General features: G+C 49.9%; 56 protein-coding genes (2 of these 56 only partly in view). 26 read left to right on the top strand and 30 right to left on the bottom strand.

The window, feature by feature from the left end; translation table 11 throughout:
- Together rimJ and mnmE are read left to right on the top strand one after the other, a co-directional pair.
- Positions 1–120, top strand: the end of a protein-coding gene (rimJ, locus tag P4D80_RS10375) for a ribosomal protein S5-alanine N-acetyltransferase (RefSeq protein WP_421659065.1). Its footprint begins 474 nt before the window's first position; the window shows 120 of its 594 coding nt (coding positions 475–594); the start codon falls outside the window, past its left edge; the stop codon is at positions 118–120.
- Positions 117–1,514 carry a tRNA uridine-5-carboxymethylaminomethyl(34) synthesis GTPase MnmE gene (mnmE, locus tag P4D80_RS10370; RefSeq protein WP_421659064.1) on the top strand — a complete coding sequence of 466 codons (1,398 nt, stop codon included), beginning with the start codon at positions 117–119 and terminating at the stop codon, positions 1,512–1,514. The genes rimJ and mnmE overlap by 4 nt, the downstream gene beginning before the upstream one ends.
- A 16-nt stretch (positions 1,515–1,530) precedes the next feature.
- Here the strand turns inward: mnmE and P4D80_RS10365 are convergent, their stop codons facing one another.
- On the bottom strand, positions 1,531–1,884 hold the full coding sequence (locus tag P4D80_RS10365) for a DUF4126 domain-containing protein (RefSeq protein ID WP_421659063.1): 354 nt from the start codon (positions 1,882–1,884) through the stop codon (positions 1,531–1,533).
- A gap of 144 nt (positions 1,885–2,028) precedes the next feature.
- On the opposite strand from P4D80_RS10365, the gene P4D80_RS10360 reads away from it, so the two are divergent.
- The 10 genes from P4D80_RS10360 to P4D80_RS10315 all read left to right on the top strand — a co-directional run bounded on the left by P4D80_RS10360 (position 2,029) and on the right by P4D80_RS10315 (position 10,586).
- Positions 2,029–2,964 (top strand): NAD-dependent epimerase/dehydratase family protein, encoded by a 936-nt coding sequence (locus tag P4D80_RS10360; protein ID WP_421659062.1) that lies wholly within the window; start codon positions 2,029–2,031, stop codon positions 2,962–2,964.
- A gap of 107 nt (positions 2,965–3,071) precedes the next feature.
- A complete protein-coding gene (locus P4D80_RS10355; protein WP_421659060.1) occupies positions 3,072–4,262 on the top strand; it encodes a F420-0:Gamma-glutamyl ligase in 1,191 nt (396 codons plus the stop codon).
- Positions 4,263–4,402: 140 nt separating this feature from the next.
- Complete coding sequence (locus P4D80_RS10350; protein ID WP_421659059.1) at positions 4,403–5,761, top strand: GNAT family N-acetyltransferase; 1,359 nt, start codon at positions 4,403–4,405, stop codon at positions 5,759–5,761.
- 13 nt (positions 5,762–5,774) lie between these two features.
- Positions 5,775–6,251 (top strand): Holliday junction resolvase RuvX, encoded by a 477-nt coding sequence (gene ruvX / locus P4D80_RS10345; protein ID WP_421659058.1) that lies wholly within the window; start codon positions 5,775–5,777, stop codon positions 6,249–6,251.
- A 188-nt stretch (positions 6,252–6,439) separates the two neighbouring features.
- Positions 6,440–7,009 (top strand): DUF3727 domain-containing protein, encoded by a 570-nt coding sequence (locus P4D80_RS10340; protein WP_421659057.1) that lies wholly within the window; start codon positions 6,440–6,442, stop codon positions 7,007–7,009.
- Between the two features lie 85 nt (positions 7,010–7,094).
- Positions 7,095–8,192, top strand: a complete 1,098-nt coding sequence (mltG, locus tag P4D80_RS10335; protein ID WP_421659056.1) for an endolytic transglycosylase MltG — start codon at positions 7,095–7,097, stop codon at positions 8,190–8,192.
- Positions 8,193–8,741 carry a YqeG family HAD IIIA-type phosphatase gene (locus tag P4D80_RS10330; protein ID WP_421659055.1) on the top strand — a complete coding sequence of 183 codons (549 nt, stop codon included), beginning with the start codon at positions 8,193–8,195 and terminating at the stop codon, positions 8,739–8,741.
- 228 nt (positions 8,742–8,969) lie between these two features.
- Complete coding sequence (locus tag P4D80_RS10325; RefSeq protein WP_421659054.1) at positions 8,970–9,218, top strand: hypothetical protein; 249 nt, start codon at positions 8,970–8,972, stop codon at positions 9,216–9,218.
- Positions 9,158–10,084: a glutamate 5-kinase gene (gene proB, locus P4D80_RS10320; RefSeq protein WP_421659516.1), complete on the top strand. Its 927-nt coding sequence runs from the start codon at positions 9,158–9,160 to the stop codon at positions 10,082–10,084. Before P4D80_RS10325 ends, proB begins: the two co-directional genes overlap by 61 nt.
- 337 nt (positions 10,085–10,421) lie before the next feature.
- Positions 10,422–10,586, top strand: coding sequence for a hypothetical protein (locus tag P4D80_RS10315; RefSeq protein ID WP_421659053.1), 165 nt, complete (start codon positions 10,422–10,424; stop codon positions 10,584–10,586).
- Positions 10,587–10,710: 124 nt separating this feature from the next.
- On the opposite strand, the gene P4D80_RS10310 is transcribed toward P4D80_RS10315, so the two are convergent.
- From P4D80_RS10310 to P4D80_RS10295, 4 genes are all read right to left on the bottom strand, one after another.
- Positions 10,711–11,049: a hypothetical protein gene (locus P4D80_RS10310; protein ID WP_421659052.1), complete on the bottom strand. Its 339-nt coding sequence runs from the start codon at positions 11,047–11,049 to the stop codon at positions 10,711–10,713.
- Positions 11,050–11,064: 15 nt separating this feature from the next.
- Entirely contained in the window at positions 11,065–11,199 is a 135-nt protein-coding gene (locus P4D80_RS10305; protein ID WP_421659051.1) for a transposase family protein, read from the bottom strand.
- Between the two features lie 61 nt (positions 11,200–11,260).
- Entirely contained in the window at positions 11,261–12,127 is an 867-nt protein-coding gene (locus tag P4D80_RS10300; protein ID WP_421659050.1) for a 3'(2'),5'-bisphosphate nucleotidase CysQ family protein, read from the bottom strand.
- A 21-nt stretch (positions 12,128–12,148) separates the two neighbouring features.
- The gene (locus P4D80_RS10295; protein WP_421659049.1) at positions 12,149–13,018 is read right to left on the bottom strand and encodes a sugar kinase; all 870 of its coding nucleotides are present in this window, start codon (positions 13,016–13,018) and stop codon (positions 12,149–12,151) included.
- Between the two features lie 120 nt (positions 13,019–13,138).
- Between P4D80_RS10295 and rsmI the strand changes: the two genes are divergently transcribed.
- From rsmI to P4D80_RS10280, 3 genes are all read left to right on the top strand, one after another.
- Positions 13,139–13,990: a 16S rRNA (cytidine(1402)-2'-O)-methyltransferase gene (gene rsmI / locus P4D80_RS10290; RefSeq protein ID WP_421659048.1), complete on the top strand. Its 852-nt coding sequence runs from the start codon at positions 13,139–13,141 to the stop codon at positions 13,988–13,990.
- A 245-nt stretch (positions 13,991–14,235) separates the two neighbouring features.
- Positions 14,236–14,430 (top strand): hypothetical protein, encoded by a 195-nt coding sequence (locus P4D80_RS10285; RefSeq protein ID WP_421659047.1) that lies wholly within the window; start codon positions 14,236–14,238, stop codon positions 14,428–14,430.
- A 273-nt stretch (positions 14,431–14,703) separates the two neighbouring features.
- Positions 14,704–15,651 (top strand): HetZ-related protein 2, encoded by a 948-nt coding sequence (locus tag P4D80_RS10280; protein ID WP_421659046.1) that lies wholly within the window; start codon positions 14,704–14,706, stop codon positions 15,649–15,651.
- A gap of 94 nt (positions 15,652–15,745) precedes the next feature.
- Here P4D80_RS10280 and P4D80_RS10275 read toward each other — a convergent pair whose 3' ends face one another.
- The 9 genes from P4D80_RS10275 to P4D80_RS10235 form a co-directional block, all read right to left on the bottom strand.
- A complete protein-coding gene (locus P4D80_RS10275; protein WP_421659515.1) occupies positions 15,746–16,252 on the bottom strand; it encodes an NAD(P)H-quinone oxidoreductase subunit J in 507 nt (168 codons plus the stop codon).
- 37 nt (positions 16,253–16,289) lie between these two features.
- Positions 16,290–17,030, bottom strand: coding sequence for an NADH dehydrogenase subunit K (locus P4D80_RS10270; RefSeq protein ID WP_421659045.1), 741 nt, complete (start codon positions 17,028–17,030; stop codon positions 16,290–16,292).
- The gene (gene ndhC, locus P4D80_RS10265) at positions 17,027–17,389 is read right to left on the bottom strand and encodes a photosynthetic/respiratory NAD(P)H-quinone oxidoreductase subunit C (RefSeq protein ID WP_421659044.1); all 363 of its coding nucleotides are present in this window, start codon (positions 17,387–17,389) and stop codon (positions 17,027–17,029) included. Before ndhC ends, P4D80_RS10270 begins: the two co-directional genes overlap by 4 nt.
- Before the next feature lie 439 nt (positions 17,390–17,828).
- Positions 17,829–18,059, bottom strand: coding sequence for a helix-turn-helix domain-containing protein (locus tag P4D80_RS10260; RefSeq protein WP_421659043.1), 231 nt, complete (start codon positions 18,057–18,059; stop codon positions 17,829–17,831).
- Positions 18,060–18,111: 52 nt separating this feature from the next.
- Positions 18,112–19,026, bottom strand: coding sequence for a glycosyltransferase family 2 protein (locus P4D80_RS10255; protein WP_421659042.1), 915 nt, complete (start codon positions 19,024–19,026; stop codon positions 18,112–18,114).
- Between the two features lie 18 nt (positions 19,027–19,044).
- A complete protein-coding gene (locus tag P4D80_RS10250) occupies positions 19,045–20,292 on the bottom strand; it encodes a glycosyltransferase family 4 protein (RefSeq protein ID WP_421659041.1) in 1,248 nt (415 codons plus the stop codon).
- Positions 20,289–21,146 carry a class I SAM-dependent methyltransferase gene (locus tag P4D80_RS10245; RefSeq protein WP_421659040.1) on the bottom strand — a complete coding sequence of 286 codons (858 nt, stop codon included), beginning with the start codon at positions 21,144–21,146 and terminating at the stop codon, positions 20,289–20,291. The genes P4D80_RS10250 and P4D80_RS10245 overlap by 4 nt, the downstream gene beginning before the upstream one ends.
- A gap of 272 nt (positions 21,147–21,418) precedes the next feature.
- The gene (locus tag P4D80_RS10240; protein WP_421659039.1) at positions 21,419–22,708 is read right to left on the bottom strand and encodes an ABC transporter ATP-binding protein; all 1,290 of its coding nucleotides are present in this window, start codon (positions 22,706–22,708) and stop codon (positions 21,419–21,421) included.
- Between the two features lie 11 nt (positions 22,709–22,719).
- Positions 22,720–23,553: an ABC transporter permease gene (locus tag P4D80_RS10235; protein ID WP_421659038.1), complete on the bottom strand. Its 834-nt coding sequence runs from the start codon at positions 23,551–23,553 to the stop codon at positions 22,720–22,722.
- A 148-nt stretch (positions 23,554–23,701) separates the two neighbouring features.
- Here P4D80_RS10235 and P4D80_RS10230 point away from each other — a divergent pair, with 148 nt between their 5' ends.
- Positions 23,702–23,824: a hypothetical protein gene (locus P4D80_RS10230; RefSeq protein WP_421659037.1), complete on the top strand. Its 123-nt coding sequence runs from the start codon at positions 23,702–23,704 to the stop codon at positions 23,822–23,824.
- A 238-nt stretch (positions 23,825–24,062) separates the two neighbouring features.
- Here P4D80_RS10230 and P4D80_RS10225 read toward each other — a convergent pair whose 3' ends face one another.
- On the bottom strand, positions 24,063–24,566 hold the full coding sequence (locus P4D80_RS10225; protein ID WP_421659036.1) for a hypothetical protein: 504 nt from the start codon (positions 24,564–24,566) through the stop codon (positions 24,063–24,065).
- Between the two features lie 695 nt (positions 24,567–25,261).
- Between P4D80_RS10225 and P4D80_RS10220 the strand changes: the two genes are divergently transcribed.
- Positions 25,262–27,802 (top strand): EAL domain-containing protein, encoded by a 2,541-nt coding sequence (locus tag P4D80_RS10220; protein WP_421659035.1) that lies wholly within the window; start codon positions 25,262–25,264, stop codon positions 27,800–27,802.
- Positions 27,803–27,926: 124 nt separating this feature from the next.
- Here the strand turns inward: P4D80_RS10220 and P4D80_RS10215 are convergent, their stop codons facing one another.
- Positions 27,927–28,379: a nitrate reductase associated protein gene (locus tag P4D80_RS10215; RefSeq protein WP_421659034.1), complete on the bottom strand. Its 453-nt coding sequence runs from the start codon at positions 28,377–28,379 to the stop codon at positions 27,927–27,929.
- Between the two features lie 11 nt (positions 28,380–28,390).
- Complete coding sequence (locus P4D80_RS10210) at positions 28,391–28,852, bottom strand: phosphate-starvation-inducible PsiE family protein (protein WP_421659033.1); 462 nt, start codon at positions 28,850–28,852, stop codon at positions 28,391–28,393.
- Positions 28,853–29,045: 193 nt separating this feature from the next.
- Here P4D80_RS10210 and P4D80_RS10205 point away from each other — a divergent pair, with 193 nt between their 5' ends.
- The 3 genes from P4D80_RS10205 (at position 29,046) to carA (ending at position 32,623) form a co-directional block, all read left to right on the top strand.
- Positions 29,046–29,525, top strand: a complete 480-nt coding sequence (locus tag P4D80_RS10205; protein WP_421659032.1) for a DUF4079 domain-containing protein — start codon at positions 29,046–29,048, stop codon at positions 29,523–29,525.
- 562 nt (positions 29,526–30,087) lie between these two features.
- Positions 30,088–31,110, top strand: a complete 1,023-nt coding sequence (gene trpD / locus P4D80_RS10200; RefSeq protein WP_421659031.1) for an anthranilate phosphoribosyltransferase — start codon at positions 30,088–30,090, stop codon at positions 31,108–31,110.
- 355 nt (positions 31,111–31,465) lie between these two features.
- The gene (gene carA / locus P4D80_RS10195) at positions 31,466–32,623 is read left to right on the top strand and encodes a glutamine-hydrolyzing carbamoyl-phosphate synthase small subunit (protein ID WP_421659030.1); all 1,158 of its coding nucleotides are present in this window, start codon (positions 31,466–31,468) and stop codon (positions 32,621–32,623) included.
- A gap of 53 nt (positions 32,624–32,676) precedes the next feature.
- Here the strand turns inward: carA and P4D80_RS10190 are convergent, their stop codons facing one another.
- The 3 genes from P4D80_RS10190 to P4D80_RS10180 form a co-directional block, all read right to left on the bottom strand.
- Complete coding sequence (locus P4D80_RS10190; protein WP_421659028.1) at positions 32,677–34,776, bottom strand: DNA polymerase III subunit gamma/tau; 2,100 nt, start codon at positions 34,774–34,776, stop codon at positions 32,677–32,679.
- Between the two features lie 325 nt (positions 34,777–35,101).
- Positions 35,102–35,452, bottom strand: coding sequence for a 4a-hydroxytetrahydrobiopterin dehydratase (locus P4D80_RS10185; protein WP_421659027.1), 351 nt, complete (start codon positions 35,450–35,452; stop codon positions 35,102–35,104).
- A gap of 145 nt (positions 35,453–35,597) precedes the next feature.
- On the bottom strand, positions 35,598–35,945 hold the full coding sequence (locus P4D80_RS10180; RefSeq protein ID WP_421659026.1) for an STAS domain-containing protein: 348 nt from the start codon (positions 35,943–35,945) through the stop codon (positions 35,598–35,600).
- A 385-nt stretch (positions 35,946–36,330) separates the two neighbouring features.
- On the opposite strand from P4D80_RS10180, the gene P4D80_RS10175 reads away from it, so the two are divergent.
- Positions 36,331–37,032: an SH3 domain-containing protein gene (locus P4D80_RS10175; RefSeq protein ID WP_421659025.1), complete on the top strand. Its 702-nt coding sequence runs from the start codon at positions 36,331–36,333 to the stop codon at positions 37,030–37,032.
- A gap of 125 nt (positions 37,033–37,157) precedes the next feature.
- Here the strand turns inward: P4D80_RS10175 and P4D80_RS10170 are convergent, their stop codons facing one another.
- The 6 genes from P4D80_RS10170 to P4D80_RS10145 form a co-directional block, all read right to left on the bottom strand.
- Positions 37,158–37,910 (bottom strand): anti-sigma factor, encoded by a 753-nt coding sequence (locus P4D80_RS10170; RefSeq protein WP_421659024.1) that lies wholly within the window; start codon positions 37,908–37,910, stop codon positions 37,158–37,160.
- An 11-nt stretch (positions 37,911–37,921) separates the two neighbouring features.
- Positions 37,922–38,491, bottom strand: coding sequence for a sigma-70 family RNA polymerase sigma factor (locus P4D80_RS10165; protein WP_421659023.1), 570 nt, complete (start codon positions 38,489–38,491; stop codon positions 37,922–37,924).
- A gap of 454 nt (positions 38,492–38,945) precedes the next feature.
- A complete protein-coding gene (locus tag P4D80_RS10160; RefSeq protein ID WP_421659022.1) occupies positions 38,946–40,505 on the bottom strand; it encodes a calcium-binding protein in 1,560 nt (519 codons plus the stop codon).
- Positions 40,506–41,012: 507 nt separating this feature from the next.
- Positions 41,013–42,116 carry a glycosyltransferase gene (locus P4D80_RS10155; protein WP_421659021.1) on the bottom strand — a complete coding sequence of 368 codons (1,104 nt, stop codon included), beginning with the start codon at positions 42,114–42,116 and terminating at the stop codon, positions 41,013–41,015.
- 73 nt (positions 42,117–42,189) lie between these two features.
- Entirely contained in the window at positions 42,190–42,690 is a 501-nt protein-coding gene (locus P4D80_RS10150; protein ID WP_421659020.1) for a universal stress protein, read from the bottom strand.
- Positions 42,691–42,885: 195 nt separating this feature from the next.
- The gene (locus P4D80_RS10145) at positions 42,886–43,296 is read right to left on the bottom strand and encodes a thiol-disulfide oxidoreductase DCC family protein (protein WP_421659019.1); all 411 of its coding nucleotides are present in this window, start codon (positions 43,294–43,296) and stop codon (positions 42,886–42,888) included.
- Positions 43,297–43,613: 317 nt separating this feature from the next.
- Here P4D80_RS10145 and P4D80_RS10140 point away from each other — a divergent pair, with 317 nt between their 5' ends.
- Positions 43,614–45,305 carry a potassium channel family protein gene (locus P4D80_RS10140; protein ID WP_421659018.1) on the top strand — a complete coding sequence of 564 codons (1,692 nt, stop codon included), beginning with the start codon at positions 43,614–43,616 and terminating at the stop codon, positions 45,303–45,305.
- Positions 45,306–45,691: 386 nt separating this feature from the next.
- Here the strand turns inward: P4D80_RS10140 and P4D80_RS10135 are convergent, their stop codons facing one another.
- The 3 genes from P4D80_RS10135 to dprA all read right to left on the bottom strand — a co-directional run bounded on the left by P4D80_RS10135 (position 45,692) and on the right by dprA (position 47,881).
- Positions 45,692–46,048, bottom strand: a complete 357-nt coding sequence (locus P4D80_RS10135) for a DUF5335 family protein (RefSeq protein ID WP_421659017.1) — start codon at positions 46,046–46,048, stop codon at positions 45,692–45,694.
- A gap of 210 nt (positions 46,049–46,258) precedes the next feature.
- Positions 46,259–46,495 carry a helix-turn-helix domain-containing protein gene (locus P4D80_RS10130; protein WP_421659015.1) on the bottom strand — a complete coding sequence of 79 codons (237 nt, stop codon included), beginning with the start codon at positions 46,493–46,495 and terminating at the stop codon, positions 46,259–46,261.
- 258 nt (positions 46,496–46,753) lie between these two features.
- Complete coding sequence (gene dprA / locus P4D80_RS10125) at positions 46,754–47,881, bottom strand: DNA-processing protein DprA (protein WP_421659014.1); 1,128 nt, start codon at positions 47,879–47,881, stop codon at positions 46,754–46,756.
- Positions 47,882–47,982: 101 nt separating this feature from the next.
- Between dprA and P4D80_RS10120 the strand changes: the two genes are divergently transcribed.
- Positions 47,983–48,420, top strand: coding sequence for a GNAT family N-acetyltransferase (locus P4D80_RS10120; protein ID WP_421659013.1), 438 nt, complete (start codon positions 47,983–47,985; stop codon positions 48,418–48,420).
- 12 nt (positions 48,421–48,432) lie between these two features.
- On the top strand, positions 48,433–51,129 hold the full coding sequence (locus P4D80_RS10115) for a phospholipid carrier-dependent glycosyltransferase (RefSeq protein WP_421659012.1): 2,697 nt from the start codon (positions 48,433–48,435) through the stop codon (positions 51,127–51,129).
- A gap of 163 nt (positions 51,130–51,292) precedes the next feature.
- Here the strand turns inward: P4D80_RS10115 and P4D80_RS10110 are convergent, their stop codons facing one another.
- Positions 51,293–55,447 carry a PAS domain S-box protein gene (locus tag P4D80_RS10110; protein WP_421659011.1) on the bottom strand — a complete coding sequence of 1,385 codons (4,155 nt, stop codon included), beginning with the start codon at positions 55,445–55,447 and terminating at the stop codon, positions 51,293–51,295.
- 465 nt (positions 55,448–55,912) lie between these two features.
- Here P4D80_RS10110 and P4D80_RS10105 point away from each other — a divergent pair, with 465 nt between their 5' ends.
- The gene (locus P4D80_RS10105; RefSeq protein ID WP_421659010.1) at positions 55,913–56,536 is read left to right on the top strand and encodes an L-threonylcarbamoyladenylate synthase; all 624 of its coding nucleotides are present in this window, start codon (positions 55,913–55,915) and stop codon (positions 56,534–56,536) included.
- Between the two features lie 278 nt (positions 56,537–56,814).
- On the top strand, positions 56,815–57,460 hold the 5' portion of the coding sequence (locus P4D80_RS10100; protein ID WP_421659009.1) for a sensor histidine kinase. The gene runs 257 nt beyond the window's last position; 646 of the gene's 903 nt are visible here — the first part of the coding sequence; the start codon lies at positions 56,815–56,817; the stop codon falls past the right edge of the window.

Below are 57,460 nucleotides of genomic sequence, written 5' to 3'. Positions count from 1 at the left end.
AGGAAACTCGGCTTTACAGTGGAAGGCTACGCACGAGACTATTTGCTGATCAATAACCGCTGGGAAGATCACATTCTCACTAGCTTGACCAACCCCGATTGGATACCCGATCGCCCATGAACCAGTCTGGTACCACCATTGCCGCGATCGCCACTGCCATTGTTCCCCAGCAGGGCAGTGTGGGCATCGTGCGGGTGTCGGGGGCAGCGGCCATGGCGATCGCGCAACAACTCTTCCATGCCCCCGGCAAGCAAAAATGGGAAAGCCACCGCATCCTCTATGGCTACGTGCGTCACCCCAAAACCCAGGCAATCATTGATGAAGCCCTGTTGCTAATCATGCAGGCTCCCCGCTCCTACACTCGCGAGGATGTGGTGGAGTTTCACTGTCATGGCGGCATGATGGTGGTGCAACAGGTCTTACAGCTATGCCTGGAACAGGGAGCCAGACTGGCACAACCGGGGGAATTTACCTTGCGGGCATTTCTCAACGGGCGACTGGATTTGACCCAGGCAGAAAGTATTGCCGATCTGGTAGGGGCGCGATCGCCCCAGGCTGCCCAATTTGCCCTGGCCGGACTTCAGGGAAAGCTGGCCCAGCCGATTCGCCAACTCCGCGCCACCTGTCTGGATATTCTGGCCGAAGTGGAAGCCCGAATCGACTTTGAGGAGGACCTGCCACCTCTGGATGAAGAAGGGATCAAAACCCAGATTCAACAAGTTTTGCAAGATGTTGAACAAATTTTGGCGACCGCTGATCGGGGAGAGTTGGTACGTACCGGGCTGAAAGTGGCGATCGTCGGTCGTCCCAATGTAGGTAAATCCAGTTTGCTTAATGCCTGGAGCCGTAGCGATCGCGCCATTGTTACCGATTTACCCGGCACCACCCGTGACGTAGTGGAATCCCAATTAGTCGTCGGTGGCATTCCGATTCAGGTATTGGATACGGCAGGAATTCGAGAAACCGAAGATCGGGTGGAAAAAATAGGCGTCGAGCGATCGCGCACCGCAGCCCAAAACGCCGACCTGATCCTTTTCACCATCGATGCCACTGCTGGCTGGACTGCTGCCGACCAGGAAATCTACGACCAGGTAAAACACCGCCAACTGATTCTGGTTATCAACAAAATCGACCTGATTGCTTCCCCCCACCCCTCTGGGGCAGGCAAGAGGTTGCTGCTCTCTCCCCTCCCCCCTCTCCCCACTATTCAAACCGCCGCCGCTCTGAATCAGGGAATTGACCAATTAGAGCAGGCCATTCTGGAAATCGCCCAGGCCGGAACCCTCCAGGCCGCCAATCTGGATCTAGCCATTAATCAACGACAGGCCGAAGTCCTTACCCGCGCCAGAAATTCTCTCCAACAGGTTCAAACTACGATCGCTAACCAGCTCCCACTCGATTTTTGGACGATTGATCTGCGGGCTGCGATTCAAGCACTGGGCGAAATTTTAGGAGAAGATATTACAGAATCCGCTCTGGACAAGATCTTTAGCCGCTTTTGCATTGGGAAATAGCTCCCTCAACTTTTGGCTAAGAATTGGGCAGCGGTTTCCGTTTCAACCCGAACCAGACACCTGCACCCACCAGTGAGCCAATCAGCAGCAGCACCAAAACCAATGCCAGTTTCGGCAGGACGATCGCCAGCACCGATAACGCGATGGCGCCTACCAGCTCCAGCGTTGTAACCACAAAATTTCCCAGTCCCCCGGTTGTTGCCGTTGAAGCCAGGCGAGAAAAACCGGTCATCCCTTTAACTGCTCCGGCTACGCCTCCTCCAGCAATCACTGCCAGACTCCACTGAAGAAAGGGGTTCAAATCAGTGCCAAAGGAAGCTGTAATCAATGTTCCAGCGATGATGGAAGTGGGTAGAGCGATCGCATCCATCAGGTAATCTAGCTATGTAATACATTAACGTTTCTATCAAAACTACTGGTGCACCATTAGGAATCAAGAGTCAGAGGTTAGAGCCAGGGGCTGGGAGCTAGGGGCTAGGGATTTGGTAAGATTCCAGTTGGGAGGGTGAGAGTAATGCGGATTTTAATCATGGGAGGAACCCGATTCATCGGGGTTTACCTGACACGGATTTTGGTGGAGCAGGGGCATGAAGTCGTGCTGTTTAACCGGGGAAACAAACCTGCCCCGGTTGAAGGTTTGCGGCAGATTCATGGAGATCGCACCAATCCCACGGAATTAAAGGACAAATTAGCCGGTGAATCCTTCGATGCCATTTTTGACAACAATGGGCGGGAATTAAGTGACACCCAGCCCCTGACAGAAATCTTCAGCGATCGCCTCCAGCATTTTGTTTACATGAGTTCTGCTGGAGTCTACCTCAAGTCCGATCAAATGCCTCATGTGGAAGGAGACCCGATTGATCCCAAGAGCCGTCACAAGGGTAAACATGACACCGAAGTTTATCTGGCAGAACAGGAACTACCCTTCACCTCCATCCGCCCTACCTACATCTATGGCCCTCAGAATTACAATGACCTGGAAGCCTGGTTCTTTGACCGGATCGTCCGCGATCGCCCCGTCCCCATTCCCGGCCACGGTCAGCACTTCACCCAGTTTGGGCATGTTAAAGACCTGGCCCGGGCGATGACCCAGGTATTGGGCAACACTCAGGCCATCAGGCAAATTTATAATGTATCGGGCGATCGCTGCATCACTTTTGATGGGTTAGCACGAGCCTGTGCAGCGGCAACTGGTAAATCTCCTGATAGTTTGCAAATCGTCCACTACGACCCCAAAAAGTTTGACTTTGGCAAGCGTAAAGCCTTTCCCCTCCGTACCCAGCACTTCTTTGCCTCGATTCAGAAGGCCAAGGTAGAGCTTGACTGGCAACCAGAGTACGATTTGATCTCTGGCCTGAAGGACTCTTTCCAGAACGACTACCTGGCTTCTGGCAGAGACAAAGCCGATGTAGATTTCTCCGTAGACGATGAGATTTTAGCTACTGCTTGAGACAGAGAGTTCTAACGTCTGAGCTTTGAGGGGAAGACTTGTTCAAAACTCAAAACTCAAAACTCTCCATTAGACTTTTGACAGACCAACAAGATTGAGCCATAGCTGTGGGGACTATTGGGAGTATTGCGATCGGGATCATCATTGCAGTCGTGCTGACTCTGGCACTGTTTCTGCTGATATTAGAAATTCAATATCGACGGCGTCCTGGTAATAAGCTGGTACTAACCGCTGGTAACTGGCAGCTAGAGGACTACCAGCCGCAGCGCTATTTGCTAGTGGGTGAACTGGAGTTCCGTAATCTCACTCGACGGCTGGAGGTTATGGTTCCCGAAGTCAGGGTCGAGGTGAAGCTACTCTCCTCCGGCAGTTTGGAGGGAATTACTACCACAAGTCGGGTGATTCCCCGCTATAAGGATGCCAAACTTAGAGATGATGGCTACTGGGAAGCCCATATAGTCAAGACTGGCAAAATTGACCCGATTGAGATCGTCCTTGAAATTCAGGGATCGGATTTGAGCCAGTTACAAGTTGCCTGGATTCAAATTCACTATGTCACCTACGGTCCCCAGGGACGCATTCCTAAGGTGCGTCATGTAATTGTGCCGCTAGTATTTCCTGATCCCAAAGATTCAAAAAACTGGCGTCCGGCGACCAATGCAGATGTTTTGCCAATTCGAACGCACCTGCTAACCCATCTCGACAATCCGGTTGAAGTTGTGCAGCGTTACGTGGTTCCCCATGCCCAGAAGGGGGATGTGGTGGCGATTGGAGAAACGCCGATCGCCATCATGCAGGAACGATTTCATCATCCCACCGACATCCAGCCAGGCTGGGTTGCGAAACGATTATGCTACCTGTTTTTGCCAACTTCCAGTCTGGCAACGGCCTGCGGCATGCAGTCTCTAATTGATATTGTGGGTCCGGTACGGGTGTTGCTGGCATTTCTACTAGGGGCGATCGCCAAAGTCTTTGGTAAACCAGGTGTTTTCTACCAGCTTGCCGGAGAACAGGCCCGCCTCATTGATGATGTCACGGGTACCCTGCCTCCCTATGACCAGTTCATTGTTCTGGGACCAGAAAACCCTCAACAGGTGGTAGATCAGATAAAAGCAAAAACTGGCATTCCGGCGGCAATCGTGGATGTCAATGATTTGAAAGCCGTTAAGGTACTGGCAGCATCCTCCGATGTCTCCATTCCCTTTTTGAAACAAGCCCTGATTCGGAATCCAGCAGGCAATGCCGACGAACAAACCCCGATTGTTCTGATTCGCCCCGTTGTTACGGAACCCAGTTAGGCATGGGTGGATAGAAATGAGTAGCCGCTTGAATTTATGTCTGGATCGTTCAAAATAAGGTTTATTGGGTAAACCCCCATTACAATGTAGATTAAAGCGCCAACCGAACCATCGCACAGCTAGATGGGCTGTTCTTCAAAATGACTCAGATTTCTCCCTCAAAATTACAAATTACAATCCGTCCCGTACAATATCGGGATTTGGAAGCCGTTGAACGACTCTACTCTGAGGGATTTGAGGCCGATGGTGTTGGTGGTTCCATTGATCCAGACAGACCCCTTAAATATTTGCAGCTCCGCCCCTGGCATGGTTTGCACAGAGTGCTTAATCTGCTGCTAAATCCGCTGCAATATATGTTTTGCGCTTGTACGTCAGAGCAAGGCAACAAGATTCGAGGTGTGATTCGAGTTTCCCCCTTTAATCGCACTCGCAGTACCTGGCGGGTTGATCGGGTTGCTGTAGATGATAGTTCGCCCGTCGTACCCCTATCTGCTCCCCAAAAGAACACTTCAACAGAGGGGGCAGAAACGGAACCTGAAGTTCGTAAATTGAGCTTTTCGGAAATTGGCTCTCAGCTTTTGCGCCATTGCCTTAATACAATTTGGGAAGCCCGTACCTGGCTGCTGGAGGTTAATGTCAACGATAAGGAATCCCTAGCTCTGTATCGGGAGAATGGCTTTCAACCTCTGGCACAGATGACCTACTGGGAAATTACTCCCAAGTTGCTGCAAGAGTTGGCTGAACGGGAGCCAGATTTGCCTAACCTGCTGCCCGTTAGCAATGCTGATGCCCAGTTGCTTTACCAGTTAGACACGGCTTCCATGCCACCCCTGGTACGCCAGGTGTTTGATCGGCACATTTTAGATTTCAAGACCAGCCTGTTGGGTTCCCTGATGGATGGGCTGAAGCACTGGTTGAGCCATACTGAAGCAGTTAGCGGCTATGTGTTTGAACCGCAGCGCAAGGCGGCGATTGGCTACTTCCAGTTGCAGCTCTGTCGGGATGGTTCCAAACCGCACCAGGGACGGTTAACTGTCCATCCTGCCTACACCTGGCTGTATCCAGAACTGCTGTCCCAGATGGCCCGCATTACTCAAGACTTACCAGCCCAGTCTCTTCAACTGGCTTCCTCTGACTACCAGCCAGAGCGAGAAGAATATCTGGCTCAACTGGGCGCTAATCGCATTGCGCACACACTAATGATGTCTCGCTCCGTTTGGCACAAGGTGCGGGAAACAAAGCCAGCAGCCCTAGAGGGATTGCAATTACCGGAGGTTTTGCAAGGTCTTAAACCTGCTCGTAAGCCGGTTCCCAGTCGCATTACTCTATTACCCTCTGTCGATCAGTCCTCCCAGGCAGAAACCAGTGTGGATACAAGTTCTGCTCCCCGCCAAAACGGTTCTAAGCCAGAAACTAATGGGCAAGGTACAAAGCGCTTGCTTAACCTGCCCGTTTCCACGGATTTTTCTGACCCCCCTCAGGAAGGGCCTTGCTGCTAGAGGAAGCGTGTAAATGCCGATCTCTGCGTTGGGACTGGATGTGGGTAGAAAACGAATTGGTGTGGCTGGCTGCGATCGCACCGGGTTGATTGCTACTGGGCTTACCACCATTGAACGCAAATCCTTCGATTATGTTTTGACCCAGCTCCAGCAACTAGTAGAGCAACGACAAGTTGAAGTACTGGTGGTGGGTTTGCCCTACTCTATGGATGGAAGTTTGGGGACTCAGGCTCGCTATGTGCAAAAGTTTGCCCGAGCGATCGCCCAGGCCCTACAACTGCCTCTTGAATACACAGATGAGCGCCTGACCTCTTTTCAGGCAGAGCAAATGCTTCAGGCGGAAAAAATTTCTCCCTCCCGGCACAAGGATCTCATCGATCGCAAAGCAGCGTCCCTGATTCTGCAACAATGGTTGGATGAACGCCGCCTTCAAAATCAACAGAATCAAAAAGTAGAAGGAACAGGAAATGAGGGCGAGGGTGAAGAGTGAAGAGACAGGGAAAGGGAGGAGGGGATAGAGGGATAGGGGTATAAGGAGATAAGGGGGATAGGGTATTTCCCCACTCCACCACTCTGTACGCCTTCATCCTTTGGCCTTCCTTTCTCCACTCCCCTGATTGCTCTGGCTCATCAGATTACAATCTAGAATCAAAAAAACAAAATCGGGAGAGTTCGAGAATGCATGAAGACAATGTTGAAATGGAAATAGAGAAAGTGACAGTGACAGACGATGCTGGGCGGACACTCACCTGTACTGTTGAACATTCTCTGGAGCTAGATGGACAAGAATATGTGCTGTTGCTCCCGATTGACTCGCCTGTTGAAATTGTTGCCTGGCAGGAGCATGGAGACGAAGAAGAAGCTATCCCCGTTGAGGACGAGAGGGATATCGACCTCCTCTTTCCAATTGCTAAAGTCGTTCTCGAAGAACAGAATTTGGTTTTGAAGCGCACAGCTGTTACTCTCACCGTCGAGGGAGAACTGCCAGATTACGTTGAAGACGAAGACGAACTGGCAGGCTCTGAAGGTGACGAAGAGGAGGAAGAACTGCAATTTCTGGCTAGTTTCTACTACGAGGAGCAGGAGTTTGGAGTGTATACTCCCCTTGATCCATTTTTCATCTTGGCAAGAAGGGATGAAAACGACCAGCCAAAGCTGCTTTCTGCCGAAGAACTGGAAAAAATTGAGCCATTGTTAGAGCCATTGTTACCTCAGCTTGAAGAACAGTTGCTTGAACAATTTGAGTAACCTTAGTAGGCAGTTAACTGCATTTGCCTGAGACGTAGGGTGCATCACATGTGTCCTCACTCCATCAGTCCAAAATCCAGAACTCATGATGAACACGACAAAGAAACCCCGAAAGTGGTTGATCGTGCCAGTACTAGTGCTGGTGTTACTGGGTATTGGAACCTGGCAAAGCTGGCAATGGTGGATCTGGGCCAATGCTGCCCCATCCCCCGCAGGAACAGGATCAAACACCCGGAATCTGAAGTTGAAAATTACCGAGGGTACTTCAGGGCAGGAAATTGGCAGAGATCTGGAAGCCCTGGGGGTGATTCGCTCTGCAACAGCCTGGAATCTCTGGACGCGCTGGCTTATGTTCAAAGATCCCCAGGGTGGCTTTCAGGCAGGAGTCTATCAGCTATCTCCAACTGAACCAATGAAAGCGATCGCCGCCAAAATCTGGACGGGTGACGTGGTTTATGCCAGTTTCACCATTCCGGAGGGCTGGTCTATCAGGAAAATGGCAGCTTACTTTGAAGAGCAGGGCCTGTTTTCTGCCCAGGAATTCATCACCGCCGTCCAGCAATTTCCAGCCAATGACTATCCCTGGCTTCCAATCAATTCTGCCCCTAATCAGTTTCGGCTAGAGGGGTATCTTTATCCAGATACCTATCAAATTACTGGTACCCCAACGCCCAATGACATCCTGAAGCAAATGCTCAACCGCTTTGAGCAGGTTGCACTCCCCCTCTACCAGCAAGCCAAAGGAAAAACCTCACTGAGTTTTGCAGAATGGGTAACGCTGGCAAGTATTGTCGAAAAGGAAGCGGTGATTCCTGAAGAACGCCCGCGAATTGCAGGAGTTTTTTTCAATCGGCTGAAAAAAGGTATGCCTCTGGGGGCAGACCCCACTGTAGAGTATGGATTGGGGATTCAACAAACTCCAGACAAAACCCTCACCTTGGATCAGGTTAGAACACCATCCTCCTACAACACCTATTTGAACCCAGGCTTACCCCCCACCCCGATCGCCAGTCCAGGGCTTGCCAGCCTTAAAGCCGCCCTTTACCCAGAAAATACCGATTACCTGTACTTCGTCGCGCGGTACGATGGGACTCATGTTTTCAGTCGCACTTTGAAGGAACACCAGGCGGCACAGGAAGCCATTCATAACCAGCGTGAGGCTTCTCAGCCTACCAAACCTTAAGTGAAACTATCCTTAATCATTCCCGCCATGCCCTGGGTCGAACTCTTACAACCAAACCTGATCCTGCATGGATCAGTCCTGGAGCTGACGCCTCAAATTTTGCAACAGCACGACCTTAAAGGACTGGTCCTGGATGTTGATGAGACCCTGGTGCCGATTTGTGCTGCCGAAGCTTCCGCAGAATTGCTGCCCTGGGTAGAGGAGATTCGCAAGGTAGCAACCCTCTGGCTGGTCAGTAACAACATTAGTGAGGCCCGGATTCGGCGCATTGCGAAGAGTTTGAGCTTACCCTACATTGCAGGGGCTGCCAAACCCTCCCGGCGGAAAGTGAGAAAAGCGGTTTCAGCCATGAATTTGCCTGTGGAGCAGATTGGGATGGTGGGCGATCGCCTGTTTACCGATGTGTTGGCTGGCAACCGCCTGGGCATGTTTACCATTCTGGTGGAACCAATGGTGCATCTGAATGAAACGGTACGGCGATCGCCGCTGCATAGCTTTGAAGTTTGGGTTTCTCAAGCTCTGGGAGCTTCCCTTCTGCCGGACAAGTGAATGTAAAGGAACTGATACAAAAGCTCACAAATCACCAGGAAGGGAAACATAAAGAAATTATTATGAAACTCTTCAATCTTGCTTATTTCTGTCATTGTAAATACAGTTCAAATGGGGTCAGCCAATAAAGACCCTAACTATAAATCCCCGTGAATACTTGTGCTAAGCGCTAGCCCTTACTTATATAGGAGCTGGCGCTTCGCCATTGGCGGTTCTTGTAGAAATTCAATGACTCAAACCCTCGTTGTTAAAATCGGTACCTCCAGTCTTACGCAGCCAGAAACAGGTCTATTAGCATTGTCTACAATTGCCAGCCTGGTAGAAACCCTCAGTGGATTGCACCAACAGGGGCATCGGGTCGTTTTGGTGTCATCGGGGGGCGGTGGGGGTTGGCTGTGCCCGGCTTGGTTTAAGCGATCGCCCCCCGCACCATTGCCTTCAAGCAAGCAGTTGCCGCCGTTGGGCAGGGACGATTAATCCGAATTTACGATGATTTATTCACTTCCCTTCAGCAGCCGATCGCCCAGGTTCTTCTCACCCGCAACGACCTGGTCCAGCGCAATAGCTATATCAATATTGAACGCACCTTCCGGGAATTGCTGGAGCTGGGCGTCATTCCCATCGTGAATGAAAACGATACCGTTGCCGTTGATGAGCTTAAGTTTGGCGATAATGACACCCTCTCTGCTCTTGTTGCCAGCCTGGTACGAGCGGATTGGTTGTTTTTGCTAACCGACGTTGATCGCCTCTACTCCGCTGACCCACGTCACCACCCTGATGCCGAGCCCATCATCCGGGTCGATCACATTAACCAGCTCAAAGAACTGCAAGTGAAAATGGGCGATCGCGGCTCCCGCTGGGGTACGGGTGGCATGGTAACCAAAATTGCCGCGGCCCAGATTGCAACCGGAGCCGGGGTACGAACCGTTATCACCCAGGGACGCTATCCGAAGAATATTGAAAAAATCTTGAATGGAGAATCGATTGGCACCCAATTTGAACCCCAGCTTAGACCCATCAATGCTCGCAAACGCTGGATTGCCCACGGCCTGGTTCCCGCTGGAAAGCTGTATCTGGATGAGGGGGCTGTAAGAGCCATCCAAGACGCTGGTAAATCACTCCTGGCTGCCGGAATTATTCAAGTCGAAGGTACGTTTGAGAGTCAGGATGCTGTGATGTTGTGCGATCGCACCGGACAGGAAATCGCCCGTGGGCTTGTCAACTACAGCAGTCAGGAACTCCAGAAAATTAAAGGTTCCCAGTCAGAAGCGATCGCAACCATCCTTGGCTATCCCGGTGCAGAAACCGTCGTTCACCGAGATAATCTGGCACTGAGCGGGTAGTTTTTATAGCCATAGCCACCAGGCTTAGAACAGGGTGCAGGGGTTCCACCCCTAGCTGGGGACCCGCCTCCCTTAAACCCAGTAGGGTTGATTCCCTAAATGAAGGAAAGAAGCGTTGGCAGGTCATGCTTGAATAACCGCATAGTTTTGGTCATCGAGGAATGACCGGCTTTACGAAAGGCTGAAGTGCCATTAATGTAGCAGGGCATACCGACTCAATCAAAAAGGCTCCTTCCCCTCGCTCCAAATCTTTGACCCAGTCAACTTATTTTTGGTCGTGCCGCAACGGGCTTAAATCATCTGTGCGGCATTTTGCGCCACAAGGATTTGACTGAAGATGAACCAGGAAAGCCGCGAACCCCGGCTACTTTTGAGCAAGTTCGACTGCGCCGCAAAAATTCGCACCTGCCACTCCCCCACCCGTCCATGCATGGCATCATGGCTCTGGATAGACGCTCAACGGCGATTGGGTTTGGGCACACTGTTGAGCTTGCTGCAATAGCTTGGGTTGATTGGCTTTAAGATCAATACGATAGTACACACGATAGTACAGTAGTGGTTTTAGGCTTGATAATCTGAGTCACGCTTTTTTGGGTGCGGAGGACATCAACTAGCTCCTCTAGCAATTAGCGCACACTGACAATGACAATCTCGCTGCCGTGACCATTTTGAAAACTCTGTTGACCAATCACGCTATCCCATTGTTGTACACATGCACTGATCACACTGACAGAATCCTGGTGCTGACCATAACAATCTTGCACCGTGCTTGCCAGGGCTTTGCCATCGAGGGACACCACCTGTCCGGCTTGGGTCGGCACTGCTTGTCTAACCCAACTCAAGAACACCGAAGCAACTTGCTCTGGGTTCACATGCTGACTCAGGTCGCGTAAGGTCGAGTAACTGGGCAGTTTCGCTTCGGTTAACCCAAACAATTCAGCAACCTCTTGCTGGTGCCGTTTCATAAAGTCTTCTAGACCTCACAAGCTGCTATAGCCGCTCATCACGTCTAATAGACTCATCAATAGCATCAACCAGAGAGGGTATTGGACTTTGCGCCCCCGTCTCCAATCGGGAATGCTTTTCAACTGTTCAGTTAACGTTTCGACTCCCATAGCACTCCTCGATACATCTTTCCTCTAGTTTCTATTCCTCCTCTTAGAGAAACAACCCTACCTACTGTCCCCCATCCATTGCTGCCAGAATTTGGGTTGTTTCGTAGCACAGAATGGTGTGGCAGGGACCATTACTGGCAAGCACTCCATTCCATTGGCTCACATCTGCTTGATTGTATAAGAGTGGGGTGCCGTCAAAATGGGTGAACTGCCCACCGGCTTCAGTCAAAATCAGTTCGGGTGCGGCCAGATCCCAGTCTTTGGGAGCTGATTTACCCGGTAGGGAAATATAGACATCGGCTGTATGTTCAAGAATAGAGGCGATTTTGCCTCCCACACTACCCACCGATCGCTGGTTTTGCACCGGAAATCGATTTAGCAACTGGTTGAAGCGTTCGTCTCGGTGGCTGCGACTAGCAACTACGGTTAATTCTTCAATCTGATTTCGCTGGGAAACTCGGACAGGGCGAGGAGGTTGTTGCGGACTTTCGGCAAAGGTGCCGCCATTTAGGATGGCAAAGTAAAGCTTTTCTAAGGCAGGTTGAACAACGACTGCCAGAACTGGACGGTTTTGTTGTAGTAGGGCGATATGGATGGCATACTCTCCACTCCCTTTGATGTAGTCTTTAGTGCCGTCCAGCGGATCGATGACCCAGACGAAGGGTTGGGGCATGGGTTCTCCGGTTGCATGTATTTTGTAGGTTTCTTCGCTGAGATAACCAAAATCCTGAGTTCCACAGGTCGCCTGGAGGTTTTCCAGAATATAGACGTTGGCGGCTGTATCAGCAGCGGTGACGGGTCCATCCGCCAGGTTCTGGATATCAAAGTCTGAGGGTTTCATTTCTCGCAGAATATCGGCAGCTCCCCAGCCTACGGCGCGAGCGATCGCCACCAGTTCCTTCAGGTCATCTTCTTGCAGACTTGCCAAAATCTGTTTCCCTAACTCGATCTAAACGTCAACTCTATCCTCCTCCATCCAGCGGCGAGTGCCAAAGAACTGACAGGAATGGGCAGCAACCCTGGCAGCCACTTCCAGTGCTTCAACAAACTGCTGCTGCAAAATGGCATGGCAAAATGCCCCATGAAAAATATCCCCTGCCCCCAACGTATCAACCGCTTTGACCTGGGGAACTTCGAGTTCTCCCCTCTGGGTGTGATTCCAGTAGTGGATGGGTTGTTCACCCCGGGTAACGGCGATATGGGTAATACCCAGATTCAACAAATACTCCATCACCTCCGCTTCATGATAGCAACCGGGTGGGCAAAAGTTGGCAGAACAGATAGCATAGTCAGCCAGGGAAAGAACGGTTTCAAAACCAGGTTTCCAGCTTCCACCATCAATCACGACCGGAATGTTGTGGGACTTCGCCTGCCGGGCGATCGCCCGTGCCACTTCCATCTGGTGCCCGTCAATCAGCACAATATCTACGCCTTGCAAACAGTCTGCGGGAATGCAGTCCGCCGTTACTTGAGTCTTGACTGCATTGATAGAAACGACTGCCCGTTCCCCCGTCGCTTCAGTGACCAGGATCGAAGAAACGGGGGGAGGCTCAGTGCAGTCTGGTGAAAGGTCAGCAACTGTTACTCCACACTGCTGTAAATCTGCCAGAATCAAATGGGTAATTGGGTGAACGCCCACTGCTGCCAGCACCATCGCAGCATTTCCCAGATAGCAGAAGGCCACCGCCGCATTTGTGGCTGGTCCACCCGCTGCCACCGCATAGTCAGATGCCACCATCTTCTGATTCCTGGCTGGCAGGTACTCAGTCTGGTAAATCAAATCCAGGGTCAGCAAGCCCACAAACAATCCACGCTTCATAGCCCATCACCCCATCTTTTCCCCCTTGGCAGATACGCACTAACCCTACCCACTTATCCTTTCACCCCATCACCTCATCACTCTATTACTCCATCACTCATCCATCCACTCCTTTTCCCTATGCCCTCCGATCCCACCCCCGGCACCCTTTATCTGGTCGGTACCCCGATCGGCAATCTGGAAGATATGACCTTTCGGGCCGTGCGGATTTTGCAGTCCGTTGATTTGATTGCCGCCGAAGATACCCGTCATACTGGCAAGCTGCTACATCATTTTCAAATTTCCACGCCCCAAATTAGCTATCACGACCACAATCGTCAGTCTCGCACATCAGACCTTGTGGAACAGTTGCGCTGGGGAAAAGCGATCGCCCTGGTTACCGATGCTGGGACTCCCGGAATTTCTGATCCTGGCTATGAGCTCGTCAAAGCTTGTGCTGAGGCTGGAATTTCGGTGGTGCCAATTCCTGGTCCCAGTGCAGCGATCGCGGCATTGACAGTTTCTGGATTGGCCTGCGATCGCTTCGTCTTTGAGGGCTTTCTGCCCGCCAAATCCCAGGCTCGCCGCGCCAGATTGGAAATCTTGAAATCCGAATCCCGGACGCTCATTTTCTATGAAGCGCCTCATCGCCTCCGACAAACGCTGCAAGATCTGAGGCTTTTTGGAGGAGAACGACCGATGGTTTTAGCACGGGAATTAACCAAGCTGCATGAAGAAATCTGGCGTGGGACGATTGACGAAGCGATTGAGCGTCATGGCGATCTCAATCCTCAAGGCGAATATACCCTCGTCGTTGCTGGAGCCGAACCCACCCAACCCCTGCTGTCTGAAGACGCCCTCAAAGCCGAACTGCAAACCTTAATCAGTCAGGGGTTTTCTCGGTCTGAAGCGAGCCGTCAACTTGCCCAGCAAACCGCCCTCCCCCGCCGTCAAATTTACCAACTAGCACTTTCCCTACCCGAGAAAAACTAAAAAGGTTTGACAGAGTCAATACCAGATGCCATTCGCTGTTGACTGAAGGCAAAATCCTTATAGTTTAATTGTCCTACCAGTGTAAAGTCAATATCATAGGCCAGCGATTTCGAAGTTGATCCTTCGAAAGACGGGCGAGCATTACCCACTCGCCATCACCTTTCTGAATGTCATTGTGAGGTTCAATGAAAAACTCCTGGCTTAGTTTTGGCGTCTGCGTAGCTTAACTTAGACACCTTCAGGTTATGCATCCTACTGCAAGTTTAACTGGCTGGAATGCCAATTTAGAAAGTTTTGATCCTGCAAATAGACCCATCGGTGGACGTAGTTTTCACTTAAATGAAGATTTGTATTATGCCAATCTAAAGATTCAAGCGACTATCCTTGGGCTACAAAACGGTAGCATTCCTCTCACCAAACCTTTTCCCACTCTTTTCTAGTGAATTCTTGAGTGCCCAACCTTAATCATTCAATCCTCATCCTTCATCCTTTCTCCCTTCCATCAGTACAATGATTGACAGTCGCTTAACGCTCTGATTCGGGAACGGTAGCAGAATTTGTAACCTGTACAAACTCTGGCCTGAGTCAATGTAGCCTGAATGAGTTGACCTGCAATGCTCCCAAACGATTACCCATGCGGGTGAGTGCTCTAAAACGGGGGTGTAAGGCAAACTTTAATAGAGGGCGTTTAGCACAGACGGGATGGTACCTTCATGGTGTTGACTAAGGAAATGGCGTTGGCTGAAGAGCTAGCAAACGAGTGGCGATCGCGATTAGAGGCAGAATTGCCCGGACACAGTGCTGCAACCCGCGAAAGCATCGTCCGCTGGTTGATTGGAGAAGACGTATCCCGTTTTGAAGGTATTACCCCCAGCCTGCGGCAAATTACAGAGCAGGCCATGGATTACCGCTATCGCATCCTGCGCCAGCGCTACCTGGATGTCGCTCCTGAACGGGCTTACAAACGGTTGATTCAACGGCTGGGCAGTCTCTTCTTGATTCGTAACAAGATTCGTACCTGGATCGCCCTTTCCCGCGATCGCCAGCGTTCAGTTGTGGATGTTTTAGAAGAAGTCATCCAGGAATTGCTGCAAAACGACACTTATATGCAGCAGCAAATTCTTTGGATCTCTAAATGCACTCGCGATCAGCGACTTCGTAATGCTCTGCTATTGGCCAGCACTGAAGAATATTGCCTGCGTCCGATCCGAAGTCAGCCTCTTCTCGCCTATCGGTTCGTCAACTACCTGCGCCGCTCCCAACGGGGAGGGATGACTCAGGTTCCTGCCAAAGACCACATCCGCCTTGTTTCAGAAGAGGTTGCTCCTGATGACGCCGATGGGTCGATTAGTTTGTTAGACATACAGGCTGTGATTCAATATCAGGATGCCAAAGCGGCTGAAGAGCAGCAAGAATTGAGAGAGGCCGTCAGGCGACAGTTTGAAGCTTATCTGATTGAAAAGGTGGGTCCAGAAGCAGCCGACTGGTTGAGGCTCTATCTCCAAGGTCAAACCCAGGAAGCGATCGCTCAGGCTCTCGATATGCCTGTCAAACAGGTCTACCGTCTTCGCGAAAAAATCAATTACCACGCGGTACGCGTCTTTGCCTCCAAAAACCAGCAAGAACTAGTCACCAGCTGGTTGGGGAATCGCAGTAAGTGAACCTGTAACAATGCATTAAGGGACATTCCAAGGAACGTCACTTAACGCATCATTCCCGGTCAGACAAGGCATAGATGCTTAATCCCCACTTGGCTCAATAGGCATCCTGCAACTCGTAAAAGTCAGGCGAGATATAGTCCTTACGCAGAGGCCAGCCCACCCAATCTTCCGGCATCAAAATTCGCTTCAGATTAGGGTGCCCTTCATAGACGATGCCATACATGTCATAAGACTCCCGCTCTTGCCAGTCTGCCGCCTTCCAGATCCAGTAGACCGAAGGCACGCGAGGATCTTCACGTGGCAGAAACACCTTAATTCGGACTTCCTCTGGCCTATCAGCGTTATCGCTCACCTTAATCAAATGGTAAAAGCTAACCAGATCCTGCCCCGGACCGGAATCATAGGCTCCCTGACACTGCAAGTAATTAAATCCATAGGCATAAAGAGCCGTTGCAAACGGAATTAAAAAGTCCCGTTCCACCTTCAAAACCTCAACACCAGAAGCATCAAAACCCAATGACTCATGCTCAAAGCCATTCTGGGTTAACCACTTCGAAACGTTGCCCGCTTCAACAACTTGGGTAGATTTAGCCGGAGTAATGCTCGCCGCCTCAGACTTAATTGATTTAGACTCTTCTTCAGGCACGACGCTCAACCTCCTTTTCAGCCGTTAATAGAGCTGGGGGTACTGGCATTCCCATAGCTTCCACCAATTCCTTCGGTGGAGTTTCCCGTTCTGCAGATTGCAAATACTTACCCGTCAGAATGGGATCTACCACTTTCATCGTGTGAGTTGTGCTGTAGTAGCGGTGAGTCTGCCTGAGATTGCCGCGCTCCTGGATAGACTCGTTTGAGATTTTCTTACGCAGTTTGATGATTGCATCAATAATCGCTTCTGGGCGAGGAGGACAACCAGGCAGGTAAACGTCCACCGGAATAAGCTTATCGACCCCACGCACGGCAGAGGGTGAATCCATACTGAACATCCCTCCGGTAATTGTGCAGGCTCCCATAGCAATCACATACTTGGGATCGGGCATCTGCTCGTAAAGCCTGACCAGCGCAGGTGCCATCTTCATCGTGATGGTGCCTGCGGTAATAATCAGATCTGCCTGACGGGGGGTTGATCGCGGTACCAGACCAAAACGGTCAAAGTCGAAGCGGGAACCAATCAGCGCTGCAAATTCAATGAAGCAGCAGGCAGTCCCATATAGCAGGGGCCAGAGACTCGACAGCCTTGCCCAGTTATAGAGATCATCCACCGTCGTCAAAATTACATTTTCCGAGAGCTCCTGCGTCACTCTGGGACGTTCAATCGGATTCAGAATCAATTCAGAGGGCCCAGCGGCAATATCCTTTGATGCAGTATTGGGGTTCATGACCATTCCAGGGCTCCTTTACGCCAGGCGTAGACAAGACCAACGACCAAAATCGCGACAAAAATTAGAGCTTCGATGAAAGCCAATAGCCCAAGTTGGTTAAAAGCAACCGCCCAGGGATAGAGGAACACCGTTTCAACATCGAAGATGACAAAAATAAGGGCAAACATATAGTAGCGAATATTGAATTGAATCCAGGCACCGCCAATGGGCTCCATGCCAGATTCATAGGTGGTACGCCGCTCTGGCCCCCGACGACTGGGCCTCACTAGCTTGGCGGCTGTCAGTGCAAGCAGGGGAACCAGGCTACAGACCATGAGGAACCCTAAAAGATATTCATAACCACTGAGGACAAACACAACCAATTCCCTTCAGATGATAAGTACGGCAACAAAGCTCATGTTACTTGCTCTTACATGTTACTTGCTCTTAATATTATAGGGAGGACATCCGCAAAGATGTATCGAAAAGCCCCCACAGAACGTATAGAGAAATTTAGAGAAACTGTGGAAGCGAGTTTGGGGTTGGGACGGAGAGAGAGTCAGGAACCAGAAGCCATAAGGGGAAATCTCTAACCCTTACTTTTTCTGACTTACGGCTTCTATCTTCTATAGCGATAGCCACTAGGCTTAGGACGGAGTACAGGGGTTCCACCCCTGGCTAGGAGCGCAGCCCCCACTCCTTCTCTAATTTCCAATGTCCTAACGCACCCGCGTAGAGCTATAGCATGGAGCACCTGCCGCAATTGGCGCGCTTGTCCTCATCCAAGATGGGTTTGACCGTTTTAGGACGACTCGATCAGGCGTGCAAACAAGCTAACCCCTGCTGCTCGAAGGCACGAATCACCTTGCAAACAGTTTGGACACTACCACCGACCGTGGTGGCAATGTCTCTGGGCTGGATACGTCTAGCCCTAGCCAGCAAGATTTGGCAGCGCCACAGGGTAAAAGCATCTTTGCAGCGTAGTCCCTGTTCGAGGGCAGCTTGTTGGGTTTCACTCAAGGGACACATGTATAGAGGGGGAAGCATCAGGGTTATGAGCCAGTGGAAAGTGACTCATCTAGAGTATCTTTGACTCCTGCTAATTGCGTAATTCAGTGCGCTGAAGTCGCATTAGCTGCTTTAACCGAATGCGCTGGTTTTTGGGAATCAAGAAAATGACGATTGAGATAATCAGAAACTTCAGTAAAAGCTGATAGATATAGAATCCAATCCCAATGATACCCATCATCTCTCGATAATAGTTGAGATGGGCTTTCCAGTAGTGAGGTGATTTAATTGAAAACCGTTCTTGCCAAATGTCAATTGGGGAGCGATCGCCACCCATCCAGGAAATGGGTGGGTGATCATCTTTGCAGAGCGCGATCGCATCTCCAAAAATCAGCAATTTATAACCCTTACGTTTTGCCTGGTGAGTATAAACCACATCCCCATAGTAGTGGGGACACTGCTGAGCTTTGGGATAGCCGATGGATTCTACAACCCTTTTAGGAATGCAAACAAAGTTTCCAGCCAACCCATCGCACTCCAGAACGGTCCCTTTTGCAGCGTGAATATGGGTAATTTGAACACCTTTACAAACAATCCCTCCGTAGCTTGGGCGATCAGTTTCTGGATCAAGCGACTGCCCCCCTGCAATTACCTTTGGGTCTATCTTGCATTTCTCAATCAAGGTTTGAATAGCACCAGGCTGAGGATAGCAATCATCATTCAACCAGATCAGAAACTCAGCTCCCTGACCGATGGCATACTCCATCCCTTTGCGAATTGCGCCTGTCCACCACAAATTGCCATCTCCTTGCAGGACCACTACTTCTGGATAGCAGGACGCAATGGCGATCGCCGTTCCATCAGTTGAACCATCATCAACTACTACAACTCCATACTGTGTCAAAATCCCCTGCTGACTCAGCCCTTCCAGGCAAGCCAGCGTCGTTTGCTTGCGGTTATGAACCGGAATGATGATGTAGACCAGGGCTTTTGGGCTGAGACTCATAGGGATTTGGGCAACTCTTCAGAGGAGTTCTTCGAACAAACGACTGTAGCGTTGTGCCTGCAATTCCAGGGGAAAACACTTTTCTGCACGAGCACGGGCAGCCGCGGCTAACTTTTTATTGCGCTCCAGGTCATCCAGTATCCAGAGGATGCCTTGTGTCAGATCCTGAATGTTAAAGGGTTGAGCAAGATAGCTGTTGACTTGATGCTCAAGCATGTCGGGCATTCCACCGATATTGAAAGCAAGGCAGGGTACCCCACAGGCCAGTGCTTCCATGACTGTATTGGGCAAATTATCTTGAAGTGACGGAGCTATAAACAAATTCACGGCTGAGTAGGCCAGAACCAGTGAGAGGTCATCCTTTAAAGTGCCCAGGTAATGAACAGGAACTGGCAAATCGGTTGGGGTTTCCTGCCCCCTGGGTTTGGGTGTGCCGTAAACAACCAGTTCAATCTCTTCTTGCCATTCCGAAGGTAGCTGCCGTAAGGCTTCCTGTAAAAGATGAAACCCTTTCCGGCGATCGCTATCAAAGCTGGCAGCTCCTGCTAAGACCAATCGTTTATCAGGCGGCAGACGCAGTAAGGAACGGGCAATCTGGTGATCAATCGGCTGGTAAATACTTAAATCAATACCATAGGGGATGATTTCAACCCGGTAGTTTTTCAAAAGATTACTGCTATGAACACAGTTGGCTAACCACTGGCTTGGAGTAACAATCGTTAAGTTCAGGTTCTTCCATGCTGTCACTTTACGCTTCCAGATCCAGCGGGACAAGTCCCACTCCCGGTTGCTACCCAGTTGGGGGCAGGCACCACAGGATTGGGTGTAGCGATCGCAGGTTTGGGCATAATGGCAGCCACCTGTAAAGGCCCACATATCGTGTAATGTCCAGACGAGGGGTTGCTTAAACTTAGCCAACGTCTCAATTTGTAAATAACCAGCTCCGACCCAATGCAAGTTAAGAATATCTGGCTTTATTTCTTTGACTCTGCCTGGAACCCCATCTGGCAACCACTGGCAGGAAAAGGGCGTTGCCTGACGTTTGGGATAGAGTTTTAAGGGCAAATAGTCGAAGGAGTATCTGACTTTTGCAAAATCCTGCCGAAAGTTGGGGGGTGGAGATAGTACAGTCGGATCATCGCTCGATTTAACCTGAACCAGCATTTGGGAAGTAAGGTTCAGCCTCTGCAATCCCTGGTGAAGCCGATAAGCCGATCGCGCCGCCCCTCCTTCAATATCTGACGTACTGAGTATTAGAACCTTCATTGGAATAACCGACGCAACTTACGGAAACCTCGTTGAATTCTATGTCTATCTTTGGCAGTAATTTCTAACAACGGAAATAAGATTCTGGACCAATATTCGAGTAGTCGAATCCCATGCCAGTTTGGTGGTTGACTACTAATTTTCTGATAAATGTGAATATGCTCAAACTGACAGAACCCACAATATTTCAGCCCCATCACTCTGGCAAACAGGCTAAAAGTATGACGCAAATGGAATGTACTGGGCAAATGACATTTAATGCAAGGGTAGAAACAATTGGCAATAATTAAAAAACCATTCGCATCAATCGCTTGGGCCATATTGGATAGCAGGACTAATGGATCAAAAACATGCTCTAAAACATCTGTACAAACGATACAACTATACGACTGATCAAGAATAGAAATGAATTGAATCTGTGAGTAATTTCTGACTCTATGAAATGATAATTTACTGGGGTATGGTTCATAAACATCAATAGAAATTTCGTTTCTGGCATCCGCAATCAATCGAGCCAGAGTACCAAAGCCACCGCCATAGTCCAGTACAGATGAGATCGACTGTCGTTGAGCAATCCAGTGGGCGATCGCGTGCCGATGCTGGCAAGACATTTCGTCCTGTTCAGTAAATAGACCATTTAATAACCAGACAGGATGCTCATAATAACATTTCATTTTATCTGGATCGAACTGCCGATTATCACAGTCAAAGCCGTCCCAAACCTTATCCATCAGTCGCCAGATATCCTGAAGTTCAGGAAAACCATCAGGCAGATCAGAAAGTAGATTAGCTAGCTCCTGCCTGTCTATATCAGTTAGAAGTGATTCATCAATTTCTTCGTTTAGAATTTTCATTGTGTCTTTTATACCTATTCACTTTTTAAGTGCTACCCATTCGACCCCTCCCATCATCCCCTTGCCAGGAGAAAGTACCGTAGACGGTGAGGTTTTGCTCCGTAGTTTTTATTGAGGAAACTGGTATTACACAGATGAGTCATTTGGATTATTGATCTATATTCAATAACTATAGCGGTAGTCATTATGGTTAGGACGGGGTGCAGGGGTGGAACCCCTGGCTGGAGGCTTCGCCCCCACTCCCTCCTTTACAATTAATGATGGCTACCTACTTATTTAATTTTCCAGGGTAGATCGATCATCACTACACCAATATGGTCATGACGTTGATATTTTGCCAGTTTTGTTCCGGTTTCATTCACCCTAAACATCACTGTGTTTTCATGGTAGTCATATATCTCCACCATTGGCTCGTGGGCTGCTAATTTGAGCAGGTAGGAACCTGGCATTAGAAACATACCTGGGATCTGGATAGAAACTTGATATAAACCGGGACGACGAATGCCAAGACTATCAGGATCACAATCAGATTGGAGGGTAGTAAAAACAGGTCTTCCATCACTTGTAAGAATGTGAATTGTAAGCTCTACATTTTTAACAGTTTTCGTTACCTCATAGCTCAAGTTGATGTAGAATGGGTAACGCACATCCACATCTGAAGAATGCTCTCCTTCATGATTAGCGATCGCCACCTCTCGAAAAAAAACAATTTTATTTAATCGTTTAATTTGCTCCACTGAATACAACTGTTTGTATGCCGCATTTTCAACATCCGAAGTTAGATACTGTGAAACAACAGAGTTAATATCGCCCCATCCAATCAGTCTTCCCTGACTTAAATAGATTCCCTTTGTACAAAGCTGAGTAATGGTTCCCATATTGTGACTGACAAATAAGACCGTCCGTCCTTCGTTTTTTGTCACATCTTCCATTTTGCCCAGGCACTTTTTCTGAAATTGGGCATCTCCAACCGCCAGCACTTCATCCACTACCAAAATTTCCGGTTCTAAATGGGCAGCAACGGCGAATGCTAACCGGACATACATACCAGAAGAGTAGTGCTTTACGGGGGTATCTAAGAATTTTTCAACTTCAGCAAAAGCAACAATCTCATCAAACTTACGGTTGATCTCTGCCTTTGTCATGCCCAGAATCGCCCCATTAAGGAAAATGTTTTCTCGCCCGGTCAGTTCTTGGTGAAAGCCCGTACCAACCTCTAAAAGACTGGCGACCCTGCCGCGAATGGCAATCCGCCCAGTCGTGGGCTCCGTGATACGGCTGAGAATCTTAAGTAGAGTAGACTTCCCCGCTCCATTGCGACCGATAATGCCGATGCGATCGCCCTGCCTGACCTCAAATGAGACTTCCTTCAATGCCCAGAATTCTTCACGGTTGGGTGCGGATGGATCGAATGGGTGAGAAGAAAAGGGATTGAGCTTACACAGCAGTGATTTTGTCACCTTTGCCATCACATCCCGCAGGGCAACGTAACGTTCCGGTTGCTGATGCTTCAGCAGGTAGCGCTTACCCAAATTTTCGACGCGAATCACAGTATCAGGCATGGGTTTGGGGCTCAAATAACATCGGCAAATGTGCGTTCCATCCGACGGAAATACCAAATACCAGTGACAAGCACCAGCAATACCAGCGTATTTGACAACAGAAATCCGGCCCAATCAATTTGGGTTCTTCCTCCCAAAATTGCCCAGCGAAACCCATCGATTACACCCACCATGGGGTTAAGAGAATAGAGCAAACGCCACTGCTCTGGCACAATGCTACTGCTAAACCCAACGGGGGAAATGTACAACCCAAACTGCACAATAAACGGCACAATGTAGCGGAAGTCCCGGTATTGCACATTCAGTGCTGCCAGCCATAGCCCAGCCCCAATTGCTGCTGCAAAAGCGATGAAAATAAACAATGGCAAAGTCAAAATGCGCCAGTCAGGGATGAAATTGTAGTAAGCCATCAATCCCAGCAAAATCATGCCAGAGATCAAAAAATCAACAAAGCTGACGATAACAGCACTGGTAGGAATAATTAATCGGGGAAAATAGACTTTAGAAAGCAGATTGGCATTGATTATCAAACTATTGCTACATTCTGATAGAGCATTGGCAAAGAACTGCCAAGGCAACATTGCTGCAAATACCAGAATTGGATAGGGTACCCCTTCGGAGGGTAAGTTGGCCAGCGTTCCAAAGACAACGGTAAAAACTACCATCGTCAGAAAGGGACGAATGAGTGCCCAGGCAATGCCGATCGCGGTTTGTTTATAGCGAACCAGGATGTCTCGCCAGGACAGAAAGTAGAACAATTCCCGATAGCGCCACAGGTCTTTCCAATACTGGCGCTCAGAACGACCGGCTTCAATAATCAGATCTTTAGTCGGAGACGAACGCATGGGGCAACCTTTTCTTACTAGGGCTCATTGTGAGAGTTCCCCAGAGAAAGGAAGGAGCGATCGCACCAGAGGAAACCAAAAATTCAGGCTCAGTCCCTGGATTTACTGATAGAATTCCGGGGAATTTCCGGGACAGGGATCAGTGACGATGACTGGCAGTGGACAATCCAATTCACCTCACAGGATTGATATTCTGATCAATCAGGTCGGTTATTTAACGGAAGCGATCACCGTCGGATTTCAGGATTTTCGAGCAGAACTGGCTGAGTGAAAGGAAATCACAAAACAACAGGCTGAGACAGCCAGACAGCAAGCTGAATTGGTGGCAAAATTAGTAAGGATTGTGGAAGACTTGCTTCAACGTGGCAAAGGCGTGTCCTCTTAAGGGAGCAAGAGCCAGAAGTCCAAAATTTTCTGACCTCTGGCTCTGATTTTTTGCTCTTTTTACAAAGATTCCCCTGGGTAGACACACTAAACTTTGAATTACTTGATTTGAGGGGTGTTTCAAGTTACTTCTGTAAATCTGCTTTACAGGTATTCAAAATGCGGTAATCATTCTGGCTGATGCTAGAGATCTGATGAAAGCCCTGCAAACTTACTTTTTCTGAACCCCCTCCAGTGGCAGCGACGGTAGAACCTCTTTCTAAGGCGATATCAAAAGGATTAGTGCTGCGATCATAGCTGTTGACAACAGTTAGTGCAAGCTGATTTCCCTGAAACGAACCAGCAGCACAGTCAAACGAAGAGCGAGGCATATAAAGTGCGCCCACGACCTTGCCATGATTGACCTCAAATACAAAATAGCCTTTTCCAATTTGCTCTGGCTTGGGAGACTGGCCGTAGAGGTAAACCCCATCTGGCAAAGTGACAGCTGGTGCAGAAACCGCAGAAACCTGACGAGGTGACTTAGGGCTAGATTCTGCGATCGCTGGTAAACCCATAGCTGCAACACCTACAGCCAGTATCCTAACCAGGAATCCGCTCAGTTGGACCCAGTTAAAAAATTGAGGCAAATGGTGATCTGAACGTTGTCTTCTCATTATAACTTTTAATCTTCTCATCATAACTTTTAAAGTTTTTGAGATTGATTGAGATTTATGAAGTAGAGCTTCGAAATAGGGATTTTAGAAAGGAACAGATTCAGAACGCTGGAAATCAGAACAGCGGGCCTACCAATAATGCTAGCGCCTCGCCTTGCATTGCAAAGCGAATTTCTTAAGTCAATCTGTTACAAGGAGTGGGACTATGAAGACCGTGAAGTCGACTACAAGCTCGTCTGGTTCGATTCCGGAGACAATAAAAGATTATGATGCTCCAGAAATCTTTGCTTCATCCGTCCGACTCACCTGAACGGGTGATTTCACATAACTTTTGACAGATGTTCCTCCCAACTTCCCAGCTCCCATCACTGGAATGGGAAGGGGTTGTAATGAACAAAAACCCTCTCCAGCCCGCTTATTCCTTATCAAACCATCAAGCAGGGACTCCTGCAATTACGTTTAGTGACAGTTTTGGAAAAGAGAATCATGCGAAAATTTACGGAGCCTGCAAAGAATTGTGGGGCATTTGGGGAGGATGGGTACTATTCAAGTAAGAAGGAACATGTCTGGTCAGTTGGGGTCGTCTACCATCAGAGCGATCGCTCGCGTTTTGTCGGAGCATAAAAGTCCTCACTTAGACTCCGCCTGATCCCGATTTTGCAGCTTACATGACGGAATTCCGCTTTCATTTTGAAGGAGTCGCAAGGAAGAGCCGCCGCCTGGCGTGCCTCATCCTGAAACATCCCGCGTTGATCACAAGCATCCTGGCGACAGGATTGGTGCTGGTGGTGCGCCAGGTCGGTGGGTTGCAGCCTCTAGAGTTAATGTCATTTGATCAAATGATCCGGCAGCGCCCCGATGCCGGGCAGGATCAAAGATTGCTGATTGTCGCCATTACCGAAGACGATATTCGGTTACAGAAACGCTGGCCCATTTCTGATCAGGTAGTTGCTCAACTTTTAGAAAAACTTCAGCAAAATCAACCGCGGGTAATTGGCTTAGATATTTACCGGGATGTGCCCCAACCACCCGGGCAAGCCGATCTCAAAAAACAACTTCAGGCTCCTAATGTTTTTACCGTCAAGCTTTTGGACGACATAAATAGTAGTGGTGTGTCCCCTCCTTCAGGCATGCCTGAAGAGCGGGTAGGTTTTAGCGATATTGTGTTAGACCCAGACGCAGTGGTGCGGCGAAATTTTTTGTATGCCGAACTGGATCGTGAAAGTCTGTATTCTTTTTCTTTGCGGTTAAGCCTGGCTTACCTGGCGAATCACCGCCAATCCATGCAGGTAGCATCAGACCATTTACAGATTGGCAATGTCAAATTCTGGTCCTTGACCAGCAATTCCGGTGGATATCGGGGGTTGGATGACCGTGGTTATCAAGTTTTGCTGAACTACCGGACCCCGAACGAGATTGCTCGACAGGTCACTCTAACAGAAGTTTTGAATGGAATGGTGGACCCTGGTTGGGTCAAAGACAAACTCGTCCTGATTGGAACCACGGCACCCAGTGCGAAGGATATTTTTCTGACTCCCTTTAATTTGACAGTGGATCAAAGCCCCAAAACGCCGGGAGTTGTTGTGCATGCCCAAATGGTTAGTCAAATTCTAGGAACGGTGCTGGATGGGCGATCGCTATTCTGGTATTGGGCAGAACCCGTTGAGATGCTGTGGGTTTGGGTTTGGGCATTGGTAGGGGGCATTTTAGCATGGCGATTTCGCCATCCCATCGCCCTGGGCAGTGCTCTCGGTGTTGCCGGTGTAGGACTTTTTATCACCTGTCTGGGCGTATTTATTAGTGCGGGTTGGATCCCGTTTATGCCCGCGGCGATCGCCCTGGTAGTTACAGGGGCAGGGGTCGTTGTCTACCGGTTACTCCATGATAATTTCCACGATTCCTTGACTGGTTTACCCAATCGTGCACTTTTCATGAAGCAGCTTCGGGCTGCTATTAACGACTATCAGAAAAACAACAGGTCGGCATTGCCCCCTGAATCACCGACGGTTGCTGTTTTATTTTTGGGGCTGGACAGTTTCAAAGCGATTAACGATAGCTTTGGGCATCGCCTGGGCGATCAACTTCTCATAGCTACCACTCAGCGATTAAAAAATTGTCTGCGCTCCAGCGATAAGTTGGCCAGGGTGGGGGGGGATGAGTTTGCCATTTTGCGGCAGGAGATTAAGGAGAAAGAAGAGGTCACCGATCTGGCTGATCAGCTCCAACAAAAGGTCACACTGCCCTACAAGCTGAATGGACAGGAAGTTTTTACAACCGCCAGTATTGGAATTGTCCTGGGGAAGGCCAATTCTGATTACGAGCCAGAGGATATTTTGCGGGATGCCCATACTGCAATGCATCGGGCGAAGGAGTCAGGGAAGGCCCGGCATGAAGTGTTTGTTACAGGAATGCGAGTTCAGGTGATGACCCGCTTGCAACTTGAGACTGATTTACGGCGCGCGATTGAACGCCAGGAATTTCAACTGCATTATCAGCCGATCATTTCTTTGGAGACGGGCAAAGTTGCAGGCTTTGAAGCCCTGATTCGCTGGCACCATCCACAACGGGGGCTGGTACCCCCCGCGGAATTTATTCCAGTTGCTGAAGAAACCGATTTGATTCTTCCCTTAAGCCAGTGGATTATTCGGGAAGCCTGCCTCCAGCTCAAAGTTTGGCAGAAACAGTTTCCGAAGGATCCGCCCCTGTTGGTGAGTGTAAATTTTTCGGGTCGCCAGTTTTCTCAGCCCAACCTGGTCGAGCAAATTGAGCAAACCCTCCAGGAAGCGGAGCTGGATGGTCGGAGTCTGAAGCTGGAAATTACTGAAAGTACGGCCATGACTGATGTTGAATCTACGATCGCCCTGCTGCAACGCTTGAAATCCCTGAATTTACAGCTCAGTATTGATGACTTTGGAACCGGATACTCCTCCCTCAGTTATTTGCATCGCTTTCCAACTAACACCATCAAGGTGGACCGTTCATTTGTAAGCCGCATGGGGGATGGCAGTGAAGATACCCAAATCGTTCAGACGATTATTATGTTGGGGCATAATCTGGGGATGGATATCGTGGCAGAGGGAGTGGAAACAGCTGAACAGTTGGCAAGGTTGCGATCGCTTCAGTGTGAGTATGGGCAAGGCTTTTTCTTCTCTAAACCCCTGACGGCTCCAGATGCAGAAGCATTGCTTCGAAGCGATCCCCAGTGGTGATAGGCAGTTGTTAGTTGTTATAGCCGTCACCAGGTTGCTCAGGACATTGGTTTTAAGAGGGTGTTGGGGCTGCGCCTCCAGCCAGGGATTCCACCCCGTTACCCCCTCCCTCCCTCCTTTCCATCTATGCAAGATTAAATTCTTTGAGTGCTGGGAGAAAGTTACTATTCTCATGTCCAGAACGGCTGAGTTTAATCAGGGCAAAGCGCTGGAGGGGAGACAGGGTGGCCCATTGTTCTGGAGCGATCGTCGCGTTGACTTCCTCAGCTTTCTCTAAAACGCTGGCTGGAATAGTTGTGGCATCAAGCCAGGAGGGGTGGGGATCGATGGGCAAATCGACGACTTCGGTTCCTGTACGTTCTTGAACCAGTCGGTGAAGCAATTCTCGATAAGCCTGGATTTCGAGTTCCGATTCACAGGGCATTTCGACTAGCTTCTGGCGGTCTTCCTGGTGAAAGTGATTCCACTGGACTAATTTCAGTTTGACCCCGCACGTGTCAAGCTTCAGCCGAACCTGCATTGGAATACAGCGAAGCGATTCTACAAAATCAGATTCGAATTGAAAAAATTGAGTCATAATGTTTCAGCCTACTGGTCGGGCGATCGCCAGTTGATACGTTTAATAATCCAATAGCTAATAGAAAGCGCGAAAATTGCGGCTGCGAGAGCAATTAAGTCAATTCCTGAGGTTTTTTCCAGATCCAGGATGATGATTTTACGGGAAACAGCAATCAAAGAGGTACTGATCACCAACTCCACCTGAATTACATGCTTCTTTAAGTAGGCCGTAATATTTTCAAGGATTTCGAGCGCAATCAAGACGTTGAGAAACAGCCCGAAGATGGTAAGGGAAGTTGTGCTAAATCGGGCGAAGGGAGTTGTAAACAGCTCTGTAATCAGAAACAACCCAAGATCATAAATGGCGACCAGGATGACAATTACCATACCAATCGACAGCGCTTTGGAAACAAAGCTCTCTATATGACGCACATATTGAAGAAAGTTTTCGTCTTGAAAGGCTTGTCTGAACTGTCTTAACAGCTTACGCAAGGGCTTTTCATCCTATGGCTATGGTTGCAATTGATGTGAGCCTACTAAACTGCGGGTAGCGATCGCAATTGGTTTGTTGCATTTATCACTATCGATTTTGATTTATATTTCATATTATTTAAGTTATTGAGGGGATTTGAATTTGCAGAAAACCCCCACCCTTCTCTAAACTGAGCAATTTGAGTCTTTATCTATGAATCATTTAAGTGAACTTCTAGAACCGCTGGCTGTCTGGTTTCGTAATCTTAACATTCCTGCACCCATCACCCACTGGGGACATCCGCTGATGATGGGAATTGTGATCTTTGTGATGGGAGGTTATGTGGTTTTTGCGGGTTGGCGTGGACGTTTGGCATCAGACAAAGAAGTTACTCTCAGAAGCCGAGCAGACCATCGCAAACTGGCTCCCTTCATGTTTCTGTTTTTAGCGTTGGGCTATACAGGCGGGATTCTGTCATTGGTAATACAGCAGGAACCCATTATGGAAAGTCCTCATTTCTGGACAGGAACTGCCGCATTAGGGTTACTCTTAAGCAACAGCCTCCTTTCCCTCTCTGGCTTTTGGGGCGACAAATCGACTCTCAGAACGCTTCATGCCTATTTGGGAACGGCTGCCTTCGGCCTGCTAATTGTCCACACAATTTTAGGTGTTAAGCTGGGCCTGTCAATTTGATCTCAGCCATTATGAACACCTTACCCAGTCATGAATGACATTAACTAAGTAGGTGGACGTAATTATAAAGATAATTTTGGGGATGGAGGAGGTGCTTCCCCTTCCTGGGCACGCACACTCGACTCTTCCTTTTATTGCTCTACGCGGGATCTTTAGAACATTGGAATTAGAGAGGGAGTGGGGGCTTCGCCCCCAGCCAGGGGTGGGAACCCCTGCACCCCGTCCTAACCATAATGACTACCGCTATATCATTCATTGTGGTTACCTATTTACTAACTTTTAGGGATTGTTAGAGGCAACAGGTGAGGGGGCAATTGCCAATTCACCTTTTCATTGTCTGTTGTTTATCACATCATCTCTCTTGCAATGAATGAGCAACAACTGATCCTCACCCCCACTCGATTGCCTTTCCTCTGTCATTCGCTATCTCAGGCCTGATATAGTAGGATGCTGTCTAATAATCTGAAATTACGGCATTTCCTTTGTGATTCAAAGTGCTAGTGGTTCTAAGGTAGAAACTCCTGCCTCCTCTTTCCAAGGATCAGATCTCTGGTCTGACCTGTTGCAACAATTGCTTGATCGCCAATCCCTTTCCCAGAATCAGGCTGCCGAACTGATGCAGGGATGGCTGAGCGAGTCCGTGCCTCCGGTGCTATCTGGTGCCATCCTGGCAGCAATTCAGGCAAAAGGGGTTTCTGCTGATGAACTAGCAGGCATGGCACGGGTTCTGCAAGCCCAGACTTCGCCATTGCCCACTCCCCACTCTCCACTCCCCACTCCCCTAATTGACACCTGCGGTACTGGTGGAGATGGGGCTGGAACGTTCAATATTTCTACCGCTGTGGCTTTTGTTGCGTCCGCAGCAGGCATTGCGGTTGCCAAGCATGGCAATCGTTCTGCCTCGAGTCGGGTGGGTTCGGCTGATGTGCTGGAAGCTTTAGGAGTCAATCTGGCTGCCCCTCCCGAAAAGATTCAGGCAGCCGTGCATGAGGTGGGCATTACGTTTTTGTTTGCACCGGGCTGGCATCCTGCCTTAAAGGTGGTTGCGCCGATGCGGCGATCGCTGAAAGTGCGAACTGTGTTTAACCTTTTGGGACCGTTAGTGAACCCAATGCGCCCTACCGGACAGGTGATTGGGGTTTGTGATAGCAATCTGGTAGAGACGATTGCCCATACCCTGAAACAGTTAGGAACTGGACAGGCGATAGTCCTCTATGGGCGGGAACGTCTGGATGAAGCAGGGTTGGGGGATGAAACCGACCTAGCCGTCCTTTCAGGGCAGCAGATTCAGCGAACCAACCTGAACCCGGCAGAATTGGGTTTGGAACCTGCCCCTTTAAGTGCGATCGCAGGGGGCGACGTTCAACAAAATACCGAAATTCTTAAATCCGTCCTGCAAGGGGGGGGGACCCAGGCCCAGAAGGATGTGGTTGCCCTCAACGCGGCGCTTGCCCTCAACGTGGGCGGAGCCATTTCCCAAACTGACCAGCCCTACGCTGCTGGAATTGCCCTTGCCAGAGAAATTCTTGGTAGCGGTGCAGCCTGGATCAAGCTGGAGCAGTTGGTGCAATTCTTAAAAGAGTAGGTAAAACAGGCCACTTCCCCCGTCCGATTCCAGAACTATCCGAGCATAAGTAGCTAGGCGCAATTAAATTTAAGGATAGTTTCGGGGGGGAGGGGTGAAACCCCCTGCCTGGGGGCGCAGCCCCTACTCCCCCCTTGATAATTAATTATGACTACCTACTTAATGGAACACTCCAATTGTTAGCCCTCACTCACATCGGCGTTATTGAAAAGCAGTATGAATCGAAACGAACTTTCGAGCATACAGCACCTATTTCATACCCAAATTCAGCAACGCCCCCACATCTGCTTATAACTAACTCCATACTCCGGATTGGTCATGGCATAATAAGACGTTTGTGTCTTGTGATGGGTTTATGACGCTCTCTCCCACTCAACCTGCACTGTTAGTTCTGGCGGATGGAACCACCTACAAAGGCTGGTCATTTGGGGCATCCGGAACGGCGATCGGAGAAGTTGTGTTCAATACGGGTATGACCGGCTATCAAGAAGTGTTAACCGATCCCAGTTACTGTGGACAGATTGTAACTTTCACCTATCCCGAATTGGGCAATACAGGCGTAAACCCGGAGGATGAAGAATCAGACAGGCCCCAGGTAAAGGGCGCGATCGCTCGCAACATTTGCCCAAAACCCAGCAACTGGCGTTCTACCCAGTCCTTGCCTGACTACCTGAAGCAGCACCATGTTGTTGCTATCTACGGGATTGATACCCGTGCTCTGACCCGCAAATTACGCTCGGTCGGTGCCATGAATGGGGGAATTTCAACTGAAGTGCTTGACCCGGCAGAACTGTTAGAGCAGGTACAGGATGCCCCCAGCATGGCAGGGCTCAACCTGGTCCGTGAGGTGACCACCTCTGAAGTGTATGAATGGGCAGATCCCACGAATCCTGAATGGCAGTATGGCTGTGCTGCAGCCGCAACGGGTGAAGAGCCACTGACGGTGGTTGCCATTGATTTTGGCATTAAGCGCAACATTCTCCGTCGTCTTGCCAGCTACGGATGTCGTGTGATTGTGGTTCCGGCGAATACTCCTCCTGAGGAAATCCTCAAATTTAACCCAGATGGTATCTTCCTTTCCAATGGGCCAGGGGACCCTGCTGCCAACGTGGAAGGAATTGAAACCACCAAAGCTCTGCTAGAAACTCAGAAGCCCATGTTTGGTATCTGTATGGGGCACCAAATTCTGGGACTTTCCCTGGGAGGCGAAACATTTAAGCTCAAATTTGGGCATCGGGGACTGAATCAACCCTGCGGCTTGCGCCAGAAGGTTGAAATTACCAGCCAGAATCATGGGTTTGCGATCGCCGCCGAATCCCTACCCCATACCAGCGTTGAAATTAGCCATTTAAACCTGAATGATCGCACCGTCGCCGGATTACGTCACAAATCCCTGCCCCTGTTCTCCGTTCAGTACCATCCCGAAGCCAGCCCCGGTCCTCACGATGCCGATTATTTGTTCGATCGCTTCGTCGAAGCCATGCGCGAGCATCGAAAAGCGAGGGAGCAGTAATCCATCCTTAACCAGAGAGAAGGGGAAAGAACTGCTGCAATCAATATTGCCTATCAAAATGGAACATCATCGTCAGCTTCTTCCTCTTCGTCAGCAGTGGTCCACTTAGTAGCGTCTGGTTCAAACGTTTTGGTGGGTTCTGAATCCAGTTCTGCAATTTCAAAAACATCCTCGCTGTCACTGACGACCTTGCCAGCAAAAAACTCTGCCAATTGTTTCGCAGCCCGTACTGCTTCATCCTCTTCCCAGGAATTCACCGGTGGCTTTGCTGGCCTGGCAGCTTTTTTCTTCCTGGTTCCTTCAGCAGCCGTTGGAGGTAGGGCTTCTAGAGAAGAATTTGCCTCCGGTACGGCAGACAATTGGGTAGATGGGTTCCTGGGGGCTGGCTTCCGGGCTGGAGGAGGGTTTGAGTTTTTGGCAAATTGTTCAGCATCCTCTGATGCGTCTGAAACGTCACTTGCAGGTGCTGAAGAGGGGTAGCTTTCAGCAGAACTGGCTCTGGCCGCAAAGGGACTCGCGACCTCCAGACTGACTCTCACCTTCTGCTGAAAAACCTCTGCAAATGCCTTTTCAATGTTTTTCACCTGGTTTTGAGCAATTTTCACCAGCTTGTCAGAACTGATGCCGATTCGCACTTCCTGACCATCGAAGCCTAACAACTGACCATGCTCATTCAATAACGCTTTACTGAGGGGGTGGAGATGGGCAATGATTTGCTGCCAGATTTGACCCAGATTGGTATCAATGGGTTGATACGTTACCTCGGCAGGTTCTGCGACGGTGACGGGCTGTGGTTCAAGAACGGTTTCGTCCTTGAGATCCTCTTCCTCCTCTTCGGCTTGAAACGAGTTGACTGATTGGGCTGAAGGTTGGAAAGAACCTGGCGATGCGGCTGACGGTTGGGGGGAGATCGCCGCTTTCGCCTGAGGCTGAGTGTTAACGACTGTACGGTTTTCAGCCATCGCTCCCGCTCCGGGCACTACTGATTTTTGTGGTATGGGTTGCCCTTCTACCACCCCGTTCAATGGTCCCGACCCAACCGATCCTCCTCCCAAAGGTCTGATCGCCGACGGTAACAAGCCCATTAATGTAATTTCCAACCAAAGTCGGGGCTGGGTTGTATTTTTGAGTTGGGTTTCACAGCTACGCAGGTGCTGTTGCCCTGCCAGAATAGTTCCAGTTTCAAGGGTTTGGGCAAATTCGCATAGTTTCGACCAAGTGGGTGCTGTCAGCGCAACCAAATCGTTCCGGTCAGGGGCAGTTTTGGCAATCAATAAATCTCTGAAAAAACTAGCCAGGTTTTGCAACACAATGAGGGGCTCTCGTCCTTGATCCATGAGGCGACGGGTACTGTCAAGCAGAGCTTCGGGGTTGTCCTGAGCGATCGCCTCCAGCAGGCTCATCAAATCCCGCTCTGGCACTGAACCCACCAGATCCCATACCTTCTCAACAGTGACTTCTTCTGCCAGCAAACTGAGCTGATCTAACAGGCTTTCAGCATCCCGCAACCCACCCTGGGAAATTTGCGCGACCAGGGTGATCGCATCCTCAGTAATGGCAATTGCTTCCTTATCTGCAATTTTTTGCAGGTGCGCCACCATCGCATCGAGCGGAATGCGGCGAAAATCGAACCGTTGACAACGAGAAATGATGGTCGGCAGCACTCGCTGGGGATCCGTAGTTGCCAGCACAAAAACAATGCGATCCGGGGGTTCTTCCAGCGTTTTGAGCAGTGCATTAAACGCCGCTGTACTCAGCATGTGAACTTCATCAATGATATAGACCTTGTAGCGGCACTGCACTGGCGCAAACTGCGCCCGCTCAATCAGTTCTCGAATGTTGTCAACACCGGTATTGCTGGCTGCGTCAATTTCAATCACATCCAGAGCGTTACTGTGGGCGATCGCCCGACACACCTCACACTGCCCACAGGGTTTTTCCGTTGGCGCTTCATATTTCAGGCAGTTCAGCGATTTTGCCAGAATTCGGGCACTGGAGGTTTTGCCCGTTCCCCTTGCCCCTGTGAACAGATAGGCCGGGGCAATTCGCTGCTGCTGAATCGCGTGGGTGAGGGTCGCCGCGATCGCCTCCTGCCCCACTAAATCGGCAAAAGTCTGGGGACGATATTTGTGGTGCAGCGGTTGATAGGTCATTAGGTCTTCAGCAACCCCCTACTCACCAGGGTAAGGGATGGAAGGCGAAGGATGAAAGGCAAAATCTTGAATAACAAGAAAGTAAGTGGGTAGTCGCCACTTATTTAATACTTTTTAATAAGAGAGTAGGAGCTACGTCCATAGACAGAGGGTCACCTCCTCCCCCCAAAATTATCTTCGATTTAGTTGTGCCTAGCTACTTAGTCTGTAAGAAGGGTCAGCAAAGCATAACCTATGCAACTAAGTCACTGGGACTTTCTTTTTCAGAACATCTTTTTCAGAAAATGCCCGGGAATATCCATTCAACTTTTACTTTGCCAATCTTTTACTTTGCCAATTCATTTGCTTTTCTGGCGAGATCTACATCCAGTTGGGTGATGCCGCCGGAATCATGGGTTGTCAGGTCTATTGTGACCCGATTGTAAACGTTGAACCATTCCGGATGGTGCCCCATCGATTCGGCAACCAGCGCCACACTGGACATAAACCCAAAGGCTTCCACAAACGAACCAAACTGGTATTGACGGTGGAGCTTGCCGTCTTTAATGCTCCAACCATCGAGCTCGCTCAGGGCAGTTTTCAGCTCATCTTCGGAGAGGCGAGGGGCGCTCATAGCATACTCCTGGACATTAGATGGAGATAAAGACTGAAACATCGCGACAGAACAGGCACTCATTAGCACTGTCTGGCTAGTGAAAAGGGCGATCGAGCTCACAAAAGCCAGCAACATAATAAAAACGAGTCTGGATAAACCATTCCGCCAAAAACAATATAGAACTTTCTTCAATATTAACTGTCTCATGGACAGAGATGGCAGTTATTTAGCCCTTGATGTTCTCAATCGCCGTTTCAACCGAATTTTGTAACGAAAGAAATTGCTCTAACCGAACAAGTTTTACCGTTTGTGTAACGCGGGGATTGGTCACAATTTGCAATGTACCTTCCGCTGTTTGAGCTTTTTTGGCAAGCTGAACCAGTGCTCCCAAGCCTGAACTGTCTACGAAATCAATCTTCGACAAATCCAAAATAATATGCTTGGGACCTTCTTCGATACATCTACCCATCACTCTACGAAAGGTAGGTTCGGAGAATGCATCCAAAAGACCTGTGAGGCGAAATAGCTGGTAATTATTCTTGACTTCACGCGTGCCTCTTAAGCTGACGGTCAAGTTCAGTGACTCAGGAATAGAACCCTCCTAGCTTTTCAGTCTTAAATTCGACGCTTCAGTATACACCCCAGCGAGATCATTTGCTACCGCGAGTCTGTCTGAAGTTTCAATATATTAGCGAAGAATTGTGTAAGTGGGGAATTGGATGAGAGGCGAGTTGCCCAAGTTGTTATAGCGATCCTTCTTGCAAATTTGAACGAGATGCAGGGGTTCCACCCCTGCGCAGGGGCAAAGCTCCCAACCCCCTTGGGTCACAAACTATTTGTGAACGCTATATGACAACCCACAACAGCGATTGCCTGAAGGTGAAGTTTGACAAAACTACTCAAGTCGGGAGTGCTCTGTTCGGATAGCCTGGATTAAGTGCATCTTTTAAGGCTCCAGAATGACTAATGTTCGTAAAGTTGCCCTGTTGATGGGGGCAGGTTTGCTACTTTTTGGAGCAACAGCGGCGCTCACTTCTGTCATGTTGTCCGCCTATCCTTCCCTGTTGTCTTCCTTAAAAATCTTTTCCAAACCTGACCCCAAATTGGTTTGTAAAACAATCACTACGGATCCCAATCCTCCCCTCAATGTCCGCTCCAGCCCTGTGTCTGCACCCGACAACATTGTTGGGCGATTAAGAAATGGGACTCAGCTCAAAGTAGTGGATGAAAATGAAGGGTGGTTGCGTGTTGTCAGCCCTATTGAAGGGTGGGTATACAAGGATTTAACCGTCACGACCTGTGTTCCAGAGACCGTGGTGCAGGCGGTTACTAAGTCACCAGATACTGGGGAAGTGGTGTTGAGAGATGCGATTGAGTTTTACCAGGCTGGTAATTTGAAAGCGGCGATCGCCCTTGCCCAAACGATCCCTGCCAGTAGTTCTGCTTACTATGCAGCGCAGGGAGCCATTAACCAGTGGCAGCAAGATTGGAAAACTGCCGAAGCAGATTATTACGCAGCTCAAAAAGCTTTTAGGGAAGGGCGATGGCAGGACGTACTGAACAGAGTCCGCAATTTTCCCAGCAACCGTTACTGGCGTGCCCGGCTGACTCCTATGGTGCAGGAAGCAATTAAACGGCAGCAGCAGGGAAGTAGTAAATAGCTGGGCGCAACCAAATCGAGGATAATTTCGGGAGTGAGGGCTGCACCCTGCTGGGGTGCAGCCCTCCCTCTTAAAATCAATTGTGGCTACCTATGTGGCTACCTACTCAAGATTGTTTTGAATTTCTAAATCCTTCCAGTCATTACCTGCCGGCCTCTGGTCTCCAGGGGGGCAGAAGTAGAATCGACTGTTACAAAAATTCCGGTTGCTTTAACACCTTTAGGAGGCGTTTTGGGTGGATTGAGCCGAATGAAGACGGCTCCCTCGGTATCTGTATTGAATTCTCCGCAGAAAAGCGTTTCTCCATTTTTCAGGGTCAGCCACATGCGATAGATCTGGTTGGGCGGCAGAGGGGGCAAATTCCCCAGGGAAATAATGACCTCCTGCCATTGACCGGGAGTGAATAGTAGCGTTCCAGCGGCAGTCAAGTCTCCCTCGCCCTTAAGAGCAACCAGGCGACTGTTGGGGCGTTGCAAGATAGCCCCCACCCGTTCTATATCCGTTCGCTGAGCCAGGCTGAGTTTTTGACGCAACCGGAAATTGTCTATCCCTAACAACAACACGACGAATATAGCAGCGGCAGCAACCAGCTTGCTCCAGGGAAAGGAGGGCGATCGCTTCCATCCCGGTTCAGTCGATACTGTTGTTTTAGCTAAGTGTGCTCTCAGAATCTGGTCCAACAGTTGGGGGGGAGGAGTCAGCTTCGGTAGGGCGTGGGGCATCAGCCGAAAACTCACCTGCATGGCTTTGACCTCTTCCAACAGGTCAGGGCGTTGTTGCAGCAGTTGTTCAAACTGATGAACTTCGTCCGCATTCAGATCGCCCAGCACGTATCCTGCTGCTAGTGCTTTTTCCTCTTCTGATAGTGACTGCGACATGTTGCTTCCCCTCATCCGACTGCATCCCCCAGCAGTTCTCGTAATTTGATTAAGCCTTTGCGGGCGTTGGTTTTCACGGTTCCCAGAGGCATCCCCAACTGTTGAGCAATTTCGGCCTGGCTGATTCCCTGGTAAAAGTTCATCTCTAAAATTTTGCGTTGATTGTCTGCCAGTTGGGACAGCGCCTGCCGCAAGGTTTCTTCCTGTTCGGTCAAAGATGCCTGCTCCAGTGGAGTGGGGGGAGTCGATTCGCCCAGTACCTTATTTTGTTGCAATCGCTGTAGAGAACGCTGGCGGCTACTTCGGCTTTCAAGTTTGTTAATCGCTCGCGATCGCGTCATTACACTGAGATAGGTACTCAGAGCCGCACGGTCAGGGTCAAACTTCTCCTGTTGCCAGAAATTAAGAAACACTTCCTGGGTCAGGTCCTCTGCTTCACCGGGCTGGTTCAAAATCTTGAGCGCCAGGGTGTAAACCAACCCGCTATAGCGTTCATAGAGAATCCGGAGAGCTTCTTGTTGGCCAGCTCTCAAGCTATAAACTAGTTCAGCATCGGAGGTATCAGCGGATACGCGAGCCATGAGTCAAGGGAGAGGTAGAGTTTGCCTTTAGTACCCAATAGCAATCGGATCGATTCCTGGCCGAGGGCATTATAGCCCGTCAAAATTTGCCCTGATTTCGTGAGTCAGACAGTTTCAGCGATGGCTTCCACGGTAATTCCTGGTAGTTTCAGAAATGTTGTTTGCGTCTGAGGGACGTTCCATGAACATCCCTGCAGACAGTCAACCACCGGTTAAAGCACAACCTGATTCCTGAGAGATTACTAAGTAACTGGACAAAATTAAATTGAAGATAGATTCGGGGGGTGGAGGGGGTGGAACCCCCTGCCTGGGGGCGCAGACCCCACTTCTCCCCTTTACCAATTGATTATGACTACCTACTTAGATCAGGCGGAAGTTCTTTTTAGAGAAGGCTGCCAGGTTTGCTCTGCCAGCGTCCCCTGATTGGTTTGCGAGATTAGCCAGCACACTGATATTACCCCCCATCGCCAAGGTCTTTAGAGTAGACCAGCCGATTGATACCCAGCGTGCTGTTGAAGTAAACGAACACTCCAGCATCGGCTGTAATGGCGTTGTTATCGGCGATCGCTTTTGCCGCCGCCGCCGCATTGGCAAACGCATCCTGCAAAATAATGACATTTCCGTTCCCGGTGATGTTGGAAATTTCGCCCGTTTGAAAGACGATGTCTTCGATACCCAAATCGCTAGCATTGAAGCCAAAGCGATCGCGGGTAACCTCAAAATCAGTAATGATATCCGGGCGATTTAAGACATTAATACCCGTTGTGCCCGCAGGAGCTGGCGTTCCATTGGCAAACACATTGCCGGAATAGATGAATTGATCGGCCCCCCTGCCACCCGTCAGGGTATCAATCCCTTCACCACCGTTCAAAATGTCATTCCCACGCCCACCGTTCAAGGTGTCATTGCCAGCACCTCCATCTAAGAAGTCTCTCCCCAATCCACCATCGAGTTGGTCAGCACCTTCTTCCCCAAACAGGAAGTCATGCCCCGCATTGCCAAAGAGCGAATCGTTATTTTGCCCTCCTAAAATGACATCGCTACCACCCCGACCAAATATTACATCTTCTCCTGCCAGGCCCAGAATGGTTTCGGAACGCCCTGTTCCACGCAAATGGTCGTTGCCGTTGCTGCCTAGCAAAATCGAAGGAGCAAGCCGTCGATCAACTGGTACATCTTCGATCAGGGCAAAGTCACGCGCCCTGAACTGGTTCAGCTGGCTGATGCCGTCATTGCCTGCTTGATTTGTTAGATTGGCAAGTACGCTGATGGCTCCTCCATCGCCCAAATCGGTGGAATAAACCAGACGATTGATACCCAGCGTGCTGTTGAAGTAGACGAACACTCCAGCATCGGCTGTAATGGCGTTGTTATCGGCGATCGCTTTTGCCGCTGCTGCTGCGTTTGCAAAGGGATTGAGTAGCACCAGAACATTGGCATTGCTGGCAATTTCAGCCGCTATCCCTTTTTGAAAAATGAGTTCGTTGATGCCCAGATCATCACCATTCAGAATGAATCGATCGATTCCAATCGCAAAGTCAGTAACCACATCAGGGGTATTCAAAACCTCAATCCCGGTTGCGGCATTGAGATTGGCGATACCATTGGCAAATACATCTCCGGAGAACACAAACCCATCTGCACCAGGCCCTCCGGTCAGGGTATCGATGCCTATGCCACCTATTAGAAGGTCATTTCCACGTCCCCCGTCCAGAACATCGTTGCCAGAACCACCGTCTAAGAAATCGCGTCCATTTCCTCCCTTCAGGATTTCAGCGCCTTCTTCTCCAAACAGGAAATCATGCCCCGTATTGCCAAATAGTAAGTCGTTATTCTGCCCCCCTAGAATGACATCAGAACTCCGCCGACCAAAAATCCTATCGTTTCCCGCAAATCCCAGAATCGTATCGCTACGGCTCGTTCCATTTAACTCGTTATTACCGTTATTGCCCAGTAAGAAGTGGTTACCAAAGGGTCTAGCCAGAGAAAAGCCTGCTGATAGCTTTTGTGCCATACCGAAATGACTCCTTTTAGTTGCAATGAATTTGCTGCAACGAGTGAGTTGCAACAAAAGTAGACGCCATGAGCTGGTTGCAACGAGCGAGTGTTCTCACGTGCGGCTGTGAGCCGCCAGCAACCTGCTGTCAGCCTGAGCGAGAGGTGTCTGTGCAATTTGCGATCGCCTGGGTAAGCTGTATAGCTGTCGCCAGCTTGCTCAGGACATTGGCTTTAGGGAGGGTGGGGGCTGCGCCCCCAGCCAGGGTTTTCCCCCCCCCTGCACCTGTCCTAAGCCTGGTGGTTATCGCTATAACAATTTGGGCGATCGCAAATAGTCTGTTTTTTTTCTGAAAACCGAACTGTAAAGGGATGGAGAACAACTGCTCTGAATTTGTGATGCAGCGTTTCCCAAACTCGCTAATGATTACAGGCGCTAAATGAAAATGGATTTAAAGGGGAGTTTTGAGTTCTGATATAGCCATAGCCACCCTCCTAAGCCTGATGGCTATGGCTATAATTGCTACTAAACGGTTGCCCTTGCCAGGGTATGAGCATCCAATGCCTGAGCAATAAACCATCCCAATTTATCGACAAAGACTGATTCAGCAAACTCCTTAGCTCTTTGGATGCAGGCATGGGAAAAGAAGCGCAAACCTTCAAATTGGGCGATTGCCTCACATAGCCCCTCTACTGTTGGCTCTGGAAACAGTAAACCGGTGCGGTAGTTCAGCACAACTTCTCGAATACCGCTTTGGCCTGGGGCAATGACTGGCACCCCATGCCCCATGGCTTCTACTGGAGAAAATCCAAAGTCAGCATCGGCGCAGGGAAAAATCAGTGCCCTGGCATGGGCATAGACGGTGGGCATCTCGTGGGCAGGCACAGCATCCAAAAAGCGAATGGAATGCCCTGCAAGGTTTTGCAGCCGCCGGGCGTCGTTGCCGGTGCCAATTACCCATAGGGGGCGGTTGAGTCGGTTGCAGGCTTCTATGGCCACGTCAACCTGCTGATCAGGGGTGAGGGAGCCCACGTAGAGATAGTATTGATCTCCGGCCTGACCCTCCCCATAAATGGGGACAGGTGGAGGAATTACCTCAGCGGCACACCGATAGAATTTTTTGATGCGGCGAGCCACCGTTTCAGAGTTGGTGACGAAGCGATCAACTCTTTGAGCCGCCGAAAAATCATACTGCCTCAGTCGGCTGTCGGCCCAGATGCCGTATCCTCTACGGGAACGGGGGGCATGGCTGGCTGGTTCCCATAAGTAGCGGGGCGGGGTGTGGCAATAGCAGACATGTAAAGCGTCTGAACGGGTCAGAACTGAGTGGCTGAGGTAACGGTTGGAGGAGGAAATGACCAGATCGTAGGCAGAAAGATCAAGGGATTCCCAAAAGTAAGGGAGAAGAGACCGGTAGGTGTGGGGAAAGTGGGCGATCGCAGGTAATCGTTGTGCCCATGTAGTCCGAATATCCCAATCAGCAAATCGATTTGCATCGACTCCTAACTGTTGCTGATCGATAAACGCGGTATAGACTGGAGCCTGAGGATACATGCGGTGCAATACCTGTAATACCCGCTCCGCATCCCCGTATTCGCGCAGGTAATCGTGGACAAGGGCAACTCTCATGCAATCGACTTTGACGGGGAAAGACTATGCTCCCAGGGTTCCCCGGTTGAGAATAGGAGCGATCGCCCCAGGATCAGGTTTTCTCAGCTTCACTCAAAGCCTTGCCCTGCAAAGCTAGAACCGAGCAGGGAGCATGGTGCAACACATAGTTACTTACACTGCCAAGAATTAACTCACTCAAGCCAGAGTGACCTCGCCGTCCCAGCACAATCAAGTCAGCGTCCCAGGATTGAGCAAGCTGACAAATCACTCGACCCGGTTCACCAACATTCTGGCTGAACTCAGTCATCACTCCTGCTGCGAGGGCTTTGCCATTGAACTTACGCAACATCTCTATTCCCTTCTGTTCAAAGTCTTGCCACAGTTGGACATATAGCCGGATTGCTTCATCATTTCCTGGGTAAACGCTGTCGGGTCCTGGGTAGACGGGCATAGGATAGCCTTCTTCCATAGGCGACAGGACGTGCAGCAACATCAGCGCTGCATCGTTCGTTTTTGCCAGAGACAGCGCCTCTTCAAATACATGCTCGCTAAGTGGAGATCGATCCAGGGCAACCAATATTTTCTGAAACATAGTAATTGACCCGCTAAGGGAACAAAGAGCTTGTTGGAAGCCAGAAAGAAGGCAAATAACACGCCATCTTCCATTCTTACCTTACCTATAGAAAAACAATTTGAGAAAGTTGTGAGAATGGGTCACCAGTCAACGTTAGAGCAGTTTGACTATTCTCCTGGTCTCGTTTACACATGATTTGTTTACTATATCCCCTCACAAGCGGCAACTTTCCGAAGGGCAAGCGGGGTAAACAGATTGATAAGTCCTTTTGCGCTTACCAAAGAGGGTATAGCGATTGTCACGGACTTGTTCGTAGACGCGATCGCCCGTCCACTTCATTCCCGGCATGGCCCGATATGCTTTGACAAACACCTCACCCATTGGCAACAACCGCCCAATTTCTTCTGCCGCATCGCTTCCCTGCCAGCGTTGCTCTGGGAAGTCAGCATTTACCAGAATCATTCCCATTTCACAATCCTGGGCCGTAATTTTCAGGCGGCTTAATCCTTCCTCATCCTGCATTGAAATATATTGAAACTGCCTGCCCCGGTCCAGGTTTTCTAAAAGCTGCACCAGAGTGACACAGAGATTACAGTTACCGTCGTAGATTACGTAATAAGTCATTAGCCTGTAGGGTGGGAAATCAGGAGGCAGGAGGCAGGAGGCAGAAGGGGTTAGGGAGAGGGGCTGGGGGTTAGTTGTGGGTTGTTCGAGAGGGGTGATGGGGTGGGAGAGTAGATGAGTGGATGGGTAGGTGAGGCTTCTTTCTTCCTTCTTTCTTCAAAATAACCATATTCCACTCATTTGAGAATTGCCATATTTTCTAACTGCCTCTTGCCCCCTTGCCGTAAAGGTGCTCTCAGCTACAGTCCTTGTGGTATGCCTGTTCCAGAATGAGGGGGTTGAGTGAGAGAGCCAATTGTGGCTGTGGTTCTGAAGCAATGAAACCTCGAATTATCGTCTGTGGTTTGAGCCCGACGGGTTACAAGATTCTCTGCCTACTCAGACAGCAGGGTGCGCAGGTTGTAGGCATCCACGACAAGGCTCTTCCGGGGGAGGGAGATGATGTCATTGTTGGAGATATGCGCTCTGTGGCAACACTCCTTTCAGCAGGCATTCGGGAGGCGCAAACCATTGTCCTGGCAGGTAGTGAGGATGGATTGAATCTGGCGGTGCTGATGCAGGCACGGGTATTAAATCCCCGAATTCGCATTGTCAATCGCCTGTTTAATACCAGTTTAGGGGAGCGGCTTGACAATACGCTGCCTGACCACATCACGATGAGTGTGGCCGCGCTATCGGCTCCTATCTTTGCCTTCTCGGCTCTGGGAAATGCTGCGATCGGGCAACTTCGGCTGTTTAATCAGACCTGGCCCATCCACGAGGAACACATTACCAGCGATCATCCCTGGTGTGGGCGAAGGTTGAGCGAATTGTGGGACGATCGCAACCGCATGTTAATTTACTATCTGCCGATTGATGAACGGGTCGATTTAGTCACTGCTGTTCTGCGGGGAAGGCGTTTGCAGCCAGGAGATCGCCTGATTGTAGGCACAAAGCCGGGAATCCGTCAGGCGAAGCGATCGCTAACGCAACGGTTGGTCAAATTGCCAACGGCACTGAAATATCTAAGGCAACACAGCCAGGCTCTGTTGGGTAGCACCTTGCTGCTGTTGTTGACTATTAGCATTGGCACTCTAATTTACTTAACCTCCATCCTCAAAATCTCCCCGATTGATGCCCTTTACTTTTCTGTCAGCCTGATCACAGGAGCAGGAGATAACCTGATTGCTGTCGAGCATCTGCCTGATAATCTCAAATTGTTTACAATCTTCGTCATGCTGGTGGGGGCAGCGGTGATCGGGCTTTCCTATGCCCTGCTCAACGATTTCATCCTAGGTACACGGTTTGATCGGTTCTGGGAAGTGGCGCGGATTCCCCCCAGAGGACACTTCATTGTCTGTGGCCTGGGCGGAGTTGGCGTGCAAATCGTCAATCATCTTTACAATTGCGGCTACGAAGTCGTAGTGATTGAGCAAGATCCCAACTGTCGCTTTCTCAGCACGGTGCGGGCCATCAAGGTTCCGGTGGTCCAGGGCGATGCCAGTTTGCCAGCCACGTTGAAAGCTGCCAATTTTGAACAAGCTCAGGCTATTCTGGCTGTCACGAGCAACGATACAGCGAATTTAGAGATTGCCCTGAATGCGAAGGGGCTAAATCCAAGGGTATCGGCGATCGTCCGCTATCAAGACCCGGAGTTTGCCCACATGGCACAGCGGGTGTTTGAGTTTGAAGCCGTACTCAGTCCAGCAGAATTGGTAGCCCCTGCCTTTGCGGCAGCGGCTCTCGGTGGTCGAATTTTAGGGAATGGGATGACCGCCGATAGCCTCTGGGTTGCTCTAGCAACGGTGATTACGCCGGGTCATCCTTTTTGTGGGCGGCGGGTGCAGGAGGTTGCCATGGAAGTGGATTGTGTACCTCTATATGTCGTTACTCGTTGCCATACGGTTCATGGGTGGGATTTGCTAAATGTTTCCCTGAGTGCAGGAGATGTTTTGTATCTCACGATGCCAGCCAGCCAACTAGAGTTACTGTGGCGAACGGTGCCCTCCCAGTTCATGACATCAACGTGAGTAATTTGGGTGGTAGGAGGTAATCTCTTTCCTTTCTTAAATAACTATAGTTCTTAAATAACCATATTGAACGACGCACAGCGTCACCCATGAAAATAGGAATTCAGGAAAATCAAGGGAATTTATTTTCAGAGTAATTTGATTGTCACAGCTATAGCTACCAGGCTTAAGACGGGGTGCAGGGGTGAAACCCCTGGCTAGGGCACAGCCCCCACTCCCCCTTAAACCCAATATCCTGAGCAACCTGGCGACAGCTATAAATGCGACAGATCAAGGATTTGAGAAGCCAAAAGCCAAAAGTAAGATTTATTCTGGCTCCTGGCTTCCTCCATCAAGCATCTGCCATCGAAATTGCTTAAGTTGGTATCAGAACTACCAGGTTGATATTATTCTCGCTGGAATTTGAGGAGGATATGGTTGCCTTTTGCATCGGTGATTTTCAAGACCAACACCACGCCGTTCTCATCTTGCCCCACCCAAACATCAATGGGGGCATCAATTGTATGAGCATAGGACACGGTTTCTCGCCCCGTTTCAATCATCACTACATCACCTTTTTCGGTAGGATCGCGGGCGATCGCCCACAAAGGAGCTGCTTTGATCAATTCCTGATCCCCCAGTTCCTGATCAAGTAGTTCAATTGTCAGAAGCCGTCCCCGATTATCGTTTGTGAATGTGTCAAAAAACTCCAACCAGTCTGCCCGAGAAATTTGTCTGTTAATTTCGATGGTTTCAGTTGCCATAGCTGTTTCCTCAACTGAAATTAAAGGGTGAATGCTATAGGGATGAGGGATAGAAGGGAGCTGTATCTGTCAGTTGCTATTAGTTTTGTCGGTCATAGGGCTTACGCAAACCTCGGAGGTTTTGGCTAAGTTAGATGCGATCGCCCCCCTCTGCCCTAGTGATAGCGCAAGGTAAGCCGATCATCTCAAACAAGCGAAATACTGCAATAGTTAGCAATAAATAGCGTAGAAACTTAAAATAGAGGCTTGTAATTTACTGCTATGTAGCTTCAAAAAAGCAGCGGGAGAAATCTGGAAAAAATTGGCGAGTTTTTGAATGTGAGAAATGGTTAACTTGCGGTGTCCACTCAACATTTCAGACACAATCGATTCTGTTTTTTTAAAAATGGGAACCAGATCCTTCTGGCCAAGATTCAACTCTGTTCTAAGTACCTTTAGAAGCTCCACTCCATAGTAAGTTCTGGCTTATCCAGCAAGAGTCAAGCATTGCCTGAGTTGTTAACAATTCATCCTGAGTCCTGATAAGGTGAGGCGGAAAGAATCTCAGCAATTCAATGTACCCAAGTAGGTAGTCATCATTAATTGGTCAAGGGGGGAGTGGGGGATGCGCCCCCAGGCAGGAGATTTCACCCCTTCCACCCCCAAACTTATCTTTAATTTAATTGCGCCCAGCTACTTATGCTCCGCATGTATGAGCACATAGTGTTAGCATTTTTGATATCGCATACCGGGAAGTTGAGAAACGAGTCCCAACAGTTCTAACTGGAGCAAAGCACTGGAAATACTACCAGCGGGTAGTTCTGAATTTTGCACAATTAAATCGAAGGGAACTGATTCGATATTTTGCTTTTGAGTCAGTGTTGTGAGTGTTTGCAATACCTTTTCTAAATTGGGTTCCAGGTTGAGGGGAAGTTGGGTCTGGCAGGGTGGAAGAGAAGACTGTAACTGGGGAATCGTGCCTAGCATTTCCAACAAATGATCTTCCCCCAGGATTACCTGCGCCCCCTGATACAAGAGGTTAAGACAACCGATCGCCTTTGGATTTTCTAAACTTCCCGGCAATACAAACACATCTCGACCATATTCATTAGCCATGTGAGCCGTGATTAGAGCCCCCGACTTTTTGGGAGCTTCCATGACCAAAATGGCACGGCAGAGTCCGGCAATGATGCGATTGCGGCGAGGGAAATGGATGCGATCGGGCTGAGTGCCAGCCGGATATTCACTCAGCGCCAGGCCGCACTGCAGAATTTGTCGGTAGAGATTGTGGTTAAACCAGGGGTAAGCAATATCTACCCCCGTTCCCATGACTGCCAGGGTGCGTCCATCGGCCTCTACACAACTGCGGTGGGCTTCAGTATCAATTCCTTCTGCCAATCCTGAAACCACCGTAAACCCATTGTTAACCAAAGCCCTGGTGATGCGTCGAGTCCATCGTTTGCCGTACTCTGAAGGGTTACGAGTCCCTACAATTCCCACCATAGGTACTAACCCCTGGCACTCTTGCAGGTTTACCTTGCCTTGGTAATAGAGCACAGGTGGAGGATCGGGAATTTCCAGGAGCAGTCGGGGATACTCGGCATCAGCTGGTGTCCAGAAGTAAGGATTGTCTCGCTCGTGCTGTTGCAGCAATTCTTTGGGGTTAATATTCCGCCGCTCTGCCGCGATCGCTTCTGCCGTTAGCGAACCCAAGCCGTCCACAGCAATTAAGTCTTCGTAACTGGCTTCCCAGGCATCTGCCAGCGTGCCAAAGTGCTTTTCCAATCGCCTCAGCAATATTGGACCAATACCATTAATTTGTGACCAGGCAAGCCAGAAGGCGCGTTCTTCCAATATTCTTTTCCTTAAATGCTCTATGGTTTCTAGAACCCAGTTTTTTCAGTGTTCCCCTAGTTCGCCGTTTGGATTAATGGTTCTTCCAGCTTGTCAATGCTATGAGTAGCCTATTCATTAAGGTTGTGGAATGCCCAGCGGAGTTATCCCAGGCTCACCAGATCCGGTATCGGGTGTTTCAAATTGAGCAGGGGGTTGATCCGTCCCTGGAGTTTGACGATCAGGAAGAGGAATCGCAACACCTGCTGGCCTATCTGGATGGTAAGCCGGTTGGTACGGCTAGAATGCGTCTCCTGGATGGGCATACAGCAAAAGTGGAACGGGTTGCGGTTTTACCAGAAGCCCGTGGGTTAGGGATTGGCAAAAAGATGATGGAAAAGATACTGGAAATCCTGGCGGCTGAGCATGTGACTGAGGTGCAGATTCATGCCCAGGAGCCAGTCAGGAATTTTTATCTGAAGATGGGGTTTGAGCCAGAGGGGGCGGTGTTTGAAGAAGCGGGTATTCCCCATGTCAAGATGAGAAAGCTGTTGAGATGACTGAAGGGATTGGTGACTGAGCATAATCAACAAGTGTGGGGAAAGGGGCTCCAGGTCCTGGGTTTGATCTGGTTGGTGGGGGCGATCGCAGATCGCCTCTGGTTTGCGATCGACCGTTCTATTCCCAATTGGGATCAGGCGGATTATCTGACGGGTGCCCTCAACTACTGGCAGGCTTTGCAAACGGCCCAGTGGTTTTCGTCAGACTGGTGGACTCAGTTGTGGCAGCTTTCATCCAAAATTCCACCCCTGGTGTATATCTCCACGACGCCTTTTCTGACCTTGTTTGGACCTGGGTTCGACCAGAGTACAGGGGTAAATCTGGTCTACAGTGCCATTCTACTGGGCTCGGTGTATGCACTGGGGGTGTGCTTGTTTTCTGTCCCGGTTGGTCTCTGGGCAGCAGGGCTTTGCCTGCTGATGCCTGGCCTTTACCGCGTGCGCCTCGATTACCTGCTCGACTATCCGCTAGCCGCAATGGTGACGCTGTGCTTTGCCTGTTTGACAGTCTGGAGAACCCTTCGTGATCAGATGCCTGCGCTCCGGAGAGGGATCGTCGTTGGTCATTCGTCACTGGTCATTGGCTATGACTGGCTGCTGGCGATCGCCCTTGGCCTGACGCTGGGTCTGGCGTTGATGGTGAAGCAGCCCGCGTTACTTTTTCTGCTGGTGCCGCTGGTTTGGGTGATTGGGGAAGGACTGCGACAGCGGGACTGGAAACACCTGGCCCAGTTAGCGACAGCGATGCTGGTGTCACTGTTGGTATTTGGCCCCTGGTATCGCACAAACTGGCTGCTGATCCTATCTTCAGGTAAGCGAGCAACGGTAGATTCGGCGATCGCAGAAGGCGAGCCTTCGCTCCTGTCGTTAGAGGCGTGGACATATTACTTAAAACTATTCCCCAGCCTGGTGTCTCTGCCGTTGTTGCTGGTGGGATTGGCTGGGTTTCTGTTTTTCTGGCGGCGATCGCGGGTCAGCAGTCAATGGTGCAATCGCCCAGATTATGCCCCCAAACCCAAAGACTATCAGCAGCAGACCTACCATGCGTCCCAGCGCTCCCTGGGTTGGCTACTCATCTTCTCGGTTGGCGGGTACCTGCTTTCCTCCCTGAACCTCAACAAAGATACCCGCTATATTGTGCCCTGCCTTCCAGTGATAGCCGTCATTCTGGCCTACGGTTTGACGTTGTTGCCGAAACGCTGGCAACCGCTACGGTGGGGAGCGGTGGGTCTGGCAGGAGTGCTGATGATCTACAACCTGTTTCCTCTGACACCGGGGGGAACGCTACGGAATCCGATCGCCTATCATCCCGCTTACCTGGGCGTTCCCTATCCCCATGCCGAAGTCGTAGCAGAGGTAATTCAAACTGAACCTTACCTGCAATCAACCATTGGGGTGTTGCCGTCTACAGCAGAAGTCAATCAGCACAATATCAATTACTACGGCAATTTAAGGAATTTTCAGGTCTACGGGCGGCAGGTTGGCACCCGGTTAAAGCAGGTTGAGCCGGATGGGCGATCGCTCTCCTGGTTTCTCACTAAAACCGACGATCAGGGCTCCATTTGCCAACCAGATGCCCAGACTGCGATCACTCAATGGGTTGAGCAGGGGGGGGATTTCAGGCTGCAAAAGAGTTGGCAGTTACCCGATAGCAGTGTCCTTAAACTATTTCGGCGGCGAATTCCACTGTTAGAAGTGAGTCCATTGGTTGAGGCAGCGGCTAGAAAGGGAGAAGAAGCAAAGACAATTGCTGAATTTTCTTCCCCCAATCCCCAATCTTCTACCCCGACTATTTCTCTTGATCAGGTTATTGTTCCTGACGAGGCTCCTCCTGGCAAGCCGATACCCGTTACCTACCGCTGGTCTGGAGATTGGGAAATTTTGCAGACTGGACTCGTGCTTTTAACCTGGCGCAAACAGGGAAGCACCCAGGGAAAAGCTCCTACCCGTTGGTTACATGATCATGCGATCGGGATGGGTTTTCTTCACCCCAATCTGCGAGTTGCAACTTCCAAAAACCGCCCTACCACGACTCGCTATCAGGTCGTCGAGCGGATGGCCATGCTGCCACCTGCAGCTACCGTACCAGGAACCTACATGCTGGAGGCAGTCTACCTGAATCGGCAGACCGGAGAAACCAGTGTAATTCGGCAGGAAAAAGGCTCTCTTACTCGCCCTCGCGCCAGCATTCGAATTAATCCAGCCGCGGCCCCCAACCCTGCTCCAGAACTTGACCTCAATACCCAACTGAGGGCTCTGGCGAGTGCCTTACCGAAAGGTAGCCAAGCCCTCGACCGGGCGTTCAGTGAAATTGCCCGAATCAACCAGTATGACCCGGTGCAGGATTATGTTGACCAGACCCGGCAGGCGATGGAGTATCGCTTAGAGCAGGAACCGCAAAATCTGGGTTTTGCTTACACACTGGCCCTGGCGAATGTCTTAAAACGTCGAGTTAGTCCAGCGATCGCCGCCCTTCAACGAGTGATTCAAATTGACCCCAAAAATCCCAATGCCTATGCCTATCTCGCCTTTGTGAACCTGTACGACCTCCGCCCCCGTGCAGCCCAGCAAGCTCTCAACACCGCCCTAAAACTGAATCCAGACTCACCAGAACTGCAAGCCCTCAGCGGAGTTGCCGCCCTCATGCGGGGCAATCTGATTCAGGCATGGCACTATGGTCAAGCCTTTTTGAAAATGCAGGGGAAGTAGGGAGGGGGGCGTTGCTAAATTCAGCAACGCCAGGGGAATGGGGAAATGAGTGATAGGAGGATTGCTTTTCAGCTCCATCATTCCATTACTCCATCACTCCGTCCCCCATTTTCCCCGATCTTTCTCGCTTCAGGCTTCTGACTCCTCTCCTCCCTCTCTCCTGCTACAAATACTTCATCAACACTGACTCCAACTGGGCTATGCTGATGGGTTTGCTCAAGTAATCATTAGCTCCGGCGGCGATGAATTTTTCGCGATCGCCCGCCATCGCCATTGCTGTAACTATCACTACGGGAATGTAATTCAAGATGGGTTGGTTTCGAAACTGTACCAACAGATCGAGACCTGTGAGCGTGCTCGAAAGCTGCACATCCAGCAAAATCAGATTGGGTTGAAAGATTTGAATCCGCTTTAGAAAGTCAGTTCCATCGATGAGGTGTTCAACCTGATGCCCAGTCGCGTGCAAATAATCGCGTAACATAGCTGCACTCAGTTGATCATCTTCCACAATCAGGATACGTCCGCGCCCAATGATTGGTCTCCTTGTTGGCTGGTTCTGGCGCTGGGCAGCACAGGGAGAATCCGATTGGATTGGATGAGCCGTGGGATCGGGCAGGTAAAGGGTAAATCGGCTTCCCTCCCCTTCCTTTGACTCAACGGTGATATCCCCTCCATGAAGGCGAGCGAGGTTGCGAGAAAGTGCCAGCCCCAGTCCGGTTCCGGCGTACTGGCGATTCAATTGACTATCGAGTTGGGAAAAGGGGCGGAAGAGGAGGGGTAATTTTTCACTGGGAATACCAATGCCCGTATCGGCAACAGTAAATGAAATTCCTTTGGGTTGCTTTTCAACAATTAAGGAAACTTTTCCAGACGGGGTGAACTTGATCGCGTTGGACAGCAAGTTGAGCAGGATTTGCTTCAGTCGGCGTTCGTCAGCAAAACAGGTTTTGGCAGCGGGGTCTATGCGGCTACCAATCTGTAAACCACGATCATAAGCTTGCTCCCGCACCATTGCCAAACAGTAACTACAGAAGTTGGAGATGTGAATCAGGGTGGGATTAATGGTTTCCCGTCCCGCCTCAACTTTTGCCAGATCCAAGATGTCGTTGATTAGGAGCAGCAAGTGCTCGCCACTACTGTAGATGTGCTCGACATACTCTATTTGTTTGTCGTTCAGGGAACCAAAGATTTGCCGTTGCAAGATTTGCGACAGCCCCAAGATAGCGTTTAGAGGAGTGCGAAGTTCATGGCTCATGGTTGCCAAAAATTCGCTTTTAGCACGGTTTGCGGCTTCTGACACCAGTTTTTCTTGCTCTAGTGCCCGGGTACGCTCTTTCACAAGCTGTTCTAGCTGTTCGTAGCTTTGTGCATTGTAAAGGGCGATCGCGGCCTGGTCCGCAATTTGCTGCAGTAGTTGAATTTCGTCATCAGTAAAAGTCCGACGTTTCTCGATGCAATGGAGCGTGACCATGCCAAACAACTGCTCACGGATAAAGATTGGCACCGAAAGGATGGACCGAACCTTCATACCTTCAACCATCATGTGGCGGGTCTCGGTTGAAGCGTACTGACGGTAGTCTGGTGCATGGAACCTGCCAAGCCGATAGAAGTCGGAATCTAAATTCTGTAGATCAGGAAACTCACTGAGGGGCACTGACAGATGGAGTAAGGTAGGGATCTCCTCCTTTACCCGCCATTCGTGACAGACCTGCACCTGATTGCTGATGGTGTAAATCAACACCCGGTCAACGGCAAAACACTCACCAGTTCGCTTGACAATTTCTTCCAGAATGTGGCTTGGATCAAGGCTGGAGTTGAGTGCTCGACTGATCTGATTCAGCAGTTCTTCCCGACGCGCCTGCTGCTTTACCTGACTAAACAACTGGGCCTGCTGAATGGCGATCGCCACCTGCGTAGCCAGCTTTTCCAGAAATTCCACTTCAAATAACTGCCACTGGCGCACACTGGCGCATTGATGAACTGTTAACACGCCCCAGACCTGATTTCCCTGCACAATAGGGACCACCAGCTTTGCCTTCACTTGAAGTCTGGCCATCAAGCTCCGGTACTCATCCGGTAGTTCCAGATCGTCAACATTGTTGACAATCGAAGTCTGCTTAAGCTCATAAGTCGCCTGGCCGTCCCGGTACCAGACTCGATGGAAATCAATGGCTGCCTGAAGTTCCCAACCCGGAGCAACGGAGTGAGCAACCAGAATCCCGCTATGTTCTCCATCGAAGTGGTAGATCAAAACCCGGTCAGTCTGCAAAAACTGCTGTATCTCTGCCACTGTACGGTTTAGGATTTCACTCAAATCTAGAGATTGGTGAATATGGAGCGCGATCGCCCCCAGCAATCGATCCCGCTCTGCCTGTTGCTGAAGCTGCATCTCAGCCCGCTTTCGCTCTGTAATATCCTGCCCCGTCGCCTGAAACTCAACAAACTGACCTTGCCCATCGAACAAGATATGAGCGGTCCATCGGAGCCAGCGCATTTCCCCGTCCAGGGTTTTGTAGCAATGTTCATAGGTGATGGTAGGGTTTGCCAAACTCAAGCTGGCGATCTTTTGCCGAACTTTCTCCCGGTCTTCCTCGGGCAGCAAGGGCAGAAAACTACGTCCTAACAGTTCCTCCCTGGTCATTTGGTGATAGCGGCAATAGGCATCATTCACAAAGGTAAGAACTCCACCTGGCAGATAGCGACAGATCATGTCCACCTGATCTTCAACAATGGCCCGGTAGCGAGCTTCACTCTGACGCAATGCTTCTCCAGCCTGCTTGCGCTCCAATGCCAGAGAAAGTGCAGTTGCTGCTGCCTTCAGAAGTGCCAGTTCTGAGGATTCCCACAACCGTGCTTCCATGCAGTTATCGAAGCCAATAAAACCAAAGAAATCACCTCGAACAGTCAGGGGTAAGACCAGAATTGCAAGAATCCCTCGGGGTTCCAGGATATTCCGCTCAGCTTCTGGGAAATTCGCTACGATCCCAGCGATGGGTTCGCCCTGGGCGAGTGTCGTAGCCCAGCGGGGGAAGTGGTCATCATAGGGCAGGTTTTGTAATAGCGGGTTGTCAATTTCAGGAGCAATTCCCTCAGCACACCATTCAGCACGCTGGTTCATGCATAAACGACCTTCGGCATCCTGGCTGTTGGTAAAGATATAAACGCGGCTGGCTTGCCCAGCCTGGCCCAGGGGTTCCAGAATAGTGGAATAAATTTCTTCGTAACGGTCAGTGATTAATAATCGTTGCTGCACCTCCACCAGTGCTGCCAGGTAACGCTCCCGCTTTGCTAGGGCTTCTTGATTTTGCCGCAGGGCTTCCTGCGATCGCCGTCGCTCCGTAATATCTTCAACGGTTCCCTCGAAATACAGCAATTCTCCGCTGGGACTATAGACAGAGCGGGCATTTTCTGAGATCCAGATAATTCGTCCATCCTTTCGATAAACCTGGGATTCAAAAGCTGAAATAGTCCCCTGTGTCTGCATTTGGTGAATAAATTTACTTCGGGAAGCCGGATCTACATATAATTGATGTTCAATATCAGTCAGACTTGCCATCAACTCTTCCGCTGAACTATAGCCATAAATCCTGGCCAGGGCAGGATTGGCACTTAAGTAACGACCATCCAGCGTTGTTTGAAAAATTCCCTCGATCGCGTTCTCGAAAATACTACGATACTTTGCCTCTGCCCGCTGCAAAGCTTCTTCCGTTTTCCGCCGCTCTACAATTTCAGCCTGTAGAATAGCATTGGTTGTTGCCAGTTCCTCCGTTCGCTTTTCGACTCTGGTTTCCAGTTCATCCTTCGCCTGCTGTAAAGCCGCTTCGACTTGTTTGCGTTGAGCAATTTCATTTTTGCGATCGGTAATATCGACCGAAATGCCGACAAAACCAATCATGTTGCCTTCGGCGTCACGAATCAGAGTGTTGGTCACATCCGCCCAAAACTCACTCCCGTCTTTCCGCCGCAGCCACAGCTCTCCCTGCCAAAGGTTCGTTTTCAGGGTGACTGCAAAAATTCGCCGAGCAAGCTTCTGGCCATTCTGCCGCAGTAAAACAGCATAGATATTTTGTCCAGTCACCTCCTCTGCTTTCCACTGATAAAGCTGCTCAGCATAGCGGTTCCAGAAGGTAATCCGACCTTCCATGTCAGTGGCAATCACCGCATTGCATACCTGATTCAGCAGTAATGCTTGAAACGCAATTTGCCTGGAGTTATCCTGGCTTTGCTCCGTTAGTTGTGCAAGTTGGGCTTCAACCTGCTGACATCGAACCTCAAGGCTAGAAAAAAATGTGGCGCAAAGTTTTAAAGGCCGAAGCATCCCGGCAGTATTTACGCAGGCTTTCGAAGAATTCCGAACTCATTCCATTTCCTGGGAAATGTCCACCTAATTAGAATTTCAATCAAGTTTCGCACCGAGCAATTAGCCACGAGACAAGGAAGCAACCATTATCTTGAATAAAAAGGCTGCCATCTGGCAATAAAATGAAGGCTGTCATGCTCCCTGATGAACCAATACAAATTCTCGCCAGCTACGATTGGCAGTGAATTAAGGCTGATGCCCACTGTCCATACCCAGGTATTCACCATTACTTGTTGTCCATCCTCTGATCGGCGTCTTCGCACTGGCGACCTCAGCTTACCTCACACACCTGGTGACTCTAATTCACGGGCTGTTAATTGGGGGGAATGAAAAAAGGATTGCTGGCTCCTGAATTCCTAAATCAGAGATCACTCTCTGTGAGTGAGAATGGCTGTATTTCTATTGTTCCCCTCTGCACAATAAATGCCTCAAGTGTCTTTCGATGATTTAGTCACAAAAGCTGTTGCTGGTGAATCCCTAATTAGCTTTCCAACGGATACGGTTCCTGCTCTGGCAACTCGTCCTGATCGGGCAGAGCTAATTTTTGAAGCAAAGCAGCGCAGCCTGGATAAGCCGTTGATTTTGATGGCAGGCGCGATCGCCGATCTGTGGCCATTTGTCGCAGGTAACCCCCAGGAAAGGCAGGAATGGGAAGCGATCGCCGAGCGATACTGGCCCGGAGCACTGACACTGGTTCTGCCTGCCAGCGATCGCATCCCTGCCGCAATGAATCCTAAAGATCCTACTACTATTGGCGTCAGAGTACCCGACCATGCGATCGCCCGCGCCATCCTCGCCCGTACAGGCCCCTTAGCCACTACTAGCGCTAATCTTTCTGGGCAGCCACCCCTGCTCACCCTGGCTGAAATTGAGCAACAGTTTCCCCAGGTACTCACTCTGCTACCTTCAGAGCTTCAACGACTGGCCAAATCTACACCACGCAGGGAAGAAGAACTGGTAGCTTCGGGAATTCCCTCTACAGTGATCCGGTGGACTCCAACTGGTTGGGAAGTTCTAAGACAGGGGGCTGTCACTGTAAGTTTTTGATCAAAAAGTTTTTGATCAAACAGGATGTTCTGATTAGCAATATAGCGCCACCAGGCTTAGGACAGGGTGCAAGGGGGGGAACTCCTGGCTGGAGGCGCAGCCCCCACACCCCCCTTAAAGCCAATGTCCTGAAATTTGCGCCTTTACATCATTGTTCTAAGCTGGGTATCTCCTGCTATAAATCTTCAAAGGGAGTATTTCTTAAAGGTGCCTCGCATCCATTAAAAATATCTGCTCAACATAATCAATCACGATTCCGTAAATTTGGGAACTGGGTGATGAACTGGATAAATTTGGTATGGATGGGAGTGGGTTTTGGGCTGGGGCTGGCTGCGGGCTGGTTCCGATGGCAGCCCTCTAAGAAAAAGCAATCCAACACATCCTCTCCCTCTGGCAACAATCCTATTCAACCCGCTCATCACCCGTCACAACTGGAGTTGGCTTACCAAATGGCAAGTGAAATGAGCCAGTTTAAGGGAGGGTATCTGGCCCGGATTTCCCACGAACTGCGATCGCCTCTCAATGGGCTGATTGGGATGCATCAACTGATTTTGTCCGATTTGTGCGATAGCCCAGAGGAGGAAAGGGAATTTATCACTCAGGCCAATGTCTCTGCCCGCAAGATGGTTGAGGTGCTTGACAGAATTTTAGATGTTGCCAGGGTAGAGTATGGAACAGTTCAACTGGAGATCCAGACCGTTCCCTTAGCGGAGATTTTTCAGGAGGTTTACGACCTCACCTACCTTCTGGCTAAAGACCGCAACATTAGACTACAAATTCTCCCTCCCGACCCAGAAGTTTATGTGCAGGTCGATCTCCCCCGATTTCGGCAAATTCTGATTTACCTGGTTGATACAGCTATCCAGAAATTACCAGAAGATGGCATCACCATTTCTGCGAACCTTTCTACTGACTCTAGCACCG

The sequence above is a fragment of the Leptothermofonsia sp. ETS-13 genome, from assembly GCF_049200465.1.
GTDB lineage: Bacteria > Cyanobacteriota > Cyanobacteriia > Leptolyngbyales > Leptolyngbyaceae > Leptothermofonsia.
The sequence above is the reverse complement of the archived record's forward strand: the minus strand, read 5'-3'. Positions and strand labels throughout refer to the sequence as shown.

Excerpts from the sequence above, each read along its gene's own strand:
- mnmE (WP_421659064.1), top strand. The coding sequence starts at position 117 with ATGAACCAGTCTGGTACCACCATTGCCGCGATCGCCACTGCCATTGTT.
- P4D80_RS10365 (WP_421659063.1), bottom strand. The coding sequence starts at position 1,884 with ATGGATGCGATCGCTCTACCCACTTCCATCATCGCTGGAACATTGATT.
- P4D80_RS10360 (WP_421659062.1), top strand. The coding sequence starts at position 2,029 with ATGCGGATTTTAATCATGGGAGGAACCCGATTCATCGGGGTTTACCTG.
- P4D80_RS10350 (WP_421659059.1), top strand. The coding sequence starts at position 4,403 with ATGACTCAGATTTCTCCCTCAAAATTACAAATTACAATCCGTCCCGTA.
- ruvX (WP_421659058.1), top strand. The coding sequence starts at position 5,775 with ATGCCGATCTCTGCGTTGGGACTGGATGTGGGTAGAAAACGAATTGGT.
- P4D80_RS10340 (WP_421659057.1), top strand. The coding sequence starts at position 6,440 with ATGCATGAAGACAATGTTGAAATGGAAATAGAGAAAGTGACAGTGACA.
- mltG (WP_421659056.1), top strand. The coding sequence starts at position 7,095 with ATGATGAACACGACAAAGAAACCCCGAAAGTGGTTGATCGTGCCAGTA.
- P4D80_RS10325 (WP_421659054.1), top strand. The coding sequence starts at position 8,970 with ATGACTCAAACCCTCGTTGTTAAAATCGGTACCTCCAGTCTTACGCAG.
- P4D80_RS10315 (WP_421659053.1), top strand. The coding sequence starts at position 10,422 with ATGAACCAGGAAAGCCGCGAACCCCGGCTACTTTTGAGCAAGTTCGAC.
- P4D80_RS10310 (WP_421659052.1), bottom strand. The coding sequence starts at position 11,049 with ATGAAACGGCACCAGCAAGAGGTTGCTGAATTGTTTGGGTTAACCGAA.
- P4D80_RS10305 (WP_421659051.1), bottom strand. The coding sequence starts at position 11,199 with ATGGGAGTCGAAACGTTAACTGAACAGTTGAAAAGCATTCCCGATTGG.
- P4D80_RS10295 (WP_421659049.1), bottom strand. The coding sequence starts at position 13,018 with ATGAAGCGTGGATTGTTTGTGGGCTTGCTGACCCTGGATTTGATTTAC.
- rsmI (WP_421659048.1), top strand. The coding sequence starts at position 13,139 with ATGCCCTCCGATCCCACCCCCGGCACCCTTTATCTGGTCGGTACCCCG.
- P4D80_RS10285 (WP_421659047.1), top strand. The coding sequence starts at position 14,236 with ATGCATCCTACTGCAAGTTTAACTGGCTGGAATGCCAATTTAGAAAGT.
- P4D80_RS10280 (WP_421659046.1), top strand. The coding sequence starts at position 14,704 with ATGGTGTTGACTAAGGAAATGGCGTTGGCTGAAGAGCTAGCAAACGAG.
- P4D80_RS10270 (WP_421659045.1), bottom strand. The coding sequence starts at position 17,030 with ATGAACCCCAATACTGCATCAAAGGATATTGCCGCTGGGCCCTCTGAA.
- P4D80_RS10260 (WP_421659043.1), bottom strand. The coding sequence starts at position 18,059 with ATGCTTCCCCCTCTATACATGTGTCCCTTGAGTGAAACCCAACAAGCT.
- P4D80_RS10255 (WP_421659042.1), bottom strand. The coding sequence starts at position 19,026 with ATGAGTCTCAGCCCAAAAGCCCTGGTCTACATCATCATTCCGGTTCAT.
- P4D80_RS10250 (WP_421659041.1), bottom strand. The coding sequence starts at position 20,292 with ATGAAGGTTCTAATACTCAGTACGTCAGATATTGAAGGAGGGGCGGCG.
- P4D80_RS10245 (WP_421659040.1), bottom strand. The coding sequence starts at position 21,146 with ATGAAAATTCTAAACGAAGAAATTGATGAATCACTTCTAACTGATATA.
- P4D80_RS10240 (WP_421659039.1), bottom strand. The coding sequence starts at position 22,708 with ATGCCTGATACTGTGATTCGCGTCGAAAATTTGGGTAAGCGCTACCTG.
- P4D80_RS10235 (WP_421659038.1), bottom strand. The coding sequence starts at position 23,553 with ATGCGTTCGTCTCCGACTAAAGATCTGATTATTGAAGCCGGTCGTTCT.
- P4D80_RS10230 (WP_421659037.1), top strand. The coding sequence starts at position 23,702 with ATGACTGGCAGTGGACAATCCAATTCACCTCACAGGATTGATATTCTG.
- P4D80_RS10220 (WP_421659035.1), top strand. The coding sequence starts at position 25,262 with ATGACGGAATTCCGCTTTCATTTTGAAGGAGTCGCAAGGAAGAGCCGC.
- P4D80_RS10215 (WP_421659034.1), bottom strand. The coding sequence starts at position 28,379 with ATGACTCAATTTTTTCAATTCGAATCTGATTTTGTAGAATCGCTTCGC.
- P4D80_RS10205 (WP_421659032.1), top strand. The coding sequence starts at position 29,046 with ATGAATCATTTAAGTGAACTTCTAGAACCGCTGGCTGTCTGGTTTCGT.
- carA (WP_421659030.1), top strand. The coding sequence starts at position 31,466 with ATGACGCTCTCTCCCACTCAACCTGCACTGTTAGTTCTGGCGGATGGA.
- P4D80_RS10190 (WP_421659028.1), bottom strand. The coding sequence starts at position 34,776 with ATGACCTATCAACCGCTGCACCACAAATATCGTCCCCAGACTTTTGCC.
- P4D80_RS10185 (WP_421659027.1), bottom strand. The coding sequence starts at position 35,452 with ATGAGTGCCTGTTCTGTCGCGATGTTTCAGTCTTTATCTCCATCTAAT.
- P4D80_RS10175 (WP_421659025.1), top strand. The coding sequence starts at position 36,331 with ATGACTAATGTTCGTAAAGTTGCCCTGTTGATGGGGGCAGGTTTGCTA.
- P4D80_RS10170 (WP_421659024.1), bottom strand. The coding sequence starts at position 37,910 with ATGTCGCAGTCACTATCAGAAGAGGAAAAAGCACTAGCAGCAGGATAC.
- P4D80_RS10165 (WP_421659023.1), bottom strand. The coding sequence starts at position 38,491 with ATGGCTCGCGTATCCGCTGATACCTCCGATGCTGAACTAGTTTATAGC.
- P4D80_RS10160 (WP_421659022.1), bottom strand. The coding sequence starts at position 40,505 with ATGGCACAAAAGCTATCAGCAGGCTTTTCTCTGGCTAGACCCTTTGGT.
- P4D80_RS10155 (WP_421659021.1), bottom strand. The coding sequence starts at position 42,116 with ATGAGAGTTGCCCTTGTCCACGATTACCTGCGCGAATACGGGGATGCG.
- P4D80_RS10150 (WP_421659020.1), bottom strand. The coding sequence starts at position 42,690 with ATGTTTCAGAAAATATTGGTTGCCCTGGATCGATCTCCACTTAGCGAG.
- P4D80_RS10145 (WP_421659019.1), bottom strand. The coding sequence starts at position 43,296 with ATGACTTATTACGTAATCTACGACGGTAACTGTAATCTCTGTGTCACT.
- P4D80_RS10140 (WP_421659018.1), top strand. The coding sequence starts at position 43,614 with ATGAAACCTCGAATTATCGTCTGTGGTTTGAGCCCGACGGGTTACAAG.
- P4D80_RS10135 (WP_421659017.1), bottom strand. The coding sequence starts at position 46,048 with ATGGCAACTGAAACCATCGAAATTAACAGACAAATTTCTCGGGCAGAC.
- P4D80_RS10120 (WP_421659013.1), top strand. The coding sequence starts at position 47,983 with ATGAGTAGCCTATTCATTAAGGTTGTGGAATGCCCAGCGGAGTTATCC.
- P4D80_RS10110 (WP_421659011.1), bottom strand. The coding sequence starts at position 55,447 with ATGCTTCGGCCTTTAAAACTTTGCGCCACATTTTTTTCTAGCCTTGAG.
- P4D80_RS10105 (WP_421659010.1), top strand. The coding sequence starts at position 55,913 with ATGCCTCAAGTGTCTTTCGATGATTTAGTCACAAAAGCTGTTGCTGGT.